This window comes from Serratia silvae (assembly GCF_023282985.1).
Classification (GTDB): Bacteria; Pseudomonadota; Gammaproteobacteria; order Enterobacterales; family Enterobacteriaceae; genus Chania; species Chania silvae.
In genome coordinates, this window is sequence record NZ_JAGQDC010000019.1 from 56,544 (window position 1) to 113,539 (window position 56,996).

The following is a 56,996-nucleotide window of genomic DNA, read 5'->3' on the forward strand; positions in this document are numbered from 1 at the left end:
ATGAAAGCCGGATTATCGGTTCTACCAATCTGCCTTTAAGCTTGTTCAATGGCATGCAGCAGGCTGCCCTGGTGGTGATTGACGATCCGTTTGATGTGCGTGTGTCACGCCTGCAAGATGAGTACATCGACCGCATGCGCATGGCCTTTGAACAAGCCTATGGCGAGCAAGACGGCTGGCGGCAATATGATGAATATCTGCATCATGGCCTGTTTGCCATTCGCCGTCGCCTGGGGCTGGAACTGTTCCAGCAGTTGACGCTGCGTCTGGAGTCGGCGCTGCAAGTGCAACGGCTCAGTGGCCAAAGCGAAGCACATCAGCAATGGCTGGTTCCGCTGTTGCAACACTATTACGACCCGATGTATCGCTACCAATTAGAGAAGAAAACCCAACGTGTGATCTTTCGCGGTAATTACGCGCAAGTCAGAGAATTCCTGATGACGTATAGCCAGAATAACGGTGAATAATGCGACTGTTTATAGCCGAAAAACCGAGTTTGGCCCGCGCCATTGCTGATGTTTTACCCAAGCCCCATCGTCGGGGTGACGGCTTTATTGCCTGTGGCAGCAACGATGTGGTGACCTGGTGCGTTGGGCACCTGTTAGAACAGGCCCAGCCGGATGCTTACGACAGCCGTTACGCGCGCTGGTCGTTGGCCGACTTACCGATAATCCCGCAGAAGTGGCTGTTGCAGCCGCGCCCTTCGGTCAGCAAGCAGTTGAATGCGATAAAAAAGCTGCTGGCGGAAGCCGACGAAGTGATCCATGCAGGTGACCCGGATCGGGAAGGACAATTGTTGGTGGATGAGGTGCTGGATTATCTGGCACTGACGCAGGAAAAGCGCCAGAACGTGCGGCGTTGCCTGATTAACGATCTCAACCCACAGGCAGTGGAACGTGCGGTGCAGCGCCTGCGTGATAACCGTGACTTTATTCCGCTGTGCGTTTCCGCTTTGGCGCGCGCGCGCGCAGACTGGCTTTACGGCATCAACATGACCCGGGCTTATACGCTGCTAGGGCGTAACGCAGGCTATGATGGCGTGCTGTCAGTAGGGCGGGTACAGACGCCGGTGTTGGGGCTGGTGGTGCGGCGCGATGAAGAGATCGAAAACTTCGTCTCGAAAGACTTCTTTGAGGTGAAAGCGCATATCGTTACGCCGAAGGAAGAACGCTTTGTCGCCCTGTGGCAGCCGAGTGAATCCTGCGAACCTTACCAGGATGAGGAAGGGCGTTTACTGCACCGGCCATTGGCCGAACACGTGGTTAAACGCATCGAGGGCGCACCGGCGCTGGTCACCTCGTATAATGATAAACGGGAATCAGATACCGCTCCGCTGCCGTTTTCCCTTTCCACGCTGCAAATTGAGGCGTCGAAACGCTTTAACCTCAGCGCCCAGCAGGTGTTGGACGTTTGCCAACGGCTGTATGAAACCCACAAGCTGATCACTTACCCGCGTTCTGACTGCCGTTATCTGCCAGAGGAACACTTCGCCGGGCGCCATGCCGTGTTGAATGCCATCAGCGTACATCAGCCGGATCTCTATCCACAGCCGATTATCGATAGCGAGCGCCGTAACCGCTGTTGGGACGATAAAAAGGTCGATGCTCACCACGCGATTATTCCTACGGCGCGTGCCAGCAAGGCCAGCCTGAGCCAAGATGAACTGAACGTTTACGGTTTGGTGGCCCGGCAGTATCTGATGCAGTTCTGCCCGGATGCGATGTTCCGCAAGTGCGTCATCGAGCTGGATATCGCCGGCGGCAAGTTTATCGCCAAGGCGCGTTTCCTGGCCGAAGCGGGCTGGCGCACCCTGCTGGGTAGTAAAGAGCGTGATGAGGAAAACGAAGGTGCACCGCTGCCCGTTGTCGCCAAAGACGATGAGTTGTTGTGCGAGCGTGGCGAAGTGGTAGAACGCCAGACTCAACCGCCGCGGCCCTTTACCGATGCCAGCCTGTTGTCGGCAATGACCGGGATTGCGCGTTTCGTGCAGGATAAAGCACTAAAGAAAATCCTGCGGGCGACCGATGGTTTAGGGACAGAGGCAACGCGCGCAGGTATCATTGAGCTGCTCTTCAAGCGGGCGTTTCTCTATAAGAAAGGGCGCTATATACATTCCAGCGAAACCGGGCGGGCACTGATCCATTCATTGCCAGACCTGGCGGCACGCCCTGATATGACGGCGCAGTGGGAGTCTACGTTGACGCAAATCAGCGAAAAATCCTGCCGTTATCAGGACTTTATGCAGCCTCTGGAGGGCACTTTGCAGCAGCTGATCTATCAGGCTAAGCAGAGCCGGGCCAGTATAGCGTTTCGTGGCTTGTCGCCAGCACCGTCAGCCGGGGCGAAAAAGCGTAAAAAAAGTGCCGGTAAGGCACGGGAGAAAAGTGAATGAGCCGCATACCCTTGATGATTGGTTATTTGGCACTGTTTTCCACCAGCGTATTGGCCAATCGTGGTAACGTCGATGTCGTCGTGCCGGTATCCCCTGAAATATGGGGCAGTGCACGTACTACGACAACGCCGCCGCCTTGCAACCGTTGCTGCATTTATCAAAATCAAAACTATTCTGAAGGTGCGTTGCTGAAAGTAGGCGACGAGCTGTTGCAGTGTGCGCGCGACCCTAACGTCACGGGCACCAATCCATTAATCTGGATCCGCCTCAAGCGGTAATCAAAGAGTGAACAGGGGGCACTAGCTGCCCTAGACGGATAATGAGCGGATATAACTTTCTAACAGGGGAATATCGGCGGGAGCCAGAGGGTAATTTCTGGCCTGTTTGGGCGAAACCCAAGCAAATGCGCTATGGCAATGCAGCTGTAATTCCCCGCTGAAAGAGCTAACCTGCCAGGCGTGCAGCCGGATGACCCTCTCGCTTTGTTGCCACTGATTGCTGGCCACAAAGTTCCCCACCTTGGCGATAATCCCCAACTCTTCCCTCAGTTCACGTGCGAGTGCCTGGGGCTGGCTCTCAGCCATTTCGACCTTACCGCCGGGAAACTCCCATAGGCCAGCCTGATCGCTGCTGCTATCGCGTTGAGCGAGCAGGATCTTGCCATCTTGTTCGATAATGGCGGCAACGACATCAATGATTTTCATAGCTTGGATTCAATGTTGCCCCGACGTGCATCGGGGCAGGGGGATTACAGTGCGAACTCGGCCCAGACGGGAGCATGGTCTGAGGGTTTTTCCATACCGCGGATCTGATAATCAATGCCCGTGGCGGTACAGCGCGCAGCCAATGAGGTGTTAGCCAACAGCAGATCGATGCGCAGGCCACGGTTTTCATCAAACCCGCGTGAACGATAGTCAAACCATGAGAACTCATCGTTACGCTCAGGGTTGGCATGACGGTAGGTATCTACCAGCCCCCAGTCCAGCAGGCGACCCATCCACTCACGCTCTTCCGGCAGGAAGGAGCACTTACCCGTGCGCAACCAACGTTTGCGGCTCTCTTCACCAATACCGATGTCCAGATCGCTTGGGCTGATGTTCATATCGCCCATGATCAACACCTGCGACTCTGCTGGCAGTTGTTGCAGATAATTTTGCAGATCTTGATAAAAGCGGGTTTTGGCCGGGAATTTGGTTGGGTGGTCGCGGCTTTCTCCCTGTGGGAAGTAACCATTAATCACCGTCAATGTACCTTGTGGCGTCGCCAGGTCGGCCATGATGATACGACGTTGCGCATCTTCTTCATCAGTAGGGAAACCGCGGCGTACGGCAAGAGGTTCATCTTTAGTCAGCAACGCTACGCCGTAATGGCCTTTCTGCCCATGATAGAACACGTGATAGCCGTGTTGGCTGACGTCTTCCAACGGGAACATATCGTCGTGGACTTTGGTTTCCTGCAGGCCGATCACATCCGGCTGATGCTGCTCGATAATTGCTGCCAGTTGATGCGGACGTGCACGCAGTCCATTGATATTAAAAGAAACAAACTTCATGAGCGCTGCCGTTTTTATCCGAAAAAATGTGTTCAGATAGTAGCAGAGTTTGGCCGGAAATGTAACGCGAACCAGCGGCGGTTTGCCGCTGGGGGCCAGGGATTATTTTGCCCAGCGGTCGTAATTCTGTGGCTGATAGTCATCAAATAGCTGGATCAAGGCTGCCGGAGAATCGCTGATATGCAGGGTCTTGAGATAATCATGCCGCATAAAGCCTTGATCGGCGACATGCAGTAAAAACTGGCTTAACGGGTGGTAAAAGCCGTTAACATCCAGCAGCCCGACCGGCTTGCTGTGGTAACCGATCTGCCCCCAGGTCCAGATTTCGAACAGCTCTTCCAGCGTACCTATGCCCCCAGGCAGGGCAATAAAACCGTCGGCCAGCTCGGCCATTCGCGCTTTACGGGTGTGCATGTCTGGGACGATTTCCAATTCGGTCAGGCCGCGGTGCGCCGTTTCTGCTTCGACCAGTCGTTGGGGAATAATGCCGATTACCTCACCACCGGCCTCTAGAACTGCATCGGCAACCACGCCCATCAATCCTTTCTTACCACCGCCATACACCAGACGCCGCCCTTGGGTGGCAAGCAGATGGCCCAGCTGGCGTGCGTTTTCGACATAGGCTGGATTATTGCCCTCGCTGGCACCACAAAAGATACAAATGTTTTTACGCATGACTTTCCCTTGCTGCTTTTAACGAAGCCAGTGGTATAGCGAATTGTGGGGTTTAGTTCAAGGGGGAATTGGTATTGCAATGGTGGTGGGGAGGATGACCGCGCAAGCGCGTTGTCCAGTTCGGTGCTGTATGGGAGATGATATGATGGTTTAAAACTTGGGGAGTAAATATAAGGATGGTGGTGGGGGAAGGATTCGAACCTTCGAAGTCTGTGACGGCAGATTTACAGTCTGCTCCCTTTGGCCGCTCGGGAACCCCACCATGGTATTCATGGTTGCTAATTTTGAACAGAAAGTTGGCAAAATCTTTCTGGTACTACTGAGAAAACTTTACTTGGAGTGCTTCATGAGATTTCAGATTTCTCTGTTTGCTCAATGCCATAAAATCATGGTGGTGGGGGAAGGATTCGAACCTTCGAAGTCTGTGACGGCAGATTTACAGTCTGCTCCCTTTGGCCGCTCGGGAACCCCACCATGGTATTCATGGTTACTAATTTTGAACAGAAAGTTGGCAAAATCTTTCTGGTAGTACTGAAACAATTTTTCTTGCTTGCGAAACGTCTGTCTCGGTAAGCGGGGCGCATCATATCAAATGAAGCGCTTGTGTAAAGCATTGAAATGCAGAAAATGAATTGTTTGTCGCTTTTTTATTCTTAGCGGTGCTTCCGTGAACGAAAGACACCGCTTTGTTAAGCAATTACAGGATCACCGTGCGGTTACCGTAGACGAACACGCGTTGAGCCAGCACACGATACAGTGCGCGGCTAAGCACGTTTTTCTCCACGTCACGCCCGGCACGCATCATATCTTCTGCCGAATAGGTATGATCGACATGAATAACGTCCTGCATAATGATTGGGCCTTCATCCAGGCTATCGTTCACGTAGTGCGCCGTTGCCCCGATGATTTTCACTCCACGCTCATAAGCCTGGTGATAAGGGCGTGCACCGATAAAGGCTGGCAGGAATGAATGGTGAATATTGATCACCTGATTAGGATAATGCTGAACGAAAGCCGGGGTAAGCACGCGCATATACTTGGCTAATACCACGTAATCTGGCTGATATTGGTCGATCTGTGCGATCATCTGTTGATCATGTTGCTCACGCGTCAGCCCTTCGTGGCTGACCAGATGGAACGGAATGTCAAAGCGCTCAACCAGCGTCTGCAACGTGGTGTGGTTGCCAATGACGGCGGCAATCTCAACGTCCAGGCCGCCATAGGCGCTTTTCATCAGCAGATCGCCCAGGCAGTGAGCTTCTTTGGTTACCAGCACGACAATACGGCGGCGGCCCGCACTGTGCAGTTCGCGCACCGAACCCTCAGGTAGGGCGCCGTCCAGATCGGCCAACAGAGTTGCGTCATTGAAGATCCCTTCCAGTTCGGTACGCATAAAGAAACGACCGGTGAGATGATCGACAAACTCATTGTTCTGCACAATGTTCAATTCGTGCTTGTAACAAATGTTGGTGATCTTGGCGATCAGCCCTTTGGCATCGGGGCAGATGGTGCGTAAAATTTTTCTTTGTACGTTTTGCTGTGGCATAAGTGTGTCGATTCCGTCTGATTCTTAACTCGCAGGCTTATTGCCCGCAGCACTTTTTATATTTTTTGCCTGAACCGCAGGGGCAAACGGCATTTCTGCCCGGTCGAGGTCTGGTTCCGTCGATATAGTACCAGCGTTGTTCAAGGCGAAGGAAGCGGGAACGCTCATGCATGGCACTCTCGCTTTCCCCATCGCGCGACCGGGCGATGAACTCCACGAACTCCTCATCAGCGCTATTACCAGCGGTTTCCGCGACTACCGTCAGCCCAAGCCATGTGGTATTGCCAAAACTGCTGCTGATGGCGCTGCGCCACTCTTCAGGTTTGCAGTCTGGGTGCCAGGTCGCAATAAGATAATCCACATCCCGTTTTACATAGGCGGAATATCTCGAACGCATTAATATGCCCGCAGACTTGGCGTATTGAGTACCTGTTATATAGGGCTCACAGCAAGTGCTGTAGTCCTGCCCGCTGCCGCAGGGGCATAGCTCAGTCAAAATAACGCCTCTCAGTGGTTAGCTCGCGTGATGTAAAGCCGCAGCTAAAATGAATTTAACGCATATGTTACCTAACAACATTCGTTGATGACAATGTACCCTGCGATTGAGCTGAGTGAATTCACTATGCAAAGGATAGGCGAAGCATGCGGAAAGTTAAAATCGGATTGGCATTGGGGGCCGGTGCCGCCAAGGGATGGGCGCATATCGGCGTGATTAACGCACTGCGAAAGCTGGGTATCGAAGCCGATATTGTTGCAGGGTGTTCCGTGGGGGCATTGGTTGGGGCGGCGTTTGCCAGCCATCGGCTGCCAGCGATGGAGAAGTGGGTACGCTCATTCAGCTACTGGGACGTGATCAGGCTAATGGATCTCTCTTGGCAGCGCGGAGGATTATTACGCGGTGAACGCGTTTTTAACGTCGTTGGCCAAATACTGAAAATTAACGACTTTACCGACTGCTCGCTGAAATTCGGTGCGGTGACCACCAATCTCAGTACCGGTCGCGAGCTGTGGATGACCAAAGGGGATATCCACCAGGCCATTCGTGCGTCCTGCAGCATGCCGGGTTTGCTGGCTCCGGTCTGGTTTGACGGGTATTGGTTAGTGGATGGTGCCTTGGTCAACCCGGTTCCTATCTCATTGGCCAGAGCGATGGGGGCCGACATAGTGATTGCTGTGGATTTGCAACATGATGCGCACCTGATGCAGCAGGATCTGTTTTCGGTACGCAATGACGCTAGCGATCATAGTGAAACAAGCATTAGCGATGCCAATAACTGGCGCGACCGCCTGAGGGAACGCATGAATAAAATGATGCTGAAGAAAACCACCTTCACCCCCACGGCGATGGAGATCATGAGCACCTCGATTCAGATGCTGGAGAATCGGGTGAAACGAACCCGTATGGCCAGTGACCCGCCGGACGTGCTGATCCAGCCGTATTGCCCACAAATATCCACTCTGGATTTCCATCGTGCCAGCGAGGCAATAGAGGCGGGCCGGCTGGCGGTCGAAAAACAGATAGATGTTTTGACGCCGTTGATAAAAAATAAATGATTACCATTTGTTAGGGGGGAATGATGCTATCGGTCGTATTTTCGACAAGCACAAGTACTCATTATGAGCCACTATTACAACATCAAAAGGGAAGAGGCTGGGTCGATGTCATTACCACTGATAAACAAGCGCATCTTAATCGTCGAGGACGAGCAGGTTTTCCGTTCTGTGCTTGTTGGTTATCTTGCATCCTTGGGAGCACAAACCAGCGAGGCGTCCAATGGCCTTTTGGCGTTGAGTGCGGTTGAAGAGTTCGCCCCCGATCTCATCCTGTGCGATCTCGCCATGCCGGAAATGGACGGTATCGAATTTGTTGAGCATCTGCGTTTGCAAGGGATAAAGATCCCGGTATTGGTGATCTCAGCGACCGATAAGATGGCGGATATCGCCAAGGTGTTGCGGCTCGGCGTACAGGATGTGCTACTGAAACCGTTGACTGACCTCAATCGGCTGCGCGAAGCGGTGCTGGCTTGTCTCTACCCCAATATGTTTACTTCGCAGGCGATCGAAGAGGCCGAGTTGTTACAGGATTGGCAGGCATTAAGCCAAAATCCTTCCGAAGCCGTGAGATTACTCAAGCAATTGCAACCACAGGTGCAGCAGTGTATTGCCGGTTGCCGTATTAATTATCGGCAATTAACCACCAGCGAAAATCTGGGGTTGGTGCTGGATATCGCTGCGCTGTCGGATAAAGATCTGGCGTTTTATTGCCTGGACGTTACCCGTGCGGGAGATAATGGCGTGATGGCTGCTTTGTTGTTGCGTGCGCTATTCAACGGTTTACTACAGGATCATTTAGCCAATCAACAACACCGCCTGCCGCAAATGTCTGCATTGTTAAAACAAGTTAACCAATTATTGCGCCAAGGCAAGCTGGAAGGCCAATTTCCGCTGTTGGTGGGTTATTATCATGCCGAATATAAGAATCTGGTGCTGGCCTCTGCCGGCTTACATGCCAATGTAAATACAGGGGATAACCTGATTCAATTAAGTAATGGTGTACCCTTGGGAACGCTTGGTACCACTTACATGAATCAAATTAGCCAACGCTGTGATGCCTGGCAGTGCCAGGTATGGGGCAACGGTGGCCGGTTACGTCTGATGCTGAGTGTTGAATAAATCGTCAATGGGGCCCCCGCAATTGTTTCTACCTATTCACCGTCTTCATCGTTTTCATAGGTAGTTGTCTTAATTTATTGCTATTTGAGCTTGAGGTAATACTCAGCGGTTTTAAGCTGGTATACTTTGAGGGTTTTTCGTATGGCGGAGTAGCGCACAATTTGAGCGTGCATCGAGAGCAAAAATAGGATCGCTTAGATCGTCGAGTCCCCAGTAGCCATTTGTGGGGGATAAGCCTGTTTGTGATCTCTTTGACCAATAGCGTGTCGAGACGAAAAAGAACACCCTATACGGGTAAAGAATTATCGGTTTGGCTGCTACCTAGGGTGGCAGACAGTCCGAAGTAGCTTGATAACGTTTTGTTAAATTTGAAAATTAGGACTTCCCGATGAAAGTAACCGTTTTCGGTATTGGTTATGTTGGCCTGGTACAGGCAGCCGTGCTGGCTGACGTGGGTCATGATGTCATGTGTATCGACATTGATGAACATAAGGTCGAAAACCTCAAAAAAGGAAATATTCCGATCTTTGAGCCGGGCCTGAGCTCGCTGGTACAGCAAAACTATGAAGCTGGTCGCCTGCATTTCACTACCGATGCAAAGGCGGGTGTTGCTCATGGCGCTATCCAGTTTATTGCCGTGGGTACGCCACCGGACGAAGATGGTTCTGCCGATCTGAAATATGTCACCGCCGTGGCCCGCACCATCGCCGAGCATATGACAGATCGTAAAGTGGTGATCGATAAGTCAACCGTACCGGTAGGTACCGCTGATAAAGTTCGTGAAGTGATGACCGAAACGCTGCGCAAGCGCGGCAGCGATGTGGCCTTTGATGTGGTATCCAACCCTGAGTTCCTCAAGGAAGGGGCCGCCGTTGCCGACTGTATGCGCCCTGAGCGCATTGTGCTGGGCACCGATAACAAAGACGTCATTGAGCCATTACGTGAGCTGTATGAGCCGTTCAACCGTAATCACGACCGCATGATCCTGATGGATATCCGCAGCGCGGAGCTGACCAAGTATGCCGCCAACTGCATGCTGGCGACCAAAATCAGCTTTATGAACGAAATCTCCAATCTGGCAGAGATGCTGGGTGCGGACATTGAAAAAGTACGTCAGGGGATCGGTTCGGATTCACGTATTGGCTATCACTTCATTTATCCAGGTTGTGGCTACGGCGGCTCCTGTTTCCCGAAAGACGTTCAGGCGCTAATCCGCACCGCAGAGCATATTGGTTATCAACCGAAGCTGTTGCAGGCGGTAGAGCAGGTGAACAATCAGCAGAAATATAAGCTGACCCAGTTCATCCAGCATCATTTCGCCAATGATGTAAAAGGGAAAACTTTCGCGCTGTGGGGCCTGGCATTTAAACCTAATACCGACGATATGCGTGAAGCCTCTAGCCGAGTGCTGATGGAAACCTTGTGGGAGTTAGGTGCCAGCGTGCAAGCCTATGACCCAGAAGCCATGGCCGAAGCGCAGCGTATCTATGGTCAACGTGCCGATCTGAAACTGATGGGGACCAAAGAAGCGGCGTTACAGGATGCCGATGCGTTGGTGATCTGTACCGAATGGCAGAATTTCCGCGCCCCGGATTTTGATGCGATTAAAGCAGCCTTGAAGCAGCCAGTCATTTTTGATGGCCGTAACCTGTTTGATCCAGAACGCCTGCAAGCTCGCGGCTTTACTTATTATGGTATTGGTCGTGGCGCATCGATTAAGCCGGTCATCTAAGAGGTGAATATGAAATTCCTGGTTACAGGCGCTGCAGGGTTTATTGGTTATCACGTAACGGAGCGCCTGCTATCCATGGGGCATCAGGTTGTCGGTATTGACAACCTGAATGATTATTACGATGTCAGCCTGAAACAGGCACGGCTCGAAATGCTGGCTAATAAGCCAGCATTTCAGTTTATCAAACTGGATTTGGCCGATCGCAATGGAATTGCCGAGCTGTTCGCTGAGCATCGGTTTGAGCGGGTCATTCACCTCGGCGCCCAGGCCGGAGTGCGCTATTCGCTGGATCACCCCTTGGCTTATGCGGATTCCAACCTGATTGGTCATTTGAACATTCTTGAAGGGTGTCGACATAATAAGGTCGGACATTTGCTGTACGCGTCTTCCAGTTCGGTTTATGGATTGAATCGCAAGCTGCCGTTTTCGACGGATGACTCGGTCGATCACCCAATATCCCTGTACGCGGCAACGAAGAAAGCCAATGAGCTGATGTCGCACAGCTATTCGCATTTATATGGTCTGCCTACCACTGGCCTGCGCTTTTTCACCGTATATGGCCCTTGGGGGCGTCCTGACATGGCGCTGTTTAAATTCACCAAGGCGATATTGGCCGGTGAGAGCATTGATGTATATAACCATGGTGAGATGCATCGTGACTTTACTTACATTGATGATATTGCCGAGGCGGTAGTGCGCTTGCAGGCCATAGTTCCTCAACCCAATGCCAATTGGACTGTGGAACAAGGTTCTCCAGCCAGCAGCTCAGCGCCTTACCATGTCTATAATATCGGCAATAGTAGCCCTATTAAGCTAATGGAATATATTCGTGCTCTGGAAGCTGCTTTAGGCATAACGGCACACAAAAATATGCTGCCGATGCAACCCGGTGACGTTTTGGATACCAGCGCTGATACCGAGGCGCTGTACCAGACTATCGCGTTTAAACCTGAGACCAGCGTTGATGAAGGGGTTAAACGGTTTGTCGATTGGTATAGGGCGTTTTATAACGTTCAGTAACCGAACGATAGACGGGTAAAATAAAGGGGCTTAGGCCTCTTTTTCTTTACCTATTGTACATCAGAATTTTGCTAATCAATCAGCATAAAGCGCGTGAAGGTCTAGGTGGTTGCCGTGACAGCAAAGCAAAAGGCTCCCATAGGGAGCCTTTTGAAGGTAACTAAAAAATGCTATTACAGCAGGAAATCGTCCAGGGATTTGCCTTGCTCTTCGATAGCTTTTTTAATCACGGCTGGAGTACGGCCCTGGCCAGTCCAGGTTTTCATTTCGCCGTTTTCGTCTTTATAGTGGTATTTTGCTGGGCGTGCAGCACGCTTTGCTTTACCAGCGGCTTTGGTGGCAGCCATAGTTTGCAGCAGTTCGTTTGGATCAATACCGTCTGCAATCAGCATTTCGCGATATTGTTGCAGTTTACGAGTGCGCTCTTCAATTTCTGCCTGCGCCTGGCTGTCTTCTTCGCGGCGTTCGTTAACAACAACTTCCAGCTTCTCCAGCATCTCTTCCAGTGTTTCCAGGCTGCATTCTCTTGCCTGTGCACGTAGAGTACGGATGTTGTTCAAAATCTTCAATGCTTCGCTCATTGTTCTAGTCTCAAATTATATTAGTGGGGGGGCGTGACGATAATAATAGAGTGCTCCTTTCTTTTCTGCAATAGCCAAATGGAAAGAGTGACTAAATTTATCTTTAAAAAACCGATATTGAGAACTGTCCGGCTAATAACATAGGAGAAACGCGCTTTTATCCCTCCCTCGCTTTTTAAGCCAGTTTTTCCAGCCGGAAGGCATAATCACCGAGCTTAAAGTCATTTTGGCTCGTTTGACATAATTATGTTCTATAACGGTAGCGGGAAGGATTTGTGTCCATAATCACTTCCCAAAAAGGACTAGTACTGTAAAGAATGGGGGTATCGCGGTAAACAGCCCGTCAGGAGATAGTAAGTTGTTAAGTGCTCCAATTAACCGGACCGTCATCGCTGAAAACACATTTAATTGCATTGCTGGGGAGAGGGGCAGGACAGGCTGTTTGCTTGCTAGCAGGACATATCCGTTTGAGCATTAATGAGTTTAGTTAATCATTAACATTAATTAATAGTACTTGATGAACCGCAGTGATCTGTAAATAGATGTAAAAATGTCCATTGCGCGTGTAAAATGTTTCACATGAAACTCAGCTTATGGCTATTTTTTATGTAGGCCCGCTTACTGAGTCTGGCCACTGTCTATGCTACACTGTCAACCTGCACCTTTCGACAGTATATCCCCGTCGTTTCTCAGGCTGCAGTGCTGTTAACCGTAACAGACTCATCAACTGAGGGCGAATATATTCGCCCTGATTGGCAAGGGCGCAGTGTAGAGCGCCAGCAAGGCCAGAGGATGAGTCAGCGGGTGGTTCAATTGTAACCAGAAATTCTTAGGGTATATATTTTAAACCATTGGAGTCGCGGCCACATGGCTCAGCTTTATTTTTATTATTCCGCTATGAATGCGGGGAAATCGACAGCATTATTACAATCTTCATATAATTATCAAGAACGTGGTATGCGTACGCTGGTCTTCACTGCCGAGATCGACCACCGCTTCGGCGTGGGTAAAGTGAGTTCGCGGATTGGGTTGTCGTCCCAAGCGCAGCTTTATAATAACGCTACTCAACTGTACGCCATGATTAATCAAGAGCATCAGCAGCAGCCCGTGCACTGTGTGCTGGTGGATGAAAGCCAGTTTCTGACCAAAGAGCAGGTTGAAGAGCTTTGCGAGGTGGTCGACCAACTTGATATTCCTGTGCTGTGTTATGGTCTACGTACGGATTTTCTTGGGGAACTGTTTGTTGGCAGCCATCATCTGCTGGCCTGGGCAGACAAGCTGGTCGAACTGAAGACCATCTGTCATTGCGGGCGTAAAGCCAATATGGTGCTGCGCCTGGGGGAAGATGGCAAGGCGATGCATATGGGGGAACAGGTGGTGATCGGGGGTAACGAAAGCTATGTTTCGGTATGCCGCAAGCACTACAAGGAAGCGATCAAGACTCCAGAGTGATATTGTGCCAGAAGCGCCGCAGGAGGCCTGTGCAGTGTTTTTTGATGCCACCCTATAGGCACAAGTTAGTGTTGCTATGCAAATAGCGTATAGTTCATTGAGCGCAACATATCTCGTGCATAAAAAAACCCGCCTTTCGGCGGGTTTTGACCATTCAGAGAACGGTTATTTCTTGGACTTTTTTTCCGCTTTGGCTGCAACAGGGGCTGCAACCACCACTTCTTCTGTCGCTTCGCTGAATTCGCGACCGTAGAAGGTATCCATCAAGATTTGCTTGAGTTCGGCAATCAGCGGATAACGTGGGTTAGCACCGGTACATTGATCATCAAATGCATCTTCAGACAGTTTGTCAACCTTGGCCAGGAAGTCGGCTTCTTGTACACCCGCTTCACGAATTGAGGTTGGAATACCCAGTTCTGCCTTGATTTCGTCCAGCCATTTCAGCAGTTTTTCGATCTTCTGTGCAGTGCGGTCACCGGCAGCGCTCAGACCGAGGTGGTCAGCGATCTCTGCGTAGCGACGACGTGCCTGAGGACGGTCGTACTGGCTGAATGCGGTCTGCTTGGTCGGGTTGTCGTTGGCGTTATAACGGATAACGTTAGAGATCAACAGGGCGTTAGCCAGACCGTGCGGGATGTGGAACTCAGAACCTAGTTTGTGGGCCATTGAGTGACAAACACCCAGGAAGGCGTTGGCAAACGCGATACCGGCGATGGTGGCGGCGTTGTGCACGCGCTCACGGGCAACCGGGTTTTTAGCCCCTTCGTGATAGCTGGCCGGCAGATATTCTTTCAGCAGTTTCAACGCTTGCAGTGCCTGACCGTCTGAATATTCGTTGGCCAGTACGGAAACGTAGGCTTCCAGGGCGTGAGTGACCGCATCCAGGCCGCCGAAGGCGCACAGGGATTTAGGCATGTTCATTACCAGGTTGGCATCGACAATCGCCATGTCCGGGGTTAGAGCATAGTCAGCCAGTGGGTATTTCTGGCCGGTGGCATCATCGGTCACTACTGCAAACGGAGTCACTTCTGAACCGGTACCTGAAGTGGTGGTGACGGCGATCATTTTCGCTTTCACGCCCATTTTCGGGAACTTGTAGATACGCTTACGGATGTCCATAAAGCGCAGCGCCAGATCTTCGAAGTGAGTTTCAGGATGTTCGTACAACACCCACATGATTTTCGCGGCATCCATTGGTGAACCACCGCCCAGCGCGATGATCACGTCTGGTTTGAAGGAGTTCATCTGCTCGGCACCTTTACGAACGATGCTCAGCGTTGGATCTGCCTCTACTTCAAAGAATACTTCAGTTTCAATACCGTGCGATTTCAGAACCTTGGTGATCTGATCGGCATAGCCGTTATTGAACAGGTAGCGGTCGGTAACGATGAAGGCGCGTTTTGCCCCATCGGTAGCCACTTCTTCCAGCGCGATTGGCAGTGAGCCACGGCGGAAGTAGATTGATTTAGGAAGTTTGTGCCACAACATGTTTTCTGCTCGCTTCGCTACAGTTTTCTTGTTGATCAAATGTTTTGGACCGACGTTTTCAGAGATGGAGTTACCACCCCAGGAACCGCAGCCCAACGTCAGTGACGGAGCGAGTTTAAAGTTGTACAGGTCACCGATACCACCCTGAGAAGCCGGGGTGTTGATCAGAATACGTGCGGTTTTCATTTTGTCGCCAAAATACTCCACGCGTGCAGTCTGGTTATCTTGATCGGTGTATAGGCAAGAGGTGTGACCGATACCGCCCATGGCGACCAATTTCTCGGCTTTGCTTACGGCGTCTTCAAAGTCTTTGGCACGGTACATCGCCAAGGTAGGCGACAGTTTTTCGTGAGCAAACGGCTCTGATTCGTCAACCAGTTTCACTTCACCGATCAGAATTTTGGTGTTGGCTGGTACTTTGATACCCGCCATTTCGGCGATTTTTGGTGCAGACTGGCCAACGATAGCGGCGTTAAGGCCACCGTTTTTCAGGATGATGTCCTGAACGGCTTTCAGCTCTTTGCCCTGCAGCATGTAGCCGCCGTGGGAAGCGAAGCGTGCGCGCACTGCATCGTATGCGGAATCAACCACGATCACGGACTGTTCAGACGCACAGATCACACCGCTGTCGAAGGTTTTTGACATCAGGATGGAAGCAACAACGCGTTTGATGTCGGCAGTTTCGTCAACCACCACCGGAGTGTTACCGGCACCAACGCCGATAGCAGGTTTACCAGAACTGTAAGCGGCTTTAACCATGCCTGGGCCACCGGTTGCCAGGATCAGGTTGATGTCTGGGTGATGCATCAGCTGATTGGACAGATCCACCGTTGGCTGGTCGATCCAACCGATGATGTCTTTCGGTGCGCCAGCAGCAATGGCAGCCTGCAACACGATATCTGCGGCTTTGTTAGTGGCGTTCTTGGCACGTGGGTGCGGGGAGAAAATGATGCCGTTACGGGTCTTCAGGCTGATCAGCGCTTTGAAGATCGCGGTAGAAGTCGGGTTGGTGGTTGGCACGATACCGCACAGCAGACCAATTGGCTCAGCTATAGTAATGGTACCGAAAGTTTCATCTTCGGAGAGGATCCCGCAGGTCTTTTCGTCTTTATAGGCGTTATAGATGTATTCGGAAGCGAAGTGGTTTTTGATGACTTTGTCTTCAATGATACCCATGCCTGATTCTTCAACGGCCAGTTTAGCCAGAGGAATACGGGCATCTGCGGCGGCGAGGGCAGCGGCGCGGAAGATCTTATCAACTTGCTCTTGTGAGAAGTTGGCATATTCGCGCTGGGCTTTTTTGACACGTGCAACAAGCTCGTTCAATTCAGCGACATTCGTTACAGCCATGATGCTCTCCTGATAAATGTTAAACTCTTTCAGTAAATAAGCCGTTCGAGGAACTAGTATAGACATCTGTCAGGAAGGCGCCTGTTAAATCATGAGACTTTTCCCGCAGTTAGCGACCCATACTGCTGATTTACTTAAAGAGCTTTACCAAGTGCAAGTTGGTAGTAGGCAAGCGAGACAGAAATCGGTATCCATACCTCGTGCTACCTTTTGACTACGACTAAGAGCTTAACTATTCCTGAGTAGATGTTTTGTGATGTACGTCATAAAAACCGCATGCTGACACCTTTCAGCTTGTGTTGGTTGAGAGTGATTATCAACAAAGCGTTTGACGATGGATGCGATGATACTTAATAACAGCAAGCAACACACAAGGTATTAACAATAGCGAATTGCTTTGTAACATTCTGTTGGGGTAGGGAAAAATGCTGTCTGGGTGGATGGATTAGCTGGCGCAATTCCATTACATTAGCGCGCATCGGCAGTGTCTCTTTTTACAGCTATTTTATGCGGAGTCTTTCGTGGGCCAATCTCTGTTGGATTTTTCCGGCTACATCAAGTTCTTTGTCGGCCTGTTTGCACTGGTCAACCCGGTAGGTATTCTGCCGGTGTTTATCAGCATGACCAGCTATCAGGCCGAGGTCGGGCGCAACAAAACCAACCTGACGGCTAACCTGTCGGTGGCAATCATTTTGTGGACCTCGCTGTTCCTGGGCGAGGGCATATTGCGTATGTTCGGAATTTCCATCGATTCTTTCCGTATTGCCGGCGGCATCCTGGTGGTGACTATTGCCATGTCGATGATCAGCGGCAAGCTGGGTGAAGACAAGCAGAACAAGCAGGAAAAGTCAGAGAGCGCAATTCGTGAAAGCATCGGAGTCGTTCCCTTGGCACTGCCGCTGATGGCCGGGCCGGGTGCCATCAGTTCCACCATCGTTTGGAGTTCTCGCTACCACAGTTGGCAGAACCTGTTAGGCTTTACCGTGGCGATCGCCTTGTTCGCTTTCTGTTGTTGGCTATTGTTCCGAGCAGCTCCGCTGCTGGTGCGTCTGCTAGGACAAACCGGTATCAACGTCATTACCCGTATCATGGGGCTGTTGTTGATGGCGCTGGGGATCGAATTTATTGTCACCGGAATTAAAGCCATTTTCCCCGGGTTGTTATAACCTTAATAAGGCCGCGGATAATCCTGTTTGCGGCTTAAGTTATTTTTAATTTTTCAAATTATCTCAGCCGATGCATTATTAAAGTGCATAACCTGCCTGCTTTTCATTCTATTGCCCAACACTGTGGCACAAATCTCATTTTATCGGTCGATAAAGCACCAAGTTGTTATTTTCTCCACTTTTTAAACCTGCGTGACGGGGTTTTCTGTCTCCCTATGGGCAAAACTGTTGTTAATTTAATCACATCATTCTGTAGGGCTTGTCTCTGTTTCACACAGGTGTTATTAGTGATTAACCACGCATAGGCAGGTGTTTATTCTCTGAGTGGCATCTTTGTTAACTGAATGTTTCTTTTGAGCGGTTTTTTTTATCGCGGCTGGAAAGGCTAAAAGGTAAATCGTTGTTTGTTCAATTAAATCATGCAATTAACCTCTGATTGAGTGAGTGGGAAGGCTAGGTGTCTGTAGTGTTATGGGATAATAAAAGAGAAATGCTTAACATTTCTGTAAAAATTATTGGCTATGAATTTTTGCTTCTGCTAATTTCCGAGCAACTTATCAGCCGGAAAAATCTTATCTTTGGCGCGCGGGATAGGAATGATTTTTGCTGGTATCCGTTTATTTAGCATGCTTGATAACTATTTCACAATTATTGCTTTGCAGTGAAAAGGAGCCTGTACTATGTCGCAAACCACGAAGCATCAACCGTTGGCCGTTATCATCGCCGCCGTGTTGGGGATAATCACCAGCCAAAACCTGCAGGCCGCAGAGGTTCCGGCTGGTGTGCAATTGGCACCCATTCAGAACATGGTGATCAACAACGGTTCAGAAGTCGCTTCGTTGGATCCGCATAAGGTCGAAGGAACGCCTGAAAGCAATATTATCCTCAACCTGCTAGAAGGGTTGGTTAGCACTGATGCCAATGGCCATTTGGCACCTGCGGTGGCGGAAAGCTGGGAAAACACCGATTACCGAACTTGGACTTTCCACCTGCGTCCAGGGGCGGTATGGAGTGATGGTTCTCCTGTCACCGCTCAAGATTTTGTTTATAGCTGGCGGCGCTTGGCGGATCCCAAAACCGGCTCTCCTTATGCCAGCTACCTGCAATACGCTCGAATTGACAATATTGACGCGATCCTAACCGGCAAAAAACCGGCTCAGTCGCTTGGCGTCAGCGCCATTGATGATAAAACGTTGAAGGTGACGCTCAGTGAGCCAGTGCCTTATTTTGTCAGCATGTTGTCTCATACCTCGATGAAACCGGTGAAACAGTCCGTGGTCGAGAAGTTTGGCGACAAGTGGACATTGCCGCAGAACTACGTGGGCAACGGGGCTTATCGTTTAACCCAGTGGGTCGTCAACGAACGTATCGTGCTCCAACGCAGCCCGAGCTACTGGAATAACAGCAAGACGGTGATCGAGCAGGCCACGTTCCTGCCGCTATCCTCTGAGGTTAGCGACATTAACCGTTACCGCAGCGGTGAAATCGATATTACCAATAGCGCCATTCCGCCGAATCTGTACGCCAAAATGAAGCGCGAGATCCCGGAACAGCTGCACGTTAACCCTTACCTGTGCACCTTCTATTACGAGATCAACAATCTGCGTGCACCATTCACCGACGAGCGTGTGCGTTCGGCTGTCAAATTGACGCTGGATCGCGACATTATTGCCAACAAGATCATGGGCCAAGGTCAAATTCCGGCCTACAGCTTTACGCCGACCTTTACCGAGGGAGGCAACTTCAGCCAGCCGGAATGGGCTGGGTGGACGCAGGAAAAACGCAACGAAGAAGCGAAGAAGTTGCTGGCACAGGCCGGGTTCACCGCTGAAAAACCGCTCAAGTTTACCCTGCTGTACAACACCTCCGATCAAAATAAGCAGCAGGCCATTGCCGCAGCCTCAATGTGGAAGAAGAACCTCGGCGCACAGGTCACATTGCAAAATCAGGAATGGAAAACCTCGCTGCAGAGCCGTCATGAAGGGCAGTTTGATGTGGCCCGTGCCACCTGGTGCGGCGATTACAATGAGCCGAGTGCGTTTCTGAATATGCTGCTTTCCAACAGCAGCAATAACACCTTCTTCTATAAAAGCCCGGCCTTCGATGCTCTGATGGCTAGCACCCTGCAAGCGCCGGACGCCGCTGCACGAGGGGCCATTTATCAGCAGGCGGAGACCTTGCTGGACAAAGATTCTGCGCTGATCCCGGTCTATTATCGGGTCAGTGCACGCCTGGTCAAACCTACGGTTGGCGGTTTCACTGGCAAAGACCCGCTTGACTACATCGATCTGAAAAACTTTTACATCATCAAACAGTAATCAAGGGTATTACCGGCGGTGATAGCGGCCGGTAATACACAGGAAAGGCAGCGCCGTTTCGTTCCACGGCGTCCAGCCATACAACCACCCGGTGAACGGGCTACGCGGCTCCCACGACGGAGTTGTGATAATAAAAACTGGAGTTTTTACACATGACCAACATCACGAAGAAATCCCTGCTGGCAGCAGGCATTATTGCGGCGCTAGGCTTGACGGCGGCAGGAACTGCTTTTGCGGCCGATGTGCCAGCGGGCGTACAGCTGGCAGACAAGCAGGAAATCGTTAAGAACAACGGTTCCGAAGTACAATCCCTTGACCCGCACAAGATCGAAGGTGTGCCTGAAAACAACGTCACTCGCGATCTGATTGAAGGTCTGGCGAATAACAGCCTGGACGGTTCAGTGGTGCCGGGCGTAGCAGAAAGCTGGGATAACAAAGATTTTAAAGTGTGGACCTTCCACTTGCGCAAAGACGCCAAATGGTCGAATGGTGAGCCGGTAACGGCACAAGATTTCGTGTATAGCTGGCAGCGTTTGGTCGATCCGAAAACCGCCTCTCCTTATGCTAGCTATCTGCAGTATGCCCACGTGGAAAACGTGGATGACATCATCGCGGGTAAAAAAGACAAATCGACGCTAGGCGTGAAAGCCATCGACGATCATACCTTCCAGGTCACGCTGTCTGAACCGGTTCCGTATCTGGTAGAAATGACCCCGCACTACGCCATGAAGCCTGTCAATAAAGAAGCAGTAGAGAAGTTTGGTGACAAGTGGACCCTGCCACAGAACTACGTCAGCAACGGCGCATACAAGCTGAAAGACTGGGTGGTTAACGAACGTATCGTACTGGAACGTAACCCGCAATACTGGGATAACGCCAAAACTATCATTAATAAAGTCACCTTCCTGCCGATCGCTTCAGAAGTCACCGACGTTAACCGCTACCGCACTGGCGAAATCGACATGACTTATAACAACATGCCGATCGAATTGTTCCAGAAGCTGAAAAAAGAGATCCCGAACGAAGTCCACGTCGATCCTTACCTGTGTACTTATTACTATGAAATCAACAACCAGAAAGCCCCGTTTACCGATGCTCGCGTGCGTGAAGCGCTGAAGCTGGGGATGGATCGCGATATTATCGTCAATAAGGTGAAGAATCAGGGCGACCTGCCAGCTTACAGCTTTACTCCTCCTTACACAGACGGTGCCAAGTTGACCCCGCCAGAATGGTTTGGCTGGACGCAGGAAAAGCGTAACGAAGAAGCCAAGAAATTGCTGGCAGAAGCCGGTTATGGTCCGGGTAAACCGCTGACCTTCTCGCTGCTGTACAACACCTCCGATCTACACAAGAAACTGGCCATTGCCGCTGCGTCTATCTGGAAGAAAAACCTGGGTGTGGACGTGAAGCTGGTGAATCAGGAGTGGAAAACCTTCCTGGATACCCGCCATCAGGGCACCTATGACGTGTCACGTGCTGGCTGGTGTGCGGACTACAACGAACCAAGCTCCTTCCTGAACATGATGCTGTCCGACAGCAGCAGTAACACCCCGCACTATAAGAGCGCAGAATTCGACAAGCTGATGGGCAACGTGCTGACGGCGAAAACCAAAGAAGAGCGTGCCGATCTGTATCAGAAAGCCGAAGTCCAACTGGATAAAGATTCTGCGATCGTGCCTGTGTTTTATTACGTAAACGCCCGCCTGGTGAAACCTTACGTGGGTGGTTACTCTGGCAAAGATCCTCTTGATAACGTCTACGACAAAAACCTGTACATCATCAAACATTGATGCGGCAAGGGCTGGCGACACGGGTCGCCAGCCTATTTTAAGACTATAAGCCGTTATCAGGCTCAAGCACAGGGTTAGGGCAATGCTCAAATTTATATTTCGTCGCTTGTTAGAGGCGATCCCGACACTATTTATCCTTATCACCATCTCTTTCTTTATGATGCGCCTCGCACCCGGCAGCCCGTTTACCGGTGAGCGCGCGCTGCCACCCGAAGTGTTGGCCAACATTGAAGCCAAATATCACCTAAATGATCCGATCTGGAAACAGTACGGGCACTATTTGGTGCAGCTGTCGCAAGGCGACTTTGGCCCTTCGTTCAAATACAAAGATTATTCGGTTAATGACCTGGTCAAGGCCTCGTTCCCCGTTTCAGCCAAACTGGGTTTTGCCGCTTTTGTTCTGGCGGTGGTGCTGGGAGTGAGCGCAGGGGTTATTGCCGCGTTGAATCAGAACACCAAGTGGGACTATACGGTGATGGGGTTCGCCATGACCGGTGTGGTGATCCCCAGCTTTGTCGTGGCCCCGTTGCTGGTGCTGATTTTCGCCATTACCTTGAAGTGGTTGCCCGGTGGCGGCTGGAACGGTGGGGCGCTGAAGTTCATGATCCTGCCGATGGTGGCGCTATCCTTGGCCTATATCGCCAGCATCGCGCGTATCACCCGTGGCTCGATGATTGAAGTGCTGCACTCCAACTTTATCCGTACCGCCCGCGCCAAAGGGTTGCCAATGCGTCGCATTATTCTGCGCCACGCGTTAAAACCTGCGTTGCTGCCGGTGTTGTCGTATATGGGGCCGGCGTTTGTCGGGATTATCACCGGTTCGATGGTGATTGAGACTATTTACGGCCTGCCGGGAATTGGCCAGCTGTTCGTTAACGGTGCACTGAACCGTGACTATTCGCTGGTGTTGAGCCTGACCATTCTGGTCGGCGGCTTGACCATCCTGTTTAACGCGATCGTCGACGTGCTGTATGCCGTGATCGATCCGAAAATCCGTTACTAAGCTGGAGCACGCAAGATGTTGACGAAAAAGAACAGCGAAGCTCTGGAAAATTTCAGCGAACAGCTGGAAGTTGAAGGACGCAGTCTGTGGCAGGACGCTCGCCGCCGCTTTATGCACAACCGTGCGGCGGTGACCAGCCTGTTTGTATTAGCGCTGATCACCCTGTTTGTGATCTGTGCCCCCTGGCTGTCGCAGTTTGCTTATGACGACACCGATTGGGCAATGATGTCTGCCGCGCCTAACCTGGAGTCCGGGCACTATTTCGGTACCGACTCATCAGGGCGTGACCTGCTGGTGCGCGTGGCCATTGGTGGGCGTATCTCGCTGATGGTGGGTGTGGCTGCTGCGCTGGTCGCGGTGGTATTGGGCACCTTATACGGTTCACTTTCTGGCTATCTGGGCGGCAAGATCGACTCGGTGATGATGCGTTTGCTGGAGATTTTGAACTCCTTCCCGTTCATGTTCTTTGTGATCCTGCTGGTGACCTTCTTCGGGCAAAACATCCTGCTGATCTTTGTAGCGATCGGTATGGTGTCGTGGCTGGATATGGCGCGTATTGTGCGCGGGCAGACGCTTAGCCTTAAACGTAAAGAGTTTATCGAAGCGGCGCTGGTGTGCGGCGTGTCGACCCGCAATATCGTCCTGCGGCATATCGTGCCGAACGTACTGGGTGTGGTGGTGGTATACGCCTCGCTGCTGGTGCCGAGCATGATCCTGTTTGAATCATTCCTCAGCTTCCTGGGGCTGGGTACTCAGGAGCCGTTGAGCAGTTGGGGCGCATTGCTGAGTGATGGTGCCAACTCGATGGAAGTCTCACCGTGGTTGCTGCTGTTCCCAGCCTGTTTCCTGGTTATCACTCTGTTTTGTTTCAACTTTATCGGCGATGGCCTGCGTGATGCCCTCGACCCGAAAGATCGTTAAGGAGTGCAACCATGAGCATTAATTCTCAACCACAAACCGGGCTGCTGCTGGACGTCAAAGATCTGCGTGTGACGTTCGGTACGCCAGACGGCGATGTTACTGCGGTGAACGATCTCAACTTCGATCTGCGCGCGGGTGAAACCTTGGGCATCGTCGGGGAATCGGGTTCCGGCAAGTCTCAGACGGCATTTGCGTTGATGGGCCTGTTGGCCAGCAATGGCCGCATTGGCGGCTCGGCAAAATTCAACGGCCGTGAAATTCTCAACCTGCCGGAAAGCCAACTCAACAAGCTGCGGGCAGAAGAGATCTCGATGATCTTCCAGGACCCCATGACCTCGTTGAACCCTTATATGCGGGTTGGCGAGCAGTTGATGGAAGTGCTGATGCTGCATAAAAAAATGAGCAAAAGCGAGGCGTTTGAAGAGTCGGTCCGCATGCTGGATGCGGTCAAAATGCCGGAAGCCCGTAAGCGTATGCGTATGTATCCGCATGAGTTTTCCGGCGGGATGCGCCAGCGTGTGATGATCGCCATGGCGTTGCTGTGTCGGCCAAAGCTGCTGATTGCCGATGAGCCAACCACTGCGCTGGACGTTACCGTGCAGGCACAGATCATGACGCTGCTTAACGAACTGAAGCGTGAATTCAATACGGCGATCATCATGATCACCCATGATTTGGGCGTTGTTGCCGGGATCTGCAACAAGGTCTTGGTGATGTACGCTGGCCGCACCATGGAATACGGCAGCGCCCGCGATGTGTTTTATCATCCGAGCCACCCGTATTCCATTGGCTTGCTCAATGCGGTGCCGCGATTGGATGCCGAAGGTGAAGCGTTGATGACCATCCCTGGCAACCCGCCGAACCTGTTGCGTTTGCCGAAAGGTTGTCCGTTCCAACCGCGTTGTCCGCATGCGATGGAGCAGTGCGCGAGTGCTCCGCCATTGGAGCAGTTTGGTGAGGGGCGCCTGCGCGCCTGTTTCAAGCCGGTGGAGGCGTTGGTATGACCGCAACCGATAAAAGAGTGCTGCTGGAAGTTGCAGACCTGAAAGTTCACTTCGATATTCATGATGACAAGCAGTGGTTCTGGCAGGCACCTAAAACGTTGAAGGCGGTGGACGGTGTCACCGTGCGCCTGTTTGAAGGCGAAACGCTAGGGGTGGTAGGGGAGTCAGGCTGCGGGAAATCCACCTTCGCACGGGCAATTATCGGCCTGGTGAAGGCGACCAGTGGCCGCGTTGCCTGGTTGGGCAAAGATCTGCTGGGCATGAGCGATGCCGATTGGCGCAAGACGCGCAGCGATATTCAGATGATTTTCCAGGATCCGCTGGCCTCGCTGAACCCGCGTATGACCATCGGTGAGATCATCGCCGAACCGTTGCGTACCTACAATCCGAAAATGCCGCGCCAGGAAGTGAAGGATAAGGTCAAAGCGATGATGTTGAAGGTGGGCCTGTTGCCGAACCTGATCAACCGTTATCCGCATGAATTCTCCGGCGGGCAGTGCCAGCGTATCGGTATTGCCCGCGCCTTGATCCTGGAGCCGAAACTGGTGATTTGTGATGAACCGGTCTCCGCCTTGGACGTGTCTATCCAAGCGCAGGTGGTGAATCTGTTGCAGCAGTTGCAGCGCGAGATGGGGTTATCGCTAATCTTTATCGCCCACGATCTGGCAGTGGTTAAACACATTTCCGATCGGGTGCTGGTGATGTATCTGGGCCATGCGGTGGAGCTGGGAACCTATGATGAGGTCTATCATAACCCGCAGCATCCTTATACCAAGGCGCTGATGTCGGCGGTTCCGGTGCCGGATCCTGACAAGGAGAAGGAAAAGCAGATCCAACTGCTGGAAGGGGAGCTACCATCGCCGATCAACCCGCCTTCGGGCTGTGTGTTCCGCACCCGTTGTCCGATTGCGGGGCCAGAATGCGCTAAAACGCGTCCACTGCTGGAAGGCAGCTTCCGTCATGCGGTATCGTGTCTGAAAGTTGATCCGTTGTAATAGGCTGATTAACAATAAAAAAACCTGCCATTTGGCAGGTTTTTTTATTGCTGAAAAGTGGCAATATTGCTGCGCCCGTTTTAACTTACTCTTTCCACAAAATGTGGCACAGCTTGTTATCTTTCTCGCGGCAGATTAGTACGCGGGCAAACACATCGTTGATGGGCTCGCCATCGCTGTCTGCCAGGCCGATCACCACCTCGGCAAAGAAGTCTGGGTTCAGATCGTAATCCACGTGCTCCTGCCAATCTTCTGCCGGATCGTACAGCTCGGCACCGCCGCGCTCTTCAAACTGTAAATTGAACAGCAGAATATCCGCGGGATCCAGATTGTCGCCAGCCAGCTCCAGGAAGATGTCGTAGGCTTGTTCCAGCGTTTCATCTTCGGTAAGGCGATTATTCAAGTCCATATAAAAATCCTGATAACAAATGATTTGAGGTTATTAAACCATGCTCGTTGCCGCTTTTACAGCAACGGGCTGAAAAAGTAAAACAGGCGCTCGACCAGGCGGTGCCAGTACGGGCGCTTTAACCATTGCTTGGCGTCCAACAGCTGCGAGCGGGCGATGTAATCATCTTGCACACAGGCCAGATCGGCACCAAAGCCGCTGTCGTCAATCACCAGGGTGATCTCAAAGTTCAGCCACAGGCTGCGCATATCCAGATTGACCGTGCCGACCAGGCTGAGCTGGCCATCGACCAACACGCTCTTGGTGTGCAACAGCCCGCCTTCAAACTGATAAATCTTCACGCCCGCTTCCAGCAGCTCCGAGAAGAAGGCGCGGCTGGCCCAGCGCACCATCATTGAGTCGTTTTGGCGTGGGACGATAATGCTGACATCAACGCCACGCAGTGCTGCCGTGCAGATGGCGTGCAGCAGATCGTCGCTTGGCACGAGGTAGGGGGTGGTCATGATCAACTGCTCACGAGCGGAATAGACCGCTGTCAACAGCGCCTGATGGATCATCTCTTCCGGGAATCCCGGGCCGGAGGCAATAACCTGGATGGTGTGGCCGCTTTCCTGCTCAAACGGCATGATATTTACGTCTGGCGGTGGGGGTAAAATGCGCTTGCCGGTCTCAATCTCCCAGTCACAGGCGTAAACGATACCCATCGTTGTTGCCACCGGGCCTTCCATGCGTGCCATCAGGTCGATCCATTGACCAACCCCGGCATCCTGCTTGAAGTAGCGTGGATCGACCATGTTCATACTGCCGGTGTAGGCGATATAATTGTCGATCAGCACCACTTTGCGATGTTGCCGCAGGTCCATACGCCGCAGGAATACGCGGAACAGGTTAACCTTGAGTGACTCAACCACTTCAATACCGGCGTTACGCATCATGCTGGGATAAGGGCTGCGGAAGAACTGCACGCTGCCAGCCGAGTCCAGCATCAAACGGCAATGTACGCCACGGCGCGCGGCTGCCATCAATGATTCGGCGACCTGATCGACCAGCCCACCGGGCTGCCAGATATAAAACACCATCTCGATATTATGGCGTGCCAGTTCGATATCCCGCACTAGGGCATGCATTGTTGAATCGGTGGTCGTCAACAACTGTAGCTGGTTGCCTTTGACGCCATCAATGCCCTGGCGGTGGTGGCAAAGCTGAAATAGCGGGCGGGCCACTTCACTGTACTCGGTAGCAAAAATCCGGCTGCTTCCTTTAAGCTCATTCAACCACCGAGCGGTTGAGGGCCACATGGCCTTGGCTCTCTCTGCGCGGCGCTTGCCCAGGTGCAGTTCGCCAAAGGATAAATAAGCGACGATACCTACCAATGGAAGAATATAGATCACCAGCAGCCAGGCCATGGCCGAAGGCACGGTGCGTCGTTTCATCAGAATACGCAATGTGACCCCGGCGATAAGCAGCCAGTAGCCAAACACCAAGAGCCAACTAATTACGGTATAAAAGGTTGTCATAAAGGCAAAAATTTCCGTTGGTAAGCCACCAATAATGAGTGTACGCACAGAACAACAAAGGTGAAACCTTTTCTCGGTAGTTAAGTTACATAAAGATGATTGACCAAAGGGACTTGCTGAAAATAAAAACCGTACTTTTTGTCGCCTGTGGAAGAAAGAAGACGGTAAACGGACGACTTGGATCGCGCGTTGAAAGGGCTATAATGCCCGCGGTTGGATTGATGGGTAACGTAAAATGAGACGCAGTAGAAATGAAGTGGGCCGCTGGAGGATGTTACGGCAGAGCCAGCGGCGCCGGCACCGTTGGCTGGAACGCCAGTCGTGCAGCAATCGGCATATCATTCGTGTCCGCCGTCGTTTGGATGATCAACACCGCCGAGCCTTATTGTTCGTTGTGGCTTACGAGTGGTAAACAAGAACAGCCCGTTATGGGCTGTTCTGCTATTTGCTGGATCTGGGTTATTTACCCAGATAGGCGTTCAACATCCACACCTGTTTTTCCTGCTCTTTAATGTAATCGCTCATCAGCGAAGAGGTACCCTCGTCACCGGCCTCTGCGGCCAGCGTCAGCAGTTCGCGCTGTTGTTGCAACAAAATGCCGTAGCCTTCCAACAAACCGCGCAGTGTGCCTTTATCGTCGGTGACATTGGTGTCTTCCTTGATATCCGCCGTTTTCAGATAGTCACTGAAGGCGTGGCGAGGCTGTGAACCCAGAGTCAGAATACGCTCTGCCAGTTCATCCACCTTGGTCAGCAGGTCATTATAGGTTTCTTCAAACTTGACGTGCAGTTCAAAGAAGTGCGGGCCGGAAATATTCCAATGGTAGCCACGCACGTTCATGTACAGCACCTGGTAGTTAGCCAGTAGGGCGTTCAGTGCTTCAGAGAGTTTTGCTGATTGTTTGGTGTCCAGGCCGATATGAGTCTTGGTCGCTTTTTTTGCCGTTGCCATAATAATCTTCTCCTGATGATTTGTTTCGATTATCTAGATTGATATCCATACAAAACAGGTTAACCGGATCTATCATAAGGTTAAAGTCGCTACTAAGCATCAATTCAATCGCTCAAACCAATTTACCCGTCGTCTTTCAAGCCGCAGCGTTGTTACTTGAGCAAGCCACAAAAGTAATAGTGGGCGCCGCATACGGCGCCCACTTAACGTTAGCGATTAAAATAATGCGGTGACTTTTTGCGCAAAGCAAACTTTAACACCCCGGCACTCAGAGTAGTCAGCAGCGCTGCCGCGATCAGCACGGCAATAAAGGCCTGATCAAAGGCACCCCTGGCCAGCTGGATCAGCCTTTCTGCGCTATCCGCGCCCATGTTTCCGGCCAGCCGTAACGCCTCATCAATGCTGTCATAAGCGAGATCGCCTGCAGGAAGATTGGCAGGCAATACCAGGCTGTGGCTATAGACCGCCGTCATCAACCCGCCCAGCAGCGTGACGCCTAGCACGCCACCCAACTCCCATGAGACATCTTCAATGGCGGCGACCATGCCCGCCTTGTCTTCGGGGGCGTTGAGCATAATGGCCGTTGAGGCGGCGGTAATGGCACCGCCGAGGCCAAAGCCCACCACAAACAGGCAGACCAGCTGCATAATGACGTTGCCTTGATACCACAGGGCGACACCGGCAATGCCTAAGGCGGTGAGAATAAAGCCGCCTACCAACATGAAGCGTTCGCCATAGCGTGGAAGCAAAGCCCCGGCTAGCGGGCCTGCCAGAGCAGAGGCCACCGGAATGGGCAAAATAAACAACGCGGCCAGCAGCGGCGTCATGCCTAGCACCAACTGTAACCGCTGGCTTAACACCAGTTCGACCCCGATCAGCGCGATCATTGAAACGATCGCCACACCGACACCGCTGGCAAACAGGCGATTGCGGAACAGTGAGAAATCGATCATGGGGTATTGCGCCCGCTGCTGACGGCGGACGAACAGGGTCAGGAACAACGTACCGATCGCCGCCGCAATGGTGAAGTCACTCAGGGAGAACGCGGGTTTGCTCAGCTCTTTCAGCGCATAGATTGACGCCACCAGGCCGAACATGATCTGTAGCGAGCTGATAAAATCGCAGGGGCGTTGACTGTCTCCACCGCAACGAGGGATCAGATATACCGCCAGCGGCAAGACCAGCATCACCACCGGCACGTTGATCAGAAATACCGAGCCCCACCAGAAATAGGACAGCAGAACACCGCCTACCACCGGGCCAAGCGCGGCGGCACCGGAGGCCACTGCGGCCCAGATGCCAATCGCCAGCGCACGTTCACGCTCATCGGTAAAGACGTGGCGCACGATGGATAGCGTGGCTGGCATCATCATCGCGGCCCCGATGGCCAGGAAAGCCCGTGACGCAATCAGCAGCTCGGCACTGGGGGAGAACGCGGCGCACAGTGAGGCAAAGGCAAAGACCGGCAAACCGGCGATAAACATTTTCTTGTGGCCAAGACGGTCGCTTAACATGCCAGCGCCGGGTAGCAGGCCAGCAACTACCAACGGGTAGGCGTTAACGATCCACAGCTTTTGTGAGGCCGTGGCATCCAATGCCTGGGTCAGGCGCGGCAACGCGGTGTAAAGCACCGTCATATCGGTAATGATTAAAAATAGCGCACTGGAGATCATTGCCAGGATCAGCCAGCGGTTTTGGGCGTGCATAAAGAGTATCCTAGTAAACCGATGACGCGGCTGCGTCACCTTACGGTAACCACCCGGAAGCACCGATGGTATACTGCTATAATATAAATCCATACGTACGTATTGAAAAGGGGCTTTCTCAATGGGGCGTCAACGGAGTATCGATCGTGACAAGGTGCTGGATACCGCGGAAGAGATTGTGGCGACCCAAGGTGCGGCAGGGTTAACCATCGATTCGGTGGCTAAAGCCATGGGGATCTCCAAGGGTGGAGTGCAGTACTGCTTTGGTAGCAAAGATGCGCTCATCGATGCGATGTTTGACCGTTGGGGCAAGGTTTATGAGCAGGTTTTTGACAGTATCGCGGGTAGCGATCCGGATCCGCAGACCATCGTGCAGGCACATATGCAGGCGACATGCAGCTCGGATCAGGCTTCCAGCGCCAAGGCCGCTGGACTAATGGCGACGTTAATTCAGACGCCAGAACATCTGGACAGTACGCGAGAATGGTATCGCAGCCGCATAGCAGGTTTGGATCTGACTACCGAAGCGGGGAGAAAGGCGCGCCTGGCCTTCTTGGCTACAGAGGGAGCTTTCATGCTGCGCTTCTTCGGCTTTATGGATATTACTCAGCAGGAATGGGAAGCAATGTTTACCGATCTGCAAAAGTGGGTTCTTAACGATACGGCTCGCAATGATTGACCTATCACACTGATAGATGGCGATTGCTCCGCGCGGCGAGTATGTTTAACCAATAAAGATATTCCCTCGAAGAACCCACTTTAGCCAGCCACCTCCGTGCTGGCTTTTTTTTGCCTAAAATACCTGCTTGAACGGTTTCACCGTGACTTCGCCGTATACGCCAGCGTCCACGTACGGGTCTTGTGCTGCCCAGGATTTTGCCGCGTCCAGCGAAGGGAACTCGGCGATCACGGTAGAACCGGTAAATCCGGCCTGGCCCGGATCGTTGCTATCGATAGCCGGGTTAGGGCCAGCGACCACCAACCGGCCTTCATCACGCAGCGCCTGCAGGCGAGCCAGATGGGCAGGGCGAACGGCCAGGCGCTGTTCCAGCGTGCCCGGTACGTCTTGTGCGTAGATCAAATAAAGCATATTTCACCTTTAAAATCATTGCCATAGAACGGTAATCACAAGGTAGCGCAAAACCGCTAACAAGGGAATGCCAATCCACACAAAAATACATTGCTGTGCTGAAGATAGCTGCACGTTGTGCGATTAACGAGTGTTGGAACACATTGGTTAACAATCCGTGAGCAAAGCCTAATAAAAGGCTAATTAAAAGTTAATATCCCTATGAGTTTGCTGGTTTTAGCGCCTAATGATACCGATTAAAGCGATAGTTTGTCTTTCGTTATTGAATATGATTGCTATTTGCATTTAAACTTGGCGCACCAGAGGAAACAGAATCATTATGCCGCTAAACAAAATGTTCCTTATTCGCCGAATTTCCGTGCCAATTGTCCTCTCCGTTGGTTTGCACAGTGCCCTGGTGGCCGCCTTGCTCTACGCTTCCGTCAACGAAGTGTTGGAGTTGCCGAAGCAGGAAGATGCCCCTATCAGCGTCATGATGGTGAATATGGCCGCACTGGCAGAACCACCGCCGGCAGCGGCGGAACCGGAACCGCAGGTAGAACCAGAGCCTGAGCCAGAACCGATCCCGGAGCCCGAGCCGCCACCGCCGGTACCCGTAGCCATTCCTAAACCGGAGCCGGAGAAACCCAAGCCGAAGCCAAAACCGAAGCCGAAGGTAGAGAAGCCGGTCAAACGCGAAGTGAAGAAAATCGAACCGCGTGAACCTTCGCCGTTTGACAATCAATCCGAAGCCAAGTCGATCGACAAGGCACCGGTTAAACAGGCACCATCAGCACCCGCGCCGGGAACTTCCCGTGAGTTGGGGCCGAAAGCCCTGAGCATCGGCAAGCCGATGTATCCACCACGTGCTCAGGCATTGCAGATTGAAGGCAAGGTTAAGGTTCAGTTCGATGTCGATAGCGACGGCCGGGTCACTAACGTGCGTATTCTGTCTGCGGAGCCGCGTAATATGTTCGAACGTGAGGTGAAGCAGGCAATGCGTAAATGGCGCTATGAGGCCAAAATCGCACAAAACCTGACGAAGACCATCGTCTTCAAAATGGAAGGTTCAACGGTCGAGTAAGCAATAAAAAAGGTCGCGTTTGCGACCTTTTTGCTATCTGGCGTAGGCTTACTCGCCAACGCGGAAGTTCATCTTACCGTCTGGCAGGGCACGAGGGCTGCCGCCGTCATCTACCGCTACATAGGTAAAGACTGCTTCCGTGGCGCGGTAGCGCTGGCCGATTGGGGCAGAAGACACCTTCTTGACCCAAACTTCCACATTGATGGTAATGGAGCTGCGGCCACTGCGAATACAGTTGGCATAACAGCACACCACGTCACCTACGGCGACCGGCTTGAGAAAGGTCATGCCGTCTACTCGCACGGTCACCACGCGCCCTTCGGCAATTTCTTTGGCCAGGATCGCACCGCCAATATCCATTTGCGACATCAGCCAGCCGCCAAAGATATCGCCGTTGGCATTGGTATCTGCCGGCATGGCCAGCGTGCGCAGCACCAGCTCACCGTTAGGCAAAGGTCGTTGTTCGGCCATTATTTCTTCTGCTCTTCAGGCATATGACGGTAAATATAGACACCGCTCAACAGGGTGAAGACCAGCGTTAGCACGGTCAGGCCAAATACCTTGAAGTTAACCCAAACGTCCTGCGGCATCCAGAATGCCACATAGATATTGGCTAAGCCGCAGGCCAGGAAGAACAGGGCCCAGGCCATGTTAAGATTGTTCCAGACGCTGTCCGGCAAGGTCAGCTCTTTACCCAACATGCGCTGGATCAGCGGCTTTTTCAGGATCAGCTGGCTGATCAGTAGCGCCAGGGCGAACAGGGTGTAGATGGCAGTGACCTTCCATTTGATAAACAGGTCGTTGTGGAACACCAGGGTCAAGGTGCCGAATATGGCGACCATGGCAAAGGTGATCAGTGTCATCTTCTCTACCTTGCGATATTTCAGCCAGGTAAAGATCAGTGCCAGGGCGGTGGCGACGATCAAGGCACCCGAAGCGACGTAGATATCGTAAAGCTTATAAAATGCAAAAAAGACAATCAGGGGTAAAAAATCAAGAAACTGCTTCATAAATCAATCCATCATAGGTTCATCGGGCGACTATACCGGATTTGGCGCGTTCTGTGTATCGCACTAAAGGGCAGATTATCGGTGTTCGCCCGGTAGATTGCTGCTGTAAACACCAGAATTTGCATAAACTTACGATTATTACCGTCGGTTATTTGCAAGCGCTGGGCGTACTGCGCATATTAGGCATAATAATAGCCGCATAATTTACCATGGAAAATAGCTATGCATTGGAAATCTCTCCGGGCGTGGACGCCTGGTTTGACGCATTTGTTAGGATATGAACGCAGTTGGTTGAAGCCGGATATTCGTGCGGGTTTATCGGTCGCAGCGGTAGCTTTGCCGGTGGCGATCGCCTATGCCGAATTGGCCGGTGTCAGCCCGGTAGTCGGGCTTTATTCCTGTATTTTGCCGATGATCGCCTATGCCATTTTTGGCTCGTCACGGCAGCTGATTGTCGGGCCAGATGCGGCAACCTGTGCGGTGATCGCCGCCGTGGTGACTCCGCTGGCCGCAGGAAGTATGGAGCTTCACTGGCAGCTCACCATCATGATGACCGCCATGATGGGAGCTTGGTGTCTGTTGGCTAGCCGCTTCCGGCTCGGGGCATTGGCAGACCTGCTTTCTCGCCCGATCCTCAGCGGATTGCTGAACGGCGTGGCGGTAACCATCATCGTCGATCAGATCGGTAAAGTGCTGGGATTCGGTACGCCACCGGCGCAGCTGATCGAGCGTATTTATGCCTTGCCTGGCAATATTCTGCATAGCGATTGGCTGACGATGGGCATCTCATTGCTCACGTTGACGATGCTGGTGGGAGTTAAAAAGTTGCGGCCTAACTGGCCAGCGCCGTTGTTTGCCATCGTGTTGGTCGCCTTCATCACCTGGGCGGGTAATTTGCAGCAGCACGGTATTATTACCGTCGGGGGCTTCAGCGGTATGCTGCCCATCGTCCAGTGGCCGGATTTTCAGCCGGGTTTACTGCGTGACATGGTGATACCGGCGCTCAACCTGGCGGTGGTCAGCTTTGTCAGCATGATGCTCACGGCACGCAGCTTTGCGGCGAAAAATGGTTATGAAGTTAATGCCGATGCGGAGTTTCGTGCGCTCGGGCTGGTAAACATTGTCTCCGCGCTGTCGCAAGGGTTTGCCATCAGCGGTGCCGATTCGCGTACGGCGGTAAATGATGCCAACGGCGGCAAGAGCCAGCTGGTATCAATTATTGCCGCCATCGTTATCGGCATTGTGCTGCTGTTCCTGACTTCGCCGCTGCAATTTATTCCGGTAGCTGGATTGGGCGTGGTACTGATGTACGCCGCCTGGTCGTTGATCGACATTCGTGGCATCTGGATCCTGCGCAAGCGCAATACCCAAGCATTCCGGTTGGCTGCCTTCACCTTCGTCAGCGTGCTGCTGGTGGGGGTGATCAGCGGTATTGGTTTGGCGGTTTTGCTTGGTCTGATGCAGTTTCTCCGCACCGTATTCCGCCCAACGGAGCAATTGCTGGGGGTGAATGAGGAAGGCATGATCCACTCAATGGGCAATAATAACGGTGTGAAGGCGGTGCAGGGCGTGATGATGTACCGCTTTAACTCCCCATTGACCTATTTTAACGTGGCCTACTTCAAGCGGCGCATCCTCAATCTGGTCGATAGCACGCCGTTCCAGCCGCGTTGGGTGGTGGTGGATGCGGTGGCCAGCTTTACCCATGCGGATATCAGCGTGCTGGCGGCCATTGATGAGCTAAAACGTGATTTGTTACAGCGTAACGTAAAACTGGTGCTGGCCGGAAGGCGCACTGAGTTAACGCGCTGGTTCCGCATCAATCGGGTTGGGCGCGATAAGGATCTGATCCTGGTGCCCGACCTCTATCTGGCACTCAAGCTGATACAAAGTAAGGAACAGGCCGAACCAACCACGGTGCAGTAAATAAAAAGGGCACGCCAAAAGCGTGCCCTTAAATTTCAACTGACTCGGTTTATCTTTTATCTAACGACACGCCTGAAGCTGGCGCGTCATCACGCAGTAACATATACAGACGGAACAGATAAATCAGTAGCAGGGCAGAAACCAGGTTGCTCAATGCGGTCAGCACCACGCTGGCAACGTGTGGCGTCAACACTGACAAATGGCTGACCATAAACAGCACCAGCAGTTTGGCCGCCAGCCACAGCATCATCGCGGGCACAATCACCCGCGCGTTAGCAAAGGCCAGCTTACAGCTCAGCTTCAGCGAAGCGAAGACGCCTTTCCCATCGGCCACGGAAATCACCGGGGCTAATGAGAACGAGATCGCCAGGATCACGCCGGGCACGACGAACAGCGTCAGGCCAAGTTGGGTCAGCAAGGTGCAGACAAACAGCAGCAACAGCAAACGCGGCAATAGCGGGGCAGATATCCCGATAGCCCGCAGCGCACTGGTACGCTGGCCTTCAGAAACCAGGCGGATCAGCGTCAACATGCCACCTACCAACAGCACGTTACCCACTAAAGCGGAAATCGTGGCGGCGGCGGACACTTTCAACAGCACCATCTGCTGTTCAGGCGTCATTTGCTGAATGATTTCCTGGATCCCCATGCCAGCACCGGCGGTGGAGGCCAAATCACTTTCCGCCGCGGTCAGGATCTTCAACTGCTCGATATCGGGGCTGAAAGCCTGATTAAGCAGCACAGAAATGAATGCGGTCAGCAGTGCCAACAGCACAATGCTGGCAACCTGATTACGGAAAAAGTTAAAACTGTCACGGTACAACGTGTTGGCCGTAATTGGCATGCGTGGCATGCAGACTCCTTGGCAGTCGGGAACGTAGTTAAATCAGTGGGCGATTGTACCCTGTTCCGCGCCGCTGTGGCACCCCGTGAATGGCACTGTGCTGATTTCTTGGGCGATTATGGTCTCTGGTAGCGATAATGGCAGTGGCACAGGTAAGGGTGGCAAGCCATAGCGTTCACGGGCCCGATCGCAGGCTTCATTGCGCAGGCCGTTTTCCCCGGATTGATCGAATTCATGGCAGGGGCTAGGTCGATTGGGATAGATCGAACATGAAACCGCCTGGCCAATTTCACCCACCAGTGAGGTGCAGCGCGGGGACTTGCTGTTAGTCCCCTGCATACAGCGCAAAAAGGGACTCAAGGGTTCAGTTAAAGAGATAGGAACCACGCCGCCGCCATCTTCCGCTTCGGCCCAATAGAATGATACTCGGAAATAACCGCAGCAGGCGCCGCAGCTGGTGCAGGGATTTTGAATTTCGCTCATCTTGATTGCCACCGACTCCTTACCGGCCCAACCAAAACCAACAGGAATGATGAAATTACGCAGTGGCTTTTTTTTTAGCAACTTTTTTTGGTAACAGAAATTCAAACATGCATCAAATTTGCAACATAATGCGTTTATTGATTCAGATCAATTATCGATTTATTAGCACCTTAGGGAGCTTTGTTTTTGGTGGGAATTTAAATTTTTACACTTAAGATGTGATCTCGATGGGATCATAAATACCTGTTAATAGGTATATTCATCGGGACTGTAAACCACACAAATGGAATGGATAATGAAAAAGACAACTCTGGTGGTGTTAGGGGCTCTGATGGCTCCTATGGTAGCAAGCGCGCATCAAGCGGGTGATTTCCTGTTCCGTGCAGGTACTGCAACGGTTCGTCCAAACGCTGGTTCGGACAACGTTTTAGGCCAAGGATCTTTCAACGCCAATAACAACACCCAGTTGGGTCTGACTTTTGGTTACATGGTGACGGACAATATCGGCGTTGAATTACTGGCCGCTACGCCGTTCCGCCATAAAGTTTCTCTCGGTGGTCCAGCTGTCAACGGGGATATTGCAACCGTTCGTCAATTGCCACCAACGCTGATGGCGCAGTACTACTTTGGTGACAAGCAGGACAAGCTGCGTCCTTACCTGGGCATCGGCGTGAACTACACCACCTTCTTCGATGAGAAGTTCAACGACAACGGCAAGAATGCAGGCCTGAGCAATCTGGATCTGAAGGATTCCTGGGGCGTTGCAGGGCAGGCGGGTCTGGATTACAACCTGGATGAGCACTGGATGCTGAACATGTCGGTCTGGTGGATGAACATCGAGACCAAGGTTCGCTTTGACGCGGGTGATCAACATCAGAGCATTGATACGCGTCTGGATCCGTGGGTGTTTATGTTTGGTGCGGGCTACCGTTTCTAAGCTACGCTGCAATAAAGGAGGCGCTGTTCGGGCGCCTCCCTCTTCAGTTATTTAATGCGCATATCATTTTCGACCGATTTAACACCCGCTACGCCACGAGTTACCTGAACGGCGCGATTGGCATCGGCGCTAGAGCTGACAAAACCGCTTAGCTGAACCTTGCCTTTAAAGGTCTCGACGCTGATTTCGGTAGACTTGATGGTCTTATCTGCCAGCAGAGCGGACTTCACCTTGGTGGTGATGACCGTATCGTCGATATAGCCGCCAGTCCCTTCAGATTTTGCCGTTGGAGCACAGGCAGAAACTGCCATAGCCAAAATAGCCGCCATGCACAGCGCCGATAGGGTTTTAAATAGCTTCATAAGTGACACTCCTTGCAAATGTTATTGTTGAAACTACAGGCTGATTTCAATCAGCTAACGGGAACGTATGCACTGAACCACTGAATAAATAGCGGTAAGTATGATTGTGGGGCAGGATGCGGGTTTGTTCAAACTGTTTGCAAAAATATCTGTAGGCAAGATTGAGGGTAAACAAAGTGTTATCACCGGATACCTTCGCAGTATCCGGTGATTGATAGGGGGGATTAAACGCGGGTAGCGGCTTTCATTTCACGGACAAACTTGCCAAGCTTAGCCAGCATTTCTGCCGGTTGCGCCAGATTCTGTTCGATGATTTTAACAATTGCCGAACCGGAGATTGCCCCAGCGGCACCTGCTTGCAACGCATCCTTGACCTGCGAAGGTTCAGAGATACCAAAGCCTTGCAGCGGTGGTGCTGCATGATACTCACGCAGCTTATTGACCAGGTGGTGCAGTGGCAACTGCGCACGGCTTTCCGTCCCGGTCACTCCAGCGCGTGACAGCAGGTAAGTGTAACCACGGCCGTGAGATGAGATTTCACGCAGTAAATCTTCATCCGCATTTGGCGGGCAGATATAGATTGGCGCAATGCCGTGGCGGGTTGCCGCCGCGCGGAAAGGTGCGGACTCTTCGAAAGGCACGTCCGCGATCAACACCGAATCCACACCGGCCTGCGCACAGCGCTGATAAAATGCGTCAATACCGCCGTGGAACACCAGGTTGGCGTACATCAGCAGGCCAATCGGAATATCAGGGTGCTTCTGACGGATCGCCGCCAGCATTTCAAAACAGTGCGTTGGCGTGACGCCCGAAGCGAACGCACGCAGCGCTGCACTCTGAATGGTTGGGCCATCGGCCAACGGATCGGAGAAGGGAATGCCCAACTCCAAGGCATCGGCACCGTTCTCCACCAACGTATCGATGATCTGTAACGATAGCGTCGGGTTTGGGTCGCCAAGGGTCACAAACGGCACGAAGGCGCCTTCTTTATTATTTTCCAACCGTTTGAACAGTTGCTGATAACGTTCCATCAGATTTCTCCCCGTGCTTTCAGAATGTCGTGAACGGTAAATATGTCTTTGTCGCCGCGGCCGGACAGGTTAACCACCAGGATCTGCTCTTTCTGCGGCTCTTCACGGATCATTTTCAACGCGTGCGCGAGGGCATGGGAAGACTCCAACGCCGGGATAATCCCTTCGTGGCGGGAAAGCTCTTTAAAAGCCTCCAGCGCTTCATCATCAGTGATCGACACGTATTCTGCGCGGCCAATACTGTTGAGATAGGCGTGCTGCGGGCCAACGGAAGGGAAGTCCAAACCGGCAGAAATCGAGTAAGACTCCTCGATCTGGCCTTCAGAGGTTTGCATCATCGGTGATTTCATCCCGAAGTAGATCCCCACCTTGCCATGTTTCAGCGGCGCACCATGCTGGCCGGTTTCGATCCCCAGACCGGCAGGTTCAACGCCGATCAGGCCAACGCTGGCATCATCGATAAAGTCGGCAAACATGCCGATAGCGTTGGAACCGCCGCCAACGCAGGCCAATACGGCATCCGGCAGACGGCCTTCACGCTCCAGCACCTGAGCTTTGGTTTCTTCGCCGATCATGCGTTGGAATTCACGCACGATGGTCGGGAACGGGTGCGGGCCTGCGGCAGTGCCCAGCATGTAGTGGGCCTTTTCGTAAGAGCCAGACCAGTCGCGCAGCGCTTCGTTGCAGGCATCTTTCAGCGTGGAAGAGCCGCTGTGCACTGGGATCACTTCTGCTCCCATCAGGCGCATACGGAATACGTTAGGTGACTGGCGTTCTATGTCCTTGGCACCCATGTAGATACGGCATTTCAGACCGAGCAGGGCGCAGGCCAGTGCAGAGGCGACACCGTGTTGGCCAGCGCCAGTTTCCGCGATGATCTCGGTTTTGCCCATGCGTTTGGCAAGCAGTGCCTGGCCTAATACCTGGTTAGTCTTATGGGCACCGCCGTGCAGCAGATCTTCACGCTTCAGGTAGAGCTTGGTTTTGCTACCGGCAGTCAGGTTTTTGCACAGCGTCAGTGCCGTTGGGCGGCCCGCATAGTTTTTCAGCAGATCGATAAACTCTGCCTGGAACTCTGGGTCACGCTGGGTGCTGACGAAGGCCTCTTCCAGTTGTTTCAGGGCTGGCATCAAAATTTGCGGCACATACTGACCGCCAAATTCGCCGAAGTAAGGGTTAAGCAGCGTCATTATTTTTCCCGTTATTATCCGTTAAATGAGGTTTGCAATCAGTATACCCGTCGCCTTTCAAGCCACAGCGTTGTTACCTGCGCTCACTCACCCCAGTCACTGACAAAAGTAAGCTCCTGGGGATGAGTGAGCTTGTCGCCTAGCTGTGACTTGAAATTCATAGGGTATAGGCGCGTAGGGTTTGGAACACCGCCGCCAGACGCTCGGCATCTTTGATACCGGGTTGGCTCTCTACGCCAGAGTTGAAATCGAGTCCCGCGCAGCCCAGCTGGGCCGCATCTACGCAGTTGTCTGCACTCAGGCCGCCAGCCAGCATCACGTTGTCCAGCGTTTGGTCCTGCAACACTGACCAGTCAAAGCGAACTCCGGTACCGCCAGCGCCGTTATCCAGCAGGTAACGATCGACCTGTTTCAGATCGCGAGCGGGTAGGCTGTCTTTTACGCTCAAGGCTTTCCAGATCTGACAGGTGGCTGGCAGCTCGGCGCGCAGGGCGTTGATATAAGCCTGGTCTTCCGCGCCGTGCAGTTGCACCGCATGCAGACCAAGGCGCTCGGCAGTTTGCGCTACCGTAGCGATCGGCGCATCACAGAAAACGCCCACATATTTCAACGGCGCTCCGGCGATCACTTCCCTGGCACGGGCAATGTCCACGTTACGCGGGGAACGGCCAACGAAGATCAGACCGCCGTAGTTGGCGCCGGCCTGATAAGCGGCAGCGGCATCTTGTGGCCGGGTCAGGCCACAGACTTTGTTGTCGCCTAGGATCACACGGCGTACCGCGCTGCGCAGGTTGGTTTCCGACATCAACGCACTGCCGATCAGGAAACCGTTGGCATAGCGGCTGAGTTCACGGATCTGGCGATAGTTATTGATGCCGGATTCGCTGATCACCGTCACACCATGTGGCACTCTAGGAGCCAGGGTGCGGGTGCGATCCAGATCGATAGACAGATCGCGCAGGTCGCGGTTATTGATGCCAATCACTTTGGCTTCGAGCTGTACCGCGCGCTGTAATTCTTCTTCGCTTATCACCTCGGTCAGCACGCCCATATTCAGGCTGTGCGCCACCGCGGCAAGTTGGCGGTATTGTTCGTCATCGAGCACCGACAGCATTAACAGAATGGCGTCGGCCTGATAAAGACGCGCCAGATAGATCTGGTAAGGGTCGATCATAAAGTCTTTACACAGCACCGGTTGGGTCACGGTGCGACTCACCAGAGGAAGAAAATCGAAGCTGCCCTGGAAGTATTGCTCATCGGTCAGCACCGAGATCGCCGAGGCGAAATCCTTATATACCGAGGCGATTTCAACCGGGTCAAAATTCTCGCGGATCAGCCCTTTGGAAGGAGAGGCTTTCTTGCATTCGAGAATAAATGCCGTTCTGGTGCTTTGTAGTGCATGATAAAAACTACGCTCGCTTGGCACGATTTCGTTTTGAAAGCTGGCCAATGGCTGTTGTTGCTTACGTGCCGCGACCCACTGTGCCTTGTCACGAACAATCTTGTTGAGCACGGTTTCCTGCATCATTTATCCTCTTGCTGCCAAAGCAGTGACACGCTGGTAAGCCTGCCCACTGTGGATCATTTCCAATGCCTGCTGCGCGTTCTGGCGCAGGTCTTCCTGTCCGAATAGTTTCAGCAACAGTGCGACGTTGGCGGCGACTGCCGCGGCGTGCGCTGGCTCGCCTTTACCTTGTAACAACCTTGCCAGAATGTCACGGTTTTCTTCCGGAGACCCACCCAGCAGGGAGTCCAGCGAGTGGCTGTCCAACCCGAAGGATTTCGGCGTCAGTTGATAACTTTCAATCTCGCCGTCATTCAGTTCGGCTACGTGAGTGGTGGTGTGGATCGCCACTTCATCCATCCCACCACCGTGCACGACGGCGGCGCGTTGATAACCCAGTACGCGCAGGGTTTGGGCGATTGGCAGCACCAGCTCCGGGCTATAGACCCCAATTACCGCCAACGGTGGGCGAGCCGGGTTAATCAACGGCCCGAGTACGTTGAACACCGTGCGGGTCTTTAGCTGTTGGCGTACTGGCATCGCATGGCGAAACCCGGTGTGATACTGCGGCGCAAACAGGAAACATACGCCCAGTTCATCCAAAGCCTTGCGGGATTCTTCCGCAGGCAGATCCAGGCGGATCCCGAAAGCGGCCAACAGATCGGATGAACCGGAACGGCTGGAGACGCTGCGGTTGCCGTGCTTGGCGACCTTGACCCCACAGGCTGCAGCGACAAAGGCGCTGGCCGTAGAGATATTGATGCTGTTGGTGCCATCACCGCCGGTACCGACGATATCCGCGAAGGCATAGTCCGGGCGTGGGAAGGGTTGGGCATCGGCCAAGAGCGCCTTGGCCGCCCCGGCGATCTCTTCCGGGCGTTCACCGCGGATCTTCATGCTGATCAATGCCGCCGCCAGTTGGCTAGGTTCCAGCTCACCGCGCACGATAGCGCTGAATAACTGCTGGCTTTCTTCCTGGCTCATCGACTCCGAGCGATACAGTTTTTCAAGAATAGGTTGCATAGTCAGTTCCCCTTAATTATTTCGCCAGCGCCCAGGCTAAAGTCTGCTCAAGCAAACGCGCGCCCTGGGTGGTCAGAATGGATTCTGGATGGAATTGGAAACCACATACGCGGTGTTCATCGTGACGTACTGCCATCACCATGTCGCCGAAGCGAGCATTGACGGTCAGTCCTTCAGGGATATTGCTGCCGACCAGCGAGTGATAGCGGGCGACCGGCAGCGGGTTAGCCATACCGGCAAACATCCCCTGGTTATCGTGAGTAATGGACGAAGCCTTGCCGTGCAAGATCTCACCGGCCTGGCCAACATGGCCGCCATAGGCTTCCACAATCGCCTGATGACCGAGACAGATACCGATGATTGGCATCTGGCCGCGCAGGCGTTGTAACAGCTCGGGCATACAACCGGCCTCGGCTGGAGTACCTGGGCCAGGGGACAGCATCAAAATAGGCTGCTCCATCTGTTGCAGACGCGCGATGATGATCTCGGCGGCAATCTGGTTACGGTAAATCACGACCTGATGGCCGCTGGCACGCAGCTGATCGACCAGGTTGTAAGTAAAGGAGTCGACGTTGTCGAGCAGTAAGATATCGGCCATTAGAAAATCTCCTTGGCCTGGTGCGCGCTGGCGATGGCACGCAGCACGGCACGTGCCTTGTTACGGGTTTCATCGGCTTCCGCCTGCGGGATTGAGTCCAGCACTACACCGGCACCGGCCTGCACGGTGGCAACACCGTCCTCAACATACGCGGAGCGGATGACAATACAGGTATCGAGATCGCCGTGAGCGGTAAAGTAGCCCACTGCGCCGCCGTAACTGCCACGGCGTGTGCCTTCAGAGGCGGCAATCAGCTGCATGGCGCGCACTTTCGGTGCGCCGCTCAGCGTGCCCATATTCATACAGGCCTGATAAGCATGTAGCACGTCGAGATCGTCACGCAGCTTGCCGACCACTCGGGAAACCAGGTGCATCACGAATGAGTAACGGTCTACCTTGGTCAGGTCGGCCACATAGCGGCTGCCAGCTTCACAGATGCGGGCCAGATCGTTGCGGGCCAGGTCGACCAGCATCAGGTGTTCCGCTAGCTCTTTATGGTCGGTGCGCATTTCCAGTTCGATGCGGCTGTCGAGATCCAGATCCAGTGAACCATCAGCGCGGCGTCCGCGTGGACGAGTACCTGCAATCGGGTAGATTTCGATCTGGCGGCTGGTGGCTTCATATTTCAGTGCGCTTTCCGGCGAGGCACCGAACAAGGTGAACTCGTTGTCCTGCATAAAGAACATGTACGGGCTTGGATTGTTTTCCTTCAGCGTCTGGTAAGCCGCCAATGGGTTAGGGCAAGGTAGAGAGAAGCGACGAGAGGGCACCACCTGGAAAATCTCACCGTGGCGGATGGCCTGCTGCAACTGGCTGACTACCGCGCCGTACTCTTCATCGCTCTGATTGCAGCTCAGCTGCATGTCTTCCAGTTTCTGATGAGGAATGGCGATTGGAGTTTGCTGCAATTGCACCTGAAGCTGTTCGAGACGCTGCTGCAAACGCAGGGTTTCGGCGCTTTCACCGGTAAAGACGCTGGCTTGCAGGCGAGCCACGCCGCGCTGGTGATCCAGCACCAGCAGCGTTTCCGCCAGATAGAAGCAGAAGTCCGGGCAGCGCTGGTCTTGGCGCAACTCTGGCAGATCTTCAAACCCGGCCACCAGATCATAAGCAAACAGCCCGCCGAGCAGCATAGCTTCACGCTCATCGGCTGGGACATCGACCAGCGTCAGCATCGTGCGCAATGCATCAAACACTGATAATGAACGCAGGCGAGCATCTTCGTCTTGTACCGTATCAATTGCCGGGAAGGTCAACTCACGGCCATTAGGGCGAGCCTGGATCTTAACGTCGGCAGGTAAGGCTTCATCCAACAGTGGCAGCAGGGCTGCGCCGTTAGCAGTTAGCGCCTGAAGGCTGACCTTACGGCCCAAGGCGGTAATGCGCAGGGCACTGTCGACAATCAGCAGGCTTTTCAGGTTCTGCTTGCTGTTGATTTCCGCCGAATCCAGCAACAGGGTGGCAGGGCGAGCGCCGCACAGCTGATGAAAAATCGCCGTTGTGTCGCTGCGGTAACCGGCCTGTGACGTGAGTAGTTTGAGCTGTGGTTTGATGTTCATCTTCGGTAGTTCCAGTCAAATCTTGTCCATAAAAAAGCCCGCTGTAATGAGCGGGCCTAGGGAATCTGCAGTGTCAGATGACAGGTATGCGTGATTACTCGACCCTTGATTGGGAAGTACGCCACCAGCGAAGAAGAGAAGTGTGCTTAGTCATCATTGTGCTCTCTGTATAATCATCCAACACGGTGATTGCCGTGAACTTGTGTACTAGTTAACTGGAACGAAGAGGCAATGTCAACTCTCTTTTTGCACAATATATTAGCGGCCAGAGTGAAATGATTAATCTATCGGGAGCGCTACCGGCAGAATAGATTTCCGTCTGGCCAGCCATAACGGGTATGATAGAAAGCCAAGCCATCGCAGGATATCCCTTTTGACAGACAGCAGCCCACAACCCTCCGCTTTTACCCTGTACGATCTCCACAGCCACACCACCGCTTCGGACGGCTATTTAACGCCGACTCAGTTGGTGCAACGAGCCGTTGAGATGCGCGTTGGCGTGCTGGCTATTACCGATCACGACACCACTAACGGATTGGCAGAGGCCGCAGCCGCGATAGCGGATCTTGCCTTGCCCTTGCAGCTGGTTAACGGTGTGGAGATTTCTACGCTGTGGGAAAACCATGAGATCCACATCGTTGGGCTGGGGCTCGATATCACCCATCCGGCACTGTTACAACTCCTGTTCGAACAGAGTGAGCGCCGTAATCTGCGTGCGCAAGAAATCGGCGTTCGGTTAGCGAAAGCGCGCATTCCCGATGCCTATGCCGGAGCGCAACTGCTGGCGGGGGATGGGGCGGTCACCAGAGGGCATTTTGCCCGTTTTCTGGTGCAACAGGGCATGGCTGATAACATGGCTCAGGTGTTCAAGAAGTATCTCGCCAAAGGGAAAATCGGCTATGTTCCGCCGCAGTGGTGTACAATAGAACAAGCCATTGATGTCATTCATCAATCCGGTGGCCAAGCGGTGATGGCGCATCCGGGCCGTTACGATCTGACGGCCAAATGGCTGAAACGTCTGCTCGCCTATTTTGCCGAACACGGCGGCGATGCGATGGAGGTGGCGCAGTGTCAGCAAGCTCCTCATGAGCGTACGGTGTTGGCTAAATATGCGCAGGACTACCAATTATTGGCGTCTCAGGGTTCGGATTTCCATCAGCCCTGTTCGTGGATTGAGTTGGGGCGCAAACTGTGGTTACCCGGCGGTGTTGAACCGGTGTGGCGAGATTGGCCACAGCCCCAAGAGAGCAACGTAAATTGATTTAACGCGGGCGTTGTCGTTCGCGTGCATCATTTTCAGGAGTTACAGATGAGCCAGCTATTTTATATTCACCCGGACAATCCGCAGCCGCGCCTGGTCAATCAGGCCGTAGAGGTGCTGCGCAAGGGTGGTGTGATCGTCTATCCAACCGATTCTGGCTACGCGCTGGGCTGTAAACTTGAAGAGAAGACGGCCTTGGAGCGTATCTGCCGTATTCGCCAGTTGGACGGCAACCACAATTTCACGCTGATGTGCCGCGATCTGTCCGAGTTGTCGACCTATGCCTACGTGGACAACTCGTCGTTTAGACTGATCAAGAACAATACGCCAGGCAACTACACCTTTATCCTGAAAGCGACCAAAGAAGTGCCTCGTCGCCTGATGAATGACAAGCGTAAAACTATCGGCTTGCGTGTACCGTCCAACCCGATCGCTCTGGCATTGCTGGAAGTGCTCAATGAGCCAATGATGTCGACCACGCTGATGCTGCCAGGCAATGACTTTGCCGAATCCGATCCGGAAGAGATCAGCGAACACCTCGGCAAGCAGGTGGATCTGGTGATCCACGGTGGTTTCCTGGGCCAGCAGCCGACCACGGTTATCGATCTGACAGAATCCTCTCCCGAAGTGATCCGTGAAGGGGCGGGCGATCCAGCGCCTTTCCGCTAAACCGCCGGACGAAGTCAGTGCCAAGGAGGGGCAAAGCCTGTATAATAAACGGTTGGTTTTGACCAAGTGCTAATCTTTGCGGCCGTCTCTCCTTGGTGAGAGTGGCGGCAAAGTCCCCCCGACGCCTGTGAAGGCGACACTAGAGGCTGCTCAATGAGCGAAAAGTTACAGAAAGTATTAGCGAATGCGGGCCATGGCTCGCGTCGTGAAATAGAAACCATGATTGAGGCGGGTCGCATCAGCGTCGACGGCAAGATCGCCAAACTGGGCGACCGCGTTGAAGTCGTCGCCGGGATGAAGATTCGTCTGGACGGTCACGTTATCTCGATCAAAGAATCTGAAGAAACGGTTTGCCGCGTGCTGGCTTATTACAAGCCGGAAGGCGAACTCTGTACCCGTAGCGATCCAGAAGGTCGCCCAACGGTCTTCGATCGCCTGCCAAAACTGCGTGGCTCTCGCTGGGTAGCGGTAGGGCGTTTGGACGTGAATACATCAGGCTTGCTGCTGTTTACCACCGACGGTGAACTAGCTAACCGCCTGATGCACCCAAGCCGCGAAGTTGAACGTGAATACGCCGTGCGCGTATTTGGCCAGATCGACGACGAAAAGCTCAAGCAACTGAGCAAAGGTGTCCAACTGGAAGATGGCCCTGCGGCATTCCGCACCATCACCTTCCAGGGTGGTGAAGGGATCAACCAGTGGTACAACGTCACGCTGACCGAAGGCCGTAACCGTGAAGTTCGTCGCCTGTGGGAAGCCGTTGGCGTGCAGGTAAGCCGTTTGATCCGCGTGCGTTACGGGGATATCGATCTGCCAAAAGGCTTGCCTCGTGGCGGCTATACCGAGCTGGATCTCAAGGCGACCAACTATCTGCGTGAGCTGGTGGAATTACAACCGGAAACCGTCAGCAAACTGCCGGTGGAACGTGATCGCCGCCGTGTGAAGGCCAACCAGATCCGCCGTGCGGTAAAACGCCACAGCCAGGTTGCACCCGGCAGCCGTCGTAGCGCACCAGGCGGCAGCAAACCGGCCAAGCCTGCCAAGCGCAAGTAAATCTGTTTCCGTGGCCGCGCTATCAGGCAGGCCACGGATTATTCTGCTACCAGTCAATTCCCTGCTGAGCCTTGATCCCAGCTTCAAACGCATGCTTCACTGGCCGCATCTCCGTAACGGTATCCGCTAACTCCAGCAAATCACGATGACAGCCACGCCCGGTGATAATCACCGTCTGGTGTGCCGGACGCTGCGCAAGCGCCTCCAGCAGCTCTTCCAGCTCTAAATAGCCGTAGCTCACCATATAGGTCAACTCGTCCATCAGCACCATATCCAGGCTGTTGTCGGCCAACATTCGCTTAGCGTGTTGCCAGACGGCCTGGCAGGCGGCGGTATCGCTTTCCCGATCCTGAGTTTCCCAGGTAAAGCCGGTCGCCATCACCTGAAACTCCACGCCGTGCTGTTGCAGCAGGTTTTTCTCGCCGTTAGGCCACTGGCCTTTGATAAACTGGATCACCCCGGCCTTCATACCGTGGCCGACGGCACGGGTGACGGTGCCGAATGCGGCGGTGGTCTTGCCTTTGCCATTGCCGGTAAAGATCAGTAATAGACCACGGGTTTCCTGTGCGGCGGCAATGCGGGCATCCACCTGTTCTTTCAGCCGTTGCTGACGTTGTTGGTGACGATCTTCAGCCATGTTAAAAGCTTCCTTATTCGGCGGCGCCGGGTTTGCGATTGGGCTGAGCATCGAAGCTCATGCCGGTTTTACGACGGCTGTCATCGCCCATCAAATACAGATACAGCGGCATGATATCGGCCGGCGTTTTCAGCTTGTTTTTATCTTCCTGTGGAAATGCGGATGCGCGCATTTTGGTGCGAGTTCCGCCAGGATTGATGCAATTTACCCGCAAGTTACGATTCTTATACTCATCGGCCAATACCTGCATCATACCCTCGGTAGCAAACTTGGAAACCGCATAGGCTCCCCAGTTGGCACGGCCGGTACGGCCAACGCTGGAACTGGTGAATACCAGCGATCCCGCGTTCGAATTCAGCAACAACGGCAGCAGCGCCTGGGTGAGCATGAAGGTGGCATTCACGTTGACCTGCATCACTTCGTTCCACATGGTCATTGAAAGCTCGGCCATCGGGGCGATGTCGCCCAACAGACCGGCGTTTTGCAACACACCGTCCAGGCGTGGCACCTTGGTGGTCAAATCTTCAGCCAGAGCTTGGCACTGCTCTGGCGTGGCGTGTAGCAAATCCAGCGTAACGATATGCGTTGGGGCGCAGGAGATGGCGGCAATTTCGGCCTGAACGGCCTGCAGCTTGCTTTCCGTGCGGCCAAGCAGCACCAGTTGCGCACCGTAACGAGCGTAGGTCAGCGCCGCTTCACGGCCAATGCCGTCGCCCGCCCCGGTCACCAGAATAATTCGTTGTTCGAGCAAATCCTGCTTGGGTTGGTAATGCACAATAGTTCCTCGCGCCTGGTTGGCGGCTCTCGCACTATGGCTGGGAGCTCGGGTAGATAACGAATCGCTGGCAGGAGCAGGGGTGCTCAACCACATTGGCGATCCGCCGCGAATTTTTGTCAGCACTTTAATGAATGATGTCTGTTATATGCCTGAAATGGATCGCATTTTCAATGAGTAACCCACATAAACGGCATTCTTTTGTAACAAAAACGGTACAATAGCGGCTTGGTTATGGATGTTGGCAACCCCATAGCACGAAGGTGCGCAGCATGCTGAGCCGTTCATCAATCTGAATTTTCATTTAGGCGCGACAGCCTTGGTGGCGATTGGCTAAAATGAACGGGATCACACTAACAAACTGTAAATAAAGGCGGTATCTGTGGAGTTTATATCTGTTTATGGCCTTTTTCTGGCCAAAGTCGCCACGGTGGTGATTGCTATTGCCGCGCTGGCGTTACTGGCGGTGAGCCTCGGGCAGCGCAAGAGTCAGCAGAAAGGGGAACTACAGCTTACCGACCTGGGTGAGCAATATCGTGAAATGCAGCGGGAAATGCGCCTTGCCCGCATGGGGGAGGCAGAGCAGAAGGCCTGGAGCAAGCAGTTCAAAAAGCAGAACAAGGCCGACGACAAGCTGAAAAAGCAGCGAGCCAAAGCGGGTGCGGTAGAGGCAGCCAAACCTTGCCTGTATGTGCTGGACTTCAAGGGAAGTATGGATGCCCATGAGGTCAGTTCACTGCGTGAAGAGATCTCTGCCGTATTGGCGGTAGCGACGGCCAAAGACGAGGTGTTGCTGCGTTTGGAGAGCCCTGGTGGGGTGGTGCACGGTTATGGTCTGGCAGCCTCGCAGCTGGAGCGCCTGCGCAAGGGCGGTATCCGCCTGACGGTGGCGGTGGATAAGGTCGCGGCCAGCGGCGGTTACATGATGGCCTGCGTGGCCGATCGCATTGTGGCGGCACCGTTCGCCATCATCGGGTCGATAGGTGTGGTTGCGCAGATCCCCAACTTCCATCGCTTGCTGCAAAAGAGCAATATCGATGTGGAGTTGCACACCGCCGGGCAGTTCAAACGCACCTTGACCCTGTTTGGTGAGAATACCGAACAAGGGCGGGAAAAATTCCGTGAAGATCTGAACGAAACCCACGAGTTGTTCAAACAGTTTGTTCATCAGCAACGCCCTTCATTGGCTATCGAAGAGGTCGCGACCGGTGAGCATTGGTATGGCACTCAGGCGAAAGATAAAGGGCTGGTTGACGCGGTCGGCACCAGTGACGATCTGCTGATTGCCGAGATGGAAAATCATGAGGTGGTAGGGGTGCGCTATGCTCGCCGTAAACGCCTGATCGACCGCTTTACCGGCAGTGCGGCGGAGAGCGCCGATCGTCTGCTGTTGCGCTGGTGGCAACGCGGTGAGAAACCGCTGTTGTAAGCCAGCAAGGCTATGATTACACGGGGCCAGATGGCCCCGTTTTTAATGGTTAATCCACCAGATGATATTTCTCAGAAAGCACATGGGCCAGGTGCTTAAACATATTAAATACGGCGGTGGTTTTTGCCGTTGGCAGCCCCTCGGGATCTAAAAAGAACTCGCCGCGGAAAACCAACACGCTGCCTTTCTGCTCAACGTCGGTGGCCACCATACCGTGCATATAATCTTCATGTTGGCGGATGATGTTATTTGCTTCGGTAAGCAGATCTGCTCGTTCGATGGGTTGAGTGTTGTTACGCATTTATTTCTCCTGCTAGCGAAAATTCTGAACGTATTCTAGCGCGGGTTCGCGTTTGTCCGCAAACCAGCTAAGGTTTAATTGCCATCTGGATGGCCAGTGATTTGGCTTGCCATGGCGAAATGCGTTTTTCCGCGCTAATTAAGTTGCGTCGCGTTTGTTATCAGGTAGAGTGTGGGATTTTGCGGCTTCCGGTGGAAGGATTTGTTTACGATCAACGCAGGTCATAGCTGGCCTGGCCTCTGGGGTTTGGCGTGAACAACTTAGGCTGGCAAAATGCGTTCAGGTTGACCAGTTAGGCCACCATTAGAAAAAAACAGGTTGATCTCTTGCCAGAGTACCGCAATATAAATAAGAGATACGAATTGCCGCGGTACGGCGAGACAAATGGCTTCTTTTTAGAAGTATTAAAATCAGGTAAAGGTAATTATGGGCAAAGCTCTCGTAATAGTTGAGTCCCCGGCAAAAGCCAAAACTATTAATAAATATTTAGGTAATGACTACGTGGTGAAGTCCAGCGTTGGTCATATCCGTGATTTGCCGACCAGTGGCTCAGCTAGCAAAAAGAGCGCTGAGTCAGCCGAAGACAAAACCAAAGACAAAGCCAAAAAGAAAGTCAAGAAAGATGAAAAGACCGCGCTGGTCAATCGCATGGGCGTCGATCCTTACCACGGGTGGGAAGCGCAATATGAGATTTTGCCCGGTAAGGAAAAAGTGGTCGCCGAGTTAAAGTCGTTAGCCGAAAATGCTGACCACATCTATCTCGCAACCGACCTTGACCGCGAAGGGGAAGCCATCGCTTGGCACCTGCGGGAAGTGATCGGTGGGGACGACAAACGCTTTAGCCGCGTGGTGTTTAACGAAATCACCAAAAATGCGATCCAGCAGGCGTTCCAAGCGCCAGGCGAGCTGAATATCGATCGTGTCAACGCACAGCAGGCGCGTCGCTTTATGGACCGCGTGGTGGGCTATATGGTGTCGCCACTGCTGTGGAAAAAAATTGCCCGTGGCCTGTCTGCTGGCAGGGTGCAGTCCGTTGCGGTACGGCTGGTGGTGGAGCGTGAGCGCGACATCAAAGCGTTCGTACCCGAAGAATACTGGGAGCTGCATGCCGATCTGTTGGCGAAAGGTGAAATCGCGCTGCAGATGGAAGTCACCCACGCCCACGATAAGCCCTTCAAACCGGTTAACCGTGAGCAGACTCATGCCGCGCTCAACCTGCTGGAAAAAGCCCGTTATACCGTGCTGGATCGTGAAGACAAACCGACCAGTAGTAAACCGGGTGCGCCGTTCATCACCTCCACGCTGCAACAGGCTGCCAGTACTCGTCTGAGCTTCGGCGTGAAGAAAACCATGATGATGGCGCAGCGTCTGTATGAAGCGGGTCATATCACCTATATGCGTACCGACTCCACCAACCTGAGCCAGGATGCGGTCAACATGGTGCGCGGTTACATCGGTGACAACTTCGGCGAAAAATACCTGCCGAAGGCGCCTAATCAATACAGCAGCAAAGAAAACTCCCAGGAAGCGCACGAAGCGATCCGCCCTTCCGATGTCAGCGTATTGGCTGAACAGCTGAAAGATATGGAAGCGGATGCGCAGAAACTGTATCAGCTGATCTGGCGTCAGTTCGTCGCCTGTCAGATGACACCGGCGCAATACGACTCCACCACGCTGACGGTGAAAGCCGACGACTTCCTGCTGCGAGCCAAAGGCCGTACGCTGCGTTTCGATGGTTGGACCAAGGTAATGCCTGCGCTGCGTAAGGGCGATGAAGATCGCACCTTGCCGTTTGTGGAAGTGGGCAGCGAGCTGGATCTGCAAAAACTGATCCCGAGCCAGCACTTTACCAAGCCACCGGCACGTTACAGTGAAGCCTCACTGGTTAAAGAGTTGGAAAAACGCGGGATTGGCCGTCCATCTACCTATGCCTCGATCATCTCGACCATTCAGGATCGTGGCTATGTGCGGGTAGAGAGCCGCCGGTTCTACGCGGAAAAAATGGGTGAGATCGTTACCGATCGCCTGGAAGAAAACTTCCGTGAGCTGATGAATTACGACTTCACTGCACGCATGGAAAATGGCCTGGATCAGGTTGCCAACAACCAGGCTGAATGGAAAGCGGTGCTGGACGAATTCTTTGCCGAATTCAGCGAGCAGTTGGAAACCGCCGAGAAGGACCCTGAAGAGGGCGGTATGCGCCCGAACCAGATGGTGATGACCAGCATTGACTGCCCGACCTGTGGCCGCAAGATGGGCATCCGCACCGCCAGCACCGGCGTGTTCCTCGGCTGTTCCGGCTACGCGCTGACGCCGAAAGAGCGCTGTAAAACCACCATCAACCTGGTGCCGGAAGCGGAAGTGCTGAACATCCTCGAAGGGGATGATGCAGAAACCAACGCCTTGCGTGCCCGTAAGCGTTGCCAGAAGTGCGGCACCGCGATGGACAGCTACCTGATCGACAACCAGCGTAAGCTGCACGTGTGCGGTAACAACCCGGCTTGTGATGGCTACGAAATCGAGCAGGGCGAATTCCGCCTGAAAGGTTACGACGGCCCGATCGTTGAGTGTGAGAAATGTGGTTCCGAAATGCACCTGAAAATGGGGCGCTTTGGTAAGTACATGGGTTGTACCAACGAAAACTGCAAGAACACCCGTAAGATCCTGCGCAGCGGTGAAGTTGCTCCGCCGAAAGAGGATCCAGTCCCGCTGCCAGAGTTGCCGTGCGAGAAATCGGACGCCTACTTTGTGTTGCGTGATGGAGCGGCAGGGGTGTTCCTGGCGGCCAACACCTTCCCTAAATCGCGCGAAACCCGTGCGCCGTTAGTGGAAGAGTTGCTGCGCTTCAAAGATCGTTTACCGGAGAAATTGCGCTATCTGGCCGATGCGCCAGTGGCTGATCCTGAAGGCAACAAGACGATGGTGCGCTTCAGCCGTAAAACCAAGCAGCAGTATGTCTCATCAGAGAAAGACGGCAAGGCCACAGGCTGGTCCGCATTCTTTGTTGATGGCAAATGGATTGAAGGCAAAAAGTAACCTTGATGCCAAGCCAGTACTAAAAAAACCAGCTCACAGAGCTGGTTTTTTATTGGCGAAAATCGGCTGGCGGATCTATTCTTTTCTGCTTTTTCTTATTTTTATCGGCAAGCCTCGGCGTTGATAATCATGCGAAAAGATCGTTATCATCTTGTGAAGCGGATCTATACATGGTGCCGTGACATGATATAATGGTTATATAAAAACGTTTTTTATGATTAAAGCTTATTAAAAACGGCGTTTTCATCAGCATCTGGGCGAAATCACTGTGTTTGAGGCTTGTGATAATTAAGCATACTGGGGCAACACCGAGATACCTGGCTGCGGTAAGCCGCAGTGTTTTAACCTAGGATGGTATTAAAATATGAAATTGCAGCAACTTCGTTACATCGTAGAAGTGGTGAATCATAACCTCAACGTCTCTTCTACGGCTGAAGGTCTCTATACCTCGCAACCGGGTATCAGTAAGCAGGTGAGGATGCTGGAGGATGAGCTAGGCATCCAGATTTTCGCCCGTAGCGGCAAGCACCTTACCCAGGTGACGCCTGCTGGCCAGGAAATTATCCGCATTGCCCGCGAAGTGCTGTCCAAAGTGGAGGCCATCAAGGCCGTTGCCGGGGAGCATACTTACCCAGACAAAGGTTCGCTGTATGTGGCAACTACCCATACTCAGGCGCGTTATGCTTTGCCCAATGTGATTAAAGGCTTTATCGAGCGTTACCCGCGCGTGTCGCTGCATATGCACCAAGGCTCGCCAACGCAGATTGCCGAAGCGGTTTCCAAAGGCTCGGCAGACTTTGCCATCGCCACGGAAGCGTTGCACCTGTACGACGATTTAATCATGCTGCCTTGCTACCACTGGAACCGGGCGGTGGTAGTGAAGCCCGATCACCCGTTAGCGGGCAAAAGCCACATCACCATTGAAGAGTTGGCCGAGTATCCTATCGTCACTTATACCTTCGGTTTTACGGGGCGCTCAGAGCTGGATACGGCGTTTAACCGGGCGGGGCTGACGCCGCGTATCGTGTTCACCGCTACCGATGCTGACGTGATCAAGACTTATGTACGCCTGGGGCTGGGTGTTGGCGTGATCGCCAGCATGGCGGTTGATCCGGTGCAGGATCCGGATTTGGTGATGGTGGATGCTCGCGATATCTTCACCTATAGCACCACCAAGATCGGTTTCCGCCGCAGTACCTTCCTGCGCAGCTATATGTACGACTTTATCCAGCGCTTCGCACCGCATCTGACGCGCGACGTAGTCGATACCGCCGTAGCTTTGCGCACCAATGAAGAGATCGAGGCTATGTTCAAGGACATTTTGCTGCCGACCAAATAGGCCGTTAACTTGAGCCGCATTAAACCATTTAAACCGCCGAAGGGCGGTTTTTCGTTGTCTGACGCCTGCTAACTGATTGACCAACCAGTAGCTTCCTGCCTTTGATCGCTCTTGCTTATCGTTATGATCAAAACGTGTTGTTATCAAAACGTTACATGGGGTTTGTGTTATCTTTAAATAAGACCTCAGTAATTACCCTGGTTTGACATAATAAAAAGTGGAGGAGCTATGTCGTCCGATCTTCGTAAAACGAGTATGGATAAGCTGGTAGCACTGGGTAGTGAGTATCACTATTACAGTTTGCCGCTGGCGGCCAGACAGTTAGGGGATATTGACCGGCTGCCGAAATCGATGAAAGTGTTACTGGAAAACCTGTTGCGCCATGTGGATGGTGATACGGTACAGGTTGACGATTTGAAGGCGATCGTAGGCTGGTTACAAACCGGCCATGCCGATCGGGAAATCGCCTATCGCCCGGCGCGGGTGCTGATGCAGGATTTCACCGGCGTGCCTGCCGTGGTGGATTTGGCGGCAATGCGTGAGGCGGTTCTGCGTCTGGGAGGGAAAGTCGAGCAGGTGAATCCGCTATCACCGGTCGATCTGGTCATTGACCACTCGGTTACTGTCGATGAGTTTGGCGACGATGCTGCCTTTGGTGAGAACGTGCGTATCGAAATGGAGCGCAACCACGAACGCTACACCTTCCTGCGCTGGGGGCAAAAGGCCTTCAACCGCTTCCGCGTGGTGCCGCCCGGCACGGGTATCTGCCATCAGGTGAACCTGGAGTATCTGGGGCAAACCGTTTGGCACACCGAAGAGAATGGCCAACGCATTGCTTATCCCGATACTTTGGTGGGCACTGATTCTCACACCACCATGATTAATGGCCTGGGTATCTTGGGTTGGGGCGTCGGTGGTATTGAGGCCGAAGCTGCCATGCTGGGCCAGCCGGTTTCCATGCTAATCCCGGATGTGGTGGGCTTTAAACTCAGCGGTAAGTTATCCGAGGGCATCACGGCCACCGACCTGGTGCTGACCGTTACCCAAATGCTGCGTAAGCACGGAGTGGTTGGCAAGTTCGTTGAGTTTTATGGTGATGGGCTGGCCGACTTGCCGCTGGCGGACCGGGCAACCATTGCCAACATGTCGCCAGAGTTCGGGGCAACCTGTGGCTTCTTCCCGGTCGATGACGTAACGCTAGGCTACCTGCAGTTAAGTGGCCGTAGCGCTGAGCAGATCGCATTGGTAGAAGCCTATGCCAAGGCTCAGGGGATGTGGCGCAATCCAGGCGATGAACCGGTGTTTACCAGCACGCTATCGCTGGATATGTCGACGGTTGAGGCCAGTCTGGCTGGGCCAAAACGCCCGCAGGACCGTGTCGCGTTGCCGCAGGTGCCAACAGCATTCACCGCCGCGACCGAGCTGGAAATTGGTGGTAAGAAAGATAAGCAGGAAGCGAAAAGTTTCACGTTGGGTGGCAAAAGCTTGGAGCTACATACCGGCGCGGTCGTGATCGCAGCTATTACCTCCTGTACCAACACCTCCAACCCGAGTGTGATGATGGCTGCTGGCCTGTTGGCCAAAAAGGCCGTTGAAAAGGGCTTGAAGACCAAGCCTTGGGTGAAAACCTCACTG

The 56,996-nt window shown here is 53.1% G+C and carries 51 protein-coding genes, 2 tRNA genes, 1 pseudogene and 1 other annotated feature (2 of these 55 cut by a window edge); of the genes and pseudogenes, 27 read left to right on the forward strand and 27 right to left on the reverse strand.

The annotated features are described in order from the left end of the window. The 3 genes in view from mnmH to KAJ71_RS19650 are tightly spaced (each overlapping or abutting the next) and all read left to right on the forward strand, a layout consistent with a single transcriptional unit that may run on beyond the window. A protein-coding gene (gene mnmH / locus KAJ71_RS19640) for a tRNA 2-selenouridine(34) synthase MnmH (protein WP_248947214.1) crosses the window boundary here: on the forward strand, positions 1 to 467 show its final stretch. The gene continues 649 nt to the left of window position 1, outside the view; 467 of the gene's 1,116 nt are visible here — the last part of the coding sequence; its start codon lies off the left edge, out of view; its stop codon occupies positions 465 to 467. Then, positions 467 to 2,392, forward strand: a complete 1,926-nt coding sequence (locus KAJ71_RS19645) for a DNA topoisomerase III (protein WP_024486969.1) — start codon at positions 467 to 469, stop codon at positions 2,390 to 2,392. The genes mnmH and KAJ71_RS19645 overlap by 1 nt, the downstream gene beginning before the upstream one ends. After that, positions 2,389 to 2,670: a YnjH family protein gene (locus KAJ71_RS19650; RefSeq protein WP_248947215.1), complete on the forward strand. Its 282-nt coding sequence runs from the start codon at positions 2,389 to 2,391 to the stop codon at positions 2,668 to 2,670. Before KAJ71_RS19645 ends, KAJ71_RS19650 begins: the two co-directional genes overlap by 4 nt. 30 nt (positions 2,671 to 2,700) lie before the next feature. Here KAJ71_RS19650 and KAJ71_RS19655 read toward each other — a convergent pair whose 3' ends face one another. The 7 genes from KAJ71_RS19655 to KAJ71_RS19685 all read right to left on the reverse strand — a co-directional run bounded on the left by KAJ71_RS19655 (position 2,701) and on the right by KAJ71_RS19685 (position 6,661). Then, on the reverse strand, positions 2,701 to 3,096 hold the full coding sequence (locus tag KAJ71_RS19655) for a pyrimidine (deoxy)nucleoside triphosphate diphosphatase (RefSeq protein WP_248947216.1): 396 nt from the start codon (positions 3,094 to 3,096) through the stop codon (positions 2,701 to 2,703). A gap of 44 nt (positions 3,097 to 3,140) precedes the next feature. Further along, positions 3,141 to 3,944: an exodeoxyribonuclease III gene (gene xthA, locus KAJ71_RS19660; RefSeq protein ID WP_248947217.1), complete on the reverse strand. Its 804-nt coding sequence runs from the start codon at positions 3,942 to 3,944 to the stop codon at positions 3,141 to 3,143. A 102-nt stretch (positions 3,945 to 4,046) separates the two neighbouring features. Then, positions 4,047 to 4,619 (reverse strand): LOG family protein, encoded by a 573-nt coding sequence (locus tag KAJ71_RS19665; protein WP_248947218.1) that lies wholly within the window; start codon positions 4,617 to 4,619, stop codon positions 4,047 to 4,049. Positions 4,620 to 4,796: 177 nt separating this feature from the next. Next, positions 4,797 to 4,881, reverse strand: a tRNA-Tyr gene (locus KAJ71_RS19670). A gap of 127 nt (positions 4,882 to 5,008) precedes the next feature. After that, positions 5,009 to 5,093 (reverse strand) — tRNA-Tyr (locus KAJ71_RS19675). Positions 5,094 to 5,316: 223 nt separating this feature from the next. Then, positions 5,317 to 6,165: a formyltetrahydrofolate deformylase gene (gene purU, locus KAJ71_RS19680; protein ID WP_248947219.1), complete on the reverse strand. Its 849-nt coding sequence runs from the start codon at positions 6,163 to 6,165 to the stop codon at positions 5,317 to 5,319. Positions 6,166 to 6,202: 37 nt separating this feature from the next. After that, complete coding sequence (locus KAJ71_RS19685) at positions 6,203 to 6,661, reverse strand: YchJ family protein (RefSeq protein WP_248947220.1); 459 nt, start codon at positions 6,659 to 6,661, stop codon at positions 6,203 to 6,205. 146 nt (positions 6,662 to 6,807) lie between these two features. Between KAJ71_RS19685 and rssA the strand changes: the two genes are divergently transcribed. The 4 genes from rssA (at position 6,808) to KAJ71_RS19705 (ending at position 11,590) form a co-directional block, all read left to right on the forward strand. After that, positions 6,808 to 7,719 carry a patatin-like phospholipase RssA gene (gene rssA / locus KAJ71_RS19690; protein WP_248947221.1) on the forward strand — a complete coding sequence of 304 codons (912 nt, stop codon included), beginning with the start codon at positions 6,808 to 6,810 and terminating at the stop codon, positions 7,717 to 7,719. 105 nt (positions 7,720 to 7,824) lie between these two features. Continuing rightward, positions 7,825 to 8,838: a two-component system response regulator RssB gene (gene rssB, locus KAJ71_RS19695; RefSeq protein WP_248947222.1), complete on the forward strand. Its 1,014-nt coding sequence runs from the start codon at positions 7,825 to 7,827 to the stop codon at positions 8,836 to 8,838. 388 nt (positions 8,839 to 9,226) lie between these two features. Beyond that, positions 9,227 to 10,570, forward strand: a complete 1,344-nt coding sequence (locus tag KAJ71_RS19700; protein ID WP_248947223.1) for a UDP-glucose dehydrogenase family protein — start codon at positions 9,227 to 9,229, stop codon at positions 10,568 to 10,570. Positions 10,571 to 10,579: 9 nt separating this feature from the next. Beyond that, on the forward strand, positions 10,580 to 11,590 hold the full coding sequence (locus tag KAJ71_RS19705) for an NAD-dependent epimerase (protein WP_248947224.1): 1,011 nt from the start codon (positions 10,580 to 10,582) through the stop codon (positions 11,588 to 11,590). 173 nt (positions 11,591 to 11,763) lie between these two features. Here the strand turns inward: KAJ71_RS19705 and hns are convergent, their stop codons facing one another. Next, positions 11,764 to 12,171: a histone-like nucleoid-structuring protein H-NS gene (gene hns / locus KAJ71_RS19710; protein WP_024486694.1), complete on the reverse strand. Its 408-nt coding sequence runs from the start codon at positions 12,169 to 12,171 to the stop codon at positions 11,764 to 11,766. An 867-nt stretch (positions 12,172 to 13,038) separates the two neighbouring features. On the opposite strand from hns, the gene KAJ71_RS19715 reads away from it, so the two are divergent. Then, positions 13,039 to 13,623: a thymidine kinase gene (locus KAJ71_RS19715; RefSeq protein WP_248947225.1), complete on the forward strand. Its 585-nt coding sequence runs from the start codon at positions 13,039 to 13,041 to the stop codon at positions 13,621 to 13,623. A gap of 165 nt (positions 13,624 to 13,788) precedes the next feature. Here the strand turns inward: KAJ71_RS19715 and adhE are convergent, their stop codons facing one another. Next, positions 13,789 to 16,461 (reverse strand): bifunctional acetaldehyde-CoA/alcohol dehydrogenase, encoded by a 2,673-nt coding sequence (gene adhE, locus KAJ71_RS19720; protein WP_248947226.1) that lies wholly within the window; start codon positions 16,459 to 16,461, stop codon positions 13,789 to 13,791. A gap of 521 nt (positions 16,462 to 16,982) precedes the next feature. Between adhE and KAJ71_RS19725 the strand changes: the two genes are divergently transcribed. From KAJ71_RS19725 to oppF, 7 genes are all read left to right on the forward strand, one after another. Then, positions 16,983 to 17,627: a YchE family NAAT transporter gene (locus KAJ71_RS19725; protein ID WP_021181228.1), complete on the forward strand. Its 645-nt coding sequence runs from the start codon at positions 16,983 to 16,985 to the stop codon at positions 17,625 to 17,627. Between the two features lie 680 nt (positions 17,628 to 18,307). Next, complete coding sequence (locus KAJ71_RS19730) at positions 18,308 to 19,945, forward strand: ABC transporter substrate-binding protein (RefSeq protein ID WP_248947227.1); 1,638 nt, start codon at positions 18,308 to 18,310, stop codon at positions 19,943 to 19,945. A 152-nt stretch (positions 19,946 to 20,097) separates the two neighbouring features. Beyond that, positions 20,098 to 21,735 carry an oligopeptide ABC transporter substrate-binding protein OppA gene (gene oppA / locus KAJ71_RS19735; protein ID WP_248947228.1) on the forward strand — a complete coding sequence of 546 codons (1,638 nt, stop codon included), beginning with the start codon at positions 20,098 to 20,100 and terminating at the stop codon, positions 21,733 to 21,735. Between the two features lie 82 nt (positions 21,736 to 21,817). Continuing rightward, a complete protein-coding gene (gene oppB, locus KAJ71_RS19740) occupies positions 21,818 to 22,738 on the forward strand; it encodes an oligopeptide ABC transporter permease OppB (RefSeq protein ID WP_021181231.1) in 921 nt (306 codons plus the stop codon). A 15-nt stretch (positions 22,739 to 22,753) separates the two neighbouring features. Beyond that, positions 22,754 to 23,659 (forward strand): oligopeptide ABC transporter permease OppC, encoded by a 906-nt coding sequence (gene oppC, locus KAJ71_RS19745; protein WP_024528795.1) that lies wholly within the window; start codon positions 22,754 to 22,756, stop codon positions 23,657 to 23,659. An 11-nt stretch (positions 23,660 to 23,670) separates the two neighbouring features. Next, positions 23,671 to 24,663, forward strand: a complete 993-nt coding sequence (locus KAJ71_RS19750) for an ABC transporter ATP-binding protein (RefSeq protein WP_248947229.1) — start codon at positions 23,671 to 23,673, stop codon at positions 24,661 to 24,663. Then, complete coding sequence (gene oppF, locus KAJ71_RS19755; protein ID WP_021181234.1) at positions 24,660 to 25,658, forward strand: murein tripeptide/oligopeptide ABC transporter ATP binding protein OppF; 999 nt, start codon at positions 24,660 to 24,662, stop codon at positions 25,656 to 25,658. Before KAJ71_RS19750 ends, oppF begins: the two co-directional genes overlap by 4 nt. An 85-nt stretch (positions 25,659 to 25,743) precedes the next feature. On the opposite strand, the gene KAJ71_RS19760 is transcribed toward oppF, so the two are convergent. Next, positions 25,744 to 26,067, reverse strand: coding sequence for an HI1450 family dsDNA-mimic protein (locus KAJ71_RS19760; RefSeq protein WP_021181235.1), 324 nt, complete (start codon positions 26,065 to 26,067; stop codon positions 25,744 to 25,746). Positions 26,068 to 26,123: 56 nt separating this feature from the next. Beyond that, positions 26,124 to 27,584 carry a cardiolipin synthase gene (cls, locus tag KAJ71_RS19765; protein WP_248947230.1) on the reverse strand — a complete coding sequence of 487 codons (1,461 nt, stop codon included), beginning with the start codon at positions 27,582 to 27,584 and terminating at the stop codon, positions 26,124 to 26,126. Between the two features lie 235 nt (positions 27,585 to 27,819). On the opposite strand from cls, the gene KAJ71_RS19770 reads away from it, so the two are divergent. Further along, positions 27,820 to 27,996, forward strand: a complete 177-nt coding sequence (locus KAJ71_RS19770) for a YciY family protein (RefSeq protein ID WP_004945296.1) — start codon at positions 27,820 to 27,822, stop codon at positions 27,994 to 27,996. A gap of 47 nt (positions 27,997 to 28,043) precedes the next feature. Here the strand turns inward: KAJ71_RS19770 and KAJ71_RS19775 are convergent, their stop codons facing one another. Both KAJ71_RS19775 and KAJ71_RS19780 read right to left on the reverse strand, forming a co-directional pair. After that, positions 28,044 to 28,535 (reverse strand): Dps family protein, encoded by a 492-nt coding sequence (locus KAJ71_RS19775; RefSeq protein ID WP_248947231.1) that lies wholly within the window; start codon positions 28,533 to 28,535, stop codon positions 28,044 to 28,046. Positions 28,536 to 28,744: 209 nt separating this feature from the next. Beyond that, positions 28,745 to 30,241, reverse strand: a complete 1,497-nt coding sequence (locus KAJ71_RS19780; RefSeq protein WP_248947232.1) for an MFS transporter — start codon at positions 30,239 to 30,241, stop codon at positions 28,745 to 28,747. Between the two features lie 121 nt (positions 30,242 to 30,362). Here KAJ71_RS19780 and KAJ71_RS19785 point away from each other — a divergent pair, with 121 nt between their 5' ends. Further along, the gene (locus KAJ71_RS19785; RefSeq protein WP_248947233.1) at positions 30,363 to 30,920 is read left to right on the forward strand and encodes a TetR/AcrR family transcriptional regulator; all 558 of its coding nucleotides are present in this window, start codon (positions 30,363 to 30,365) and stop codon (positions 30,918 to 30,920) included. 114 nt (positions 30,921 to 31,034) lie between these two features. Here the strand turns inward: KAJ71_RS19785 and KAJ71_RS19790 are convergent, their stop codons facing one another. Next, on the reverse strand, positions 31,035 to 31,331 hold the full coding sequence (locus tag KAJ71_RS19790) for a YciI family protein (RefSeq protein WP_248947234.1): 297 nt from the start codon (positions 31,329 to 31,331) through the stop codon (positions 31,035 to 31,037). Between the two features lie 319 nt (positions 31,332 to 31,650). Between KAJ71_RS19790 and tonB the strand changes: the two genes are divergently transcribed. Continuing rightward, positions 31,651 to 32,394 carry a TonB system transport protein TonB gene (gene tonB / locus KAJ71_RS19795; RefSeq protein ID WP_248947235.1) on the forward strand — a complete coding sequence of 248 codons (744 nt, stop codon included), beginning with the start codon at positions 31,651 to 31,653 and terminating at the stop codon, positions 32,392 to 32,394. Positions 32,395 to 32,442: 48 nt separating this feature from the next. On the opposite strand, the gene yciA is transcribed toward tonB, so the two are convergent. Next, entirely contained in the window at positions 32,443 to 32,865 is a 423-nt protein-coding gene (gene yciA / locus KAJ71_RS19800) for an acyl-CoA thioester hydrolase YciA (RefSeq protein WP_248947236.1), read from the reverse strand. Next, positions 32,865 to 33,404: a septation protein A gene (locus KAJ71_RS19805; RefSeq protein WP_248947237.1), complete on the reverse strand. Its 540-nt coding sequence runs from the start codon at positions 33,402 to 33,404 to the stop codon at positions 32,865 to 32,867. The genes yciA and KAJ71_RS19805 overlap by 1 nt, the downstream gene beginning before the upstream one ends. Positions 33,405 to 33,626: 222 nt before the next feature. Between KAJ71_RS19805 and KAJ71_RS19810 the strand changes: the two genes are divergently transcribed. Continuing rightward, the gene (locus KAJ71_RS19810; protein WP_248947238.1) at positions 33,627 to 35,330 is read left to right on the forward strand and encodes a SulP family inorganic anion transporter; all 1,704 of its coding nucleotides are present in this window, start codon (positions 33,627 to 33,629) and stop codon (positions 35,328 to 35,330) included. A gap of 49 nt (positions 35,331 to 35,379) precedes the next feature. Here KAJ71_RS19810 and KAJ71_RS19815 read toward each other — a convergent pair whose 3' ends face one another. Together KAJ71_RS19815 and KAJ71_RS19820 are read right to left on the reverse strand one after the other, a co-directional pair. Then, positions 35,380 to 36,174, reverse strand: coding sequence for a YciC family protein (locus KAJ71_RS19815; RefSeq protein ID WP_248947257.1), 795 nt, complete (start codon positions 36,172 to 36,174; stop codon positions 35,380 to 35,382). 42 nt (positions 36,175 to 36,216) lie between these two features. Further along, a complete protein-coding gene (locus KAJ71_RS19820; RefSeq protein WP_248947239.1) occupies positions 36,217 to 36,657 on the reverse strand; it encodes a YkgJ family cysteine cluster protein in 441 nt (146 codons plus the stop codon). 295 nt (positions 36,658 to 36,952) lie between these two features. On the opposite strand from KAJ71_RS19820, the gene ompW reads away from it, so the two are divergent. Then, positions 36,953 to 37,594: an outer membrane protein OmpW gene (gene ompW / locus KAJ71_RS19825; RefSeq protein ID WP_248947240.1), complete on the forward strand. Its 642-nt coding sequence runs from the start codon at positions 36,953 to 36,955 to the stop codon at positions 37,592 to 37,594. Positions 37,595 to 37,641: 47 nt separating this feature from the next. Here ompW and KAJ71_RS19830 read toward each other — a convergent pair whose 3' ends face one another. From KAJ71_RS19830 to KAJ71_RS19855, 6 genes and pseudogenes are all read right to left on the reverse strand, one after another. Beyond that, the gene (locus tag KAJ71_RS19830) at positions 37,642 to 37,956 is read right to left on the reverse strand and encodes a BON domain-containing protein (RefSeq protein WP_021806585.1); all 315 of its coding nucleotides are present in this window, start codon (positions 37,954 to 37,956) and stop codon (positions 37,642 to 37,644) included. Positions 37,957 to 38,180: 224 nt separating this feature from the next. Beyond that, positions 38,181 to 38,987, reverse strand: a complete 807-nt coding sequence (gene trpA / locus KAJ71_RS19835; protein ID WP_021806584.1) for a tryptophan synthase subunit alpha — start codon at positions 38,985 to 38,987, stop codon at positions 38,181 to 38,183. Continuing rightward, the gene (gene trpB, locus KAJ71_RS19840) at positions 38,987 to 40,177 is read right to left on the reverse strand and encodes a tryptophan synthase subunit beta (RefSeq protein ID WP_248947241.1); all 1,191 of its coding nucleotides are present in this window, start codon (positions 40,175 to 40,177) and stop codon (positions 38,987 to 38,989) included. Before trpB ends, trpA begins: the two co-directional genes overlap by 1 nt. Before the next feature lie 157 nt (positions 40,178 to 40,334). After that, complete coding sequence (gene trpCF / locus KAJ71_RS19845) at positions 40,335 to 41,702, reverse strand: bifunctional indole-3-glycerol-phosphate synthase TrpC/phosphoribosylanthranilate isomerase TrpF (protein ID WP_248947258.1); 1,368 nt, start codon at positions 41,700 to 41,702, stop codon at positions 40,335 to 40,337. A 3-nt stretch (positions 41,703 to 41,705) separates the two neighbouring features. Beyond that, positions 41,706 to 43,302 (reverse strand): annotated as a pseudogene (gene trpD, locus KAJ71_RS19850) (bifunctional anthranilate synthase glutamate amidotransferase component TrpG/anthranilate phosphoribosyltransferase TrpD). Then, positions 43,302 to 44,861: an anthranilate synthase component 1 gene (locus KAJ71_RS19855; RefSeq protein ID WP_248947242.1), complete on the reverse strand. Its 1,560-nt coding sequence runs from the start codon at positions 44,859 to 44,861 to the stop codon at positions 43,302 to 43,304. The pseudogene trpD and the gene KAJ71_RS19855 overlap by 1 nt, the downstream one beginning before the upstream one ends. 28 nt (positions 44,862 to 44,889) lie before the next feature. Then, positions 44,890 to 44,994, reverse strand: a sequence feature (Trp leader region). A gap of 240 nt (positions 44,995 to 45,234) precedes the next feature. Between KAJ71_RS19855 and rnm the strand changes: the two genes are divergently transcribed. The 3 genes from rnm (at position 45,235) to rluB (ending at position 47,844) form a co-directional block, all read left to right on the forward strand. Continuing rightward, positions 45,235 to 46,122, forward strand: a complete 888-nt coding sequence (gene rnm / locus KAJ71_RS19860; protein ID WP_248947243.1) for an RNase RNM — start codon at positions 45,235 to 45,237, stop codon at positions 46,120 to 46,122. A gap of 48 nt (positions 46,123 to 46,170) precedes the next feature. After that, a complete protein-coding gene (locus KAJ71_RS19865) occupies positions 46,171 to 46,791 on the forward strand; it encodes an L-threonylcarbamoyladenylate synthase (protein WP_021181255.1) in 621 nt (206 codons plus the stop codon). A 153-nt stretch (positions 46,792 to 46,944) separates the two neighbouring features. Continuing rightward, a complete protein-coding gene (gene rluB / locus KAJ71_RS19870; RefSeq protein WP_248947244.1) occupies positions 46,945 to 47,844 on the forward strand; it encodes a 23S rRNA pseudouridine(2605) synthase RluB in 900 nt (299 codons plus the stop codon). A gap of 46 nt (positions 47,845 to 47,890) precedes the next feature. Here rluB and cobO read toward each other — a convergent pair whose 3' ends face one another. Together cobO and KAJ71_RS19880 are read right to left on the reverse strand one after the other, a co-directional pair. Next, positions 47,891 to 48,481 carry a cob(I)yrinic acid a,c-diamide adenosyltransferase gene (gene cobO, locus KAJ71_RS19875; RefSeq protein WP_248947245.1) on the reverse strand — a complete coding sequence of 197 codons (591 nt, stop codon included), beginning with the start codon at positions 48,479 to 48,481 and terminating at the stop codon, positions 47,891 to 47,893. A gap of 13 nt (positions 48,482 to 48,494) precedes the next feature. Next, the gene (locus KAJ71_RS19880) at positions 48,495 to 49,256 is read right to left on the reverse strand and encodes a YciK family oxidoreductase (protein ID WP_248947246.1); all 762 of its coding nucleotides are present in this window, start codon (positions 49,254 to 49,256) and stop codon (positions 48,495 to 48,497) included. A gap of 382 nt (positions 49,257 to 49,638) precedes the next feature. Here KAJ71_RS19880 and sohB point away from each other — a divergent pair, with 382 nt between their 5' ends. Next, complete coding sequence (gene sohB / locus KAJ71_RS19885) at positions 49,639 to 50,685, forward strand: protease SohB (protein WP_248947247.1); 1,047 nt, start codon at positions 49,639 to 49,641, stop codon at positions 50,683 to 50,685. A 49-nt stretch (positions 50,686 to 50,734) separates the two neighbouring features. On the opposite strand, the gene KAJ71_RS19890 is transcribed toward sohB, so the two are convergent. Beyond that, positions 50,735 to 50,986 carry a YciN family protein gene (locus tag KAJ71_RS19890; protein ID WP_021181261.1) on the reverse strand — a complete coding sequence of 84 codons (252 nt, stop codon included), beginning with the start codon at positions 50,984 to 50,986 and terminating at the stop codon, positions 50,735 to 50,737. 426 nt (positions 50,987 to 51,412) lie between these two features. Here KAJ71_RS19890 and topA point away from each other — a divergent pair, with 426 nt between their 5' ends. The 3 genes from topA to acnA all read left to right on the forward strand — a co-directional run. Next, positions 51,413 to 54,022, forward strand: coding sequence for a type I DNA topoisomerase (topA, locus tag KAJ71_RS19895; RefSeq protein ID WP_248947248.1), 2,610 nt, complete (start codon positions 51,413 to 51,415; stop codon positions 54,020 to 54,022). A 364-nt stretch (positions 54,023 to 54,386) separates the two neighbouring features. After that, positions 54,387 to 55,361, forward strand: a complete 975-nt coding sequence (cysB, locus tag KAJ71_RS19900) for an HTH-type transcriptional regulator CysB (protein ID WP_248947249.1) — start codon at positions 54,387 to 54,389, stop codon at positions 55,359 to 55,361. A gap of 228 nt (positions 55,362 to 55,589) precedes the next feature. Then, positions 55,590 to 56,996: the 5' portion of an aconitate hydratase AcnA gene (acnA, locus tag KAJ71_RS19905; RefSeq protein ID WP_248947250.1), read on the forward strand. It continues 1,266 nt past the right edge of the window; the window shows 1,407 of its 2,673 coding nt (coding positions 1–1,407); it begins with the start codon at positions 55,590 to 55,592; the stop codon falls past the right edge of the window.

Excerpts from the sequence above, each read along its gene's own strand:
- KAJ71_RS19855 (WP_248947242.1), bottom strand. The coding sequence starts at position 44,861 with ATGAACATCAAACCACAGCTCAAACTACTCACGTCACAGGCCGGTTAC.
- KAJ71_RS19830 (WP_021806585.1), bottom strand. The coding sequence starts at position 37,956 with ATGAAGCTATTTAAAACCCTATCGGCGCTGTGCATGGCGGCTATTTTG.
- oppB (WP_021181231.1), top strand. The coding sequence starts at position 21,818 with ATGCTCAAATTTATATTTCGTCGCTTGTTAGAGGCGATCCCGACACTA.
- KAJ71_RS19650 (WP_248947215.1), top strand. The coding sequence starts at position 2,389 with ATGAGCCGCATACCCTTGATGATTGGTTATTTGGCACTGTTTTCCACC.
- trpCF (WP_248947258.1), bottom strand. The coding sequence starts at position 41,702 with ATGCAGGAAACCGTGCTCAACAAGATTGTTCGTGACAAGGCACAGTGG.
- cobO (WP_248947245.1), bottom strand. The coding sequence starts at position 48,481 with ATGGCTGAAGATCGTCACCAACAACGTCAGCAACGGCTGAAAGAACAG.
- yciA (WP_248947236.1), bottom strand. The coding sequence starts at position 32,865 with ATGGCCGAACAACGACCTTTGCCTAACGGTGAGCTGGTGCTGCGCACG.
- KAJ71_RS19705 (WP_248947224.1), top strand. The coding sequence starts at position 10,580 with ATGAAATTCCTGGTTACAGGCGCTGCAGGGTTTATTGGTTATCACGTA.
- KAJ71_RS19775 (WP_248947231.1), bottom strand. The coding sequence starts at position 28,535 with ATGGCAACGGCAAAAAAAGCGACCAAGACTCATATCGGCCTGGACACC.
- oppC (WP_024528795.1), top strand. The coding sequence starts at position 22,754 with ATGTTGACGAAAAAGAACAGCGAAGCTCTGGAAAATTTCAGCGAACAG.
- KAJ71_RS19805 (WP_248947237.1), bottom strand. The coding sequence starts at position 33,404 with ATGAAGCAGTTTCTTGATTTTTTACCCCTGATTGTCTTTTTTGCATTT.
- KAJ71_RS19730 (WP_248947227.1), top strand. The coding sequence starts at position 18,308 with ATGTCGCAAACCACGAAGCATCAACCGTTGGCCGTTATCATCGCCGCC.
- hns (WP_024486694.1), bottom strand. The coding sequence starts at position 12,171 with ATGAGCGAAGCATTGAAGATTTTGAACAACATCCGTACTCTACGTGCA.
- rluB (WP_248947244.1), top strand. The coding sequence starts at position 46,945 with ATGAGCGAAAAGTTACAGAAAGTATTAGCGAATGCGGGCCATGGCTCG.
- ompW (WP_248947240.1), top strand. The coding sequence starts at position 36,953 with ATGAAAAAGACAACTCTGGTGGTGTTAGGGGCTCTGATGGCTCCTATG.
- KAJ71_RS19890 (WP_021181261.1), bottom strand. The coding sequence starts at position 50,986 with ATGCGTAACAACACTCAACCCATCGAACGAGCAGATCTGCTTACCGAA.
- rssB (WP_248947222.1), top strand. The coding sequence starts at position 7,825 with ATGTCATTACCACTGATAAACAAGCGCATCTTAATCGTCGAGGACGAG.
- cls (WP_248947230.1), bottom strand. The coding sequence starts at position 27,584 with ATGACAACCTTTTATACCGTAATTAGTTGGCTCTTGGTGTTTGGCTAC.
- KAJ71_RS19785 (WP_248947233.1), top strand. The coding sequence starts at position 30,363 with ATGGGGCGTCAACGGAGTATCGATCGTGACAAGGTGCTGGATACCGCG.
- KAJ71_RS19760 (WP_021181235.1), bottom strand. The coding sequence starts at position 26,067 with ATGGACTTGAATAATCGCCTTACCGAAGATGAAACGCTGGAACAAGCC.
- KAJ71_RS19790 (WP_248947234.1), bottom strand. The coding sequence starts at position 31,331 with ATGCTTTATTTGATCTACGCACAAGACGTACCGGGCACGCTGGAACAG.
- KAJ71_RS19810 (WP_248947238.1), top strand. The coding sequence starts at position 33,627 with ATGCATTGGAAATCTCTCCGGGCGTGGACGCCTGGTTTGACGCATTTG.
- adhE (WP_248947226.1), bottom strand. The coding sequence starts at position 16,461 with ATGGCTGTAACGAATGTCGCTGAATTGAACGAGCTTGTTGCACGTGTC.
- trpA (WP_021806584.1), bottom strand. The coding sequence starts at position 38,987 with ATGGAACGTTATCAGCAACTGTTCAAACGGTTGGAAAATAATAAAGAA.
- oppA (WP_248947228.1), top strand. The coding sequence starts at position 20,098 with ATGACCAACATCACGAAGAAATCCCTGCTGGCAGCAGGCATTATTGCG.
- topA (WP_248947248.1), top strand. The coding sequence starts at position 51,413 with ATGGGCAAAGCTCTCGTAATAGTTGAGTCCCCGGCAAAAGCCAAAACT.
- purU (WP_248947219.1), bottom strand. The coding sequence starts at position 6,165 with ATGCCACAGCAAAACGTACAAAGAAAAATTTTACGCACCATCTGCCCC.
- rssA (WP_248947221.1), top strand. The coding sequence starts at position 6,808 with ATGCGGAAAGTTAAAATCGGATTGGCATTGGGGGCCGGTGCCGCCAAG.
- xthA (WP_248947217.1), bottom strand. The coding sequence starts at position 3,944 with ATGAAGTTTGTTTCTTTTAATATCAATGGACTGCGTGCACGTCCGCAT.
- KAJ71_RS19770 (WP_004945296.1), top strand. The coding sequence starts at position 27,820 with ATGAGACGCAGTAGAAATGAAGTGGGCCGCTGGAGGATGTTACGGCAG.
- KAJ71_RS19655 (WP_248947216.1), bottom strand. The coding sequence starts at position 3,096 with ATGAAAATCATTGATGTCGTTGCCGCCATTATCGAACAAGATGGCAAG.
- tonB (WP_248947235.1), top strand. The coding sequence starts at position 31,651 with ATGCCGCTAAACAAAATGTTCCTTATTCGCCGAATTTCCGTGCCAATT.
- KAJ71_RS19780 (WP_248947232.1), bottom strand. The coding sequence starts at position 30,241 with ATGCACGCCCAAAACCGCTGGCTGATCCTGGCAATGATCTCCAGTGCG.
- cysB (WP_248947249.1), top strand. The coding sequence starts at position 54,387 with ATGAAATTGCAGCAACTTCGTTACATCGTAGAAGTGGTGAATCATAAC.
- KAJ71_RS19700 (WP_248947223.1), top strand. The coding sequence starts at position 9,227 with ATGAAAGTAACCGTTTTCGGTATTGGTTATGTTGGCCTGGTACAGGCA.
- KAJ71_RS19645 (WP_024486969.1), top strand. The coding sequence starts at position 467 with ATGCGACTGTTTATAGCCGAAAAACCGAGTTTGGCCCGCGCCATTGCT.
- oppF (WP_021181234.1), top strand. The coding sequence starts at position 24,660 with ATGACCGCAACCGATAAAAGAGTGCTGCTGGAAGTTGCAGACCTGAAA.
- trpB (WP_248947241.1), bottom strand. The coding sequence starts at position 40,177 with ATGACGCTGCTTAACCCTTACTTCGGCGAATTTGGCGGTCAGTATGTG.
- KAJ71_RS19815 (WP_248947257.1), bottom strand. The coding sequence starts at position 36,174 with ATGCCAATTACGGCCAACACGTTGTACCGTGACAGTTTTAACTTTTTC.
- KAJ71_RS19715 (WP_248947225.1), top strand. The coding sequence starts at position 13,039 with ATGGCTCAGCTTTATTTTTATTATTCCGCTATGAATGCGGGGAAATCG.
- KAJ71_RS19820 (WP_248947239.1), bottom strand. The coding sequence starts at position 36,657 with ATGAGCGAAATTCAAAATCCCTGCACCAGCTGCGGCGCCTGCTGCGGT.
- KAJ71_RS19865 (WP_021181255.1), top strand. The coding sequence starts at position 46,171 with ATGAGCCAGCTATTTTATATTCACCCGGACAATCCGCAGCCGCGCCTG.
- KAJ71_RS19665 (WP_248947218.1), bottom strand. The coding sequence starts at position 4,619 with ATGCGTAAAAACATTTGTATCTTTTGTGGTGCCAGCGAGGGCAATAAT.
- KAJ71_RS19750 (WP_248947229.1), top strand. The coding sequence starts at position 23,671 with ATGAGCATTAATTCTCAACCACAAACCGGGCTGCTGCTGGACGTCAAA.